This is a genomic window from Mesorhizobium sp. M0159, from assembly GCF_040322295.1.
Lineage (GTDB): Bacteria > Pseudomonadota > Alphaproteobacteria > Rhizobiales > Rhizobiaceae > Mesorhizobium.
In genome coordinates, this window is record NZ_JAMYTF010000043.1 from 1 (window position 1) to 40,725 (window position 40,725).

Genomic DNA, 40,725 nt, shown 5'->3' on the forward strand with positions numbered 1-40,725 from the left:
CTCCAGCCGAGTCCGAGCAACCCCGCAAGAAGCGGCGCAATCAGCAGCAGCAAACAGAATCCGCTCCGGCCGAGCAGATCGCTCCGGCCGAGACCGAGCAACCCCGCAAGAAGCGGCGCAACCAACAGCAGCAAACGGAATCTGCTCCCACCGAGCAGATCGCTCCGGCCGAGACCAAACAGCCCCGCAAGAAGCGGCGCAATCAGCAGCAGATCGAAGCGGCCCCATCGGAACAACCGGCCGAGCAGGCAGCGCCGGCAAACGACAACCAGCCCAACGTCAATCCGCGCAAGAAGAAGCAAAAACAGAACCAGCAGATCGAGGCTGCCCCGGCAGAACAGGCTCCGAGTGTCGAGCCCGGACAAAAGCCGGGCAAGCGCAAGAAGCCTGCTGAATTGACCGGACCCGCCACGGAGGCGGAAGGCCAGCCGGCGCCGACCAATAAGGAAGCGACCCCACAGGCCCAACCGGCTCCGACCGAGCAGCAGGCCGCTCCCGTCCAGGGCGAACAGCCCCAGGACAAGATCAAGAAACGTGGCAAGAGGCCTGTCGGCGAACAGCCGGTGACAGGAGAGCAACAGCCCTCGACCGGCGAACAGCCTTCGACTGGCCAGGCCGCGCCGGTCCAGGGTGAAAATCCGGTCCAGGGTGAAGCCCAGGCCAATCCGAACGAGGCACCTGTTCTGGACAGCCAGAAGGATGTCTTGCGCAAGCGCAAGGGTGGCAAGGAGCGCGGCCAAAATGCCGGTAAGCAGCAGGGCAACCAGCCCGCCCAGCAGGGCGAGAACCAGGTGGAAGCCCCGAAGCCGGCTCCGGTCGATCAGGGGCCGCCGCCCACCGACGACCGGGCAGCCCAGCGGGAGATCAAGCCTGAAAAGATCGTTCCGGTGACCGAGGAAAAAGGCAAGCGCGTCGAGCGTGCGCCGGACATCGAGGATGTTCGTCGTCGTCCGCGCCCCCAGGGTGCCAACGTTGTCAGGGAATTCGGCGACCGCGTCATCCTCCAGTTCAACAACCAGACGTTCGTCGAAAGCAGCGATGCACCGCGCATGCACCGCGGCGCCAGGAATGTCTATTATGAGGACCTGTCGGGCGATCGCACCCGGGAAATCGTCGAGCGTGACAATGGTGTCCGGATCGTCACCATCCGCAACCGCTACGGCGACGTCATCCAGCGTTCACGCATCGCGCCCGACGGCCGCGAATATGTGCTGAGCTATGTCGACGAGCGGCACTATGACGATGATGCAGACTGGCGCGACCCGGGCGACGACCTGCCGCCGATGCGCCTTACCATCCCGCAAGAGGAATACATTCTGGATTCCGAAGAGGTCGAGGATCCGGACGACTACTACACCTTCCTCGAACGGCCGCCGGTCGAGAGGGTCCAGCGCCTCTATTCGATCGACGAGGTCAAGCGCTCGGCCCGCGTGCGCGACATCGCCCGCCGCATCGACCTCGACACGCTCAACTTCGAATTCGGTTCGGCCTCGATTTCCGACACCGAGGTCCAGAAGCTGGAGGGTGTTGCCAACGCCATGGACAAGCTGCTGAAGAAAAACCCGGCCGAGAGCTTCCTGATCGAGGGCCATACCGACGCTGTCGGCACACCGGAAGCGAACCTTGCTCTGTCCGACCGCCGCGCCGAGGCGGTCGCCGAAGCCTTGACCAACGCCTTTGGCATCCCGCCGGAGAACCTGACGACGCAGGGCTATGGCGAGGAGTATCTCAAGGTCAACACGTCGGGACCCAACCGCGAGAACCGCCGCGTCGCCATCCGCCGGATTACCCCCCTGGTAGCGCCGGTGGCCAGCGCCCAATAAACCGCAATGTGAACCGCGCGATTTGATCAACCATTGAATCGCGCGGTCATCAATCTTGAAACGCGCGGTTACCCATCCCAGATTCTGGAAAGGGCGTTCCCTGCCCTGTCCCGACTCCAGCGGGACACACGAGCCCCGCCGGTTCCCCTCCCCGGCGGGGTTTCGTTTTTTTGCAACCTTGCAAACCGCCGCAGCCTGCCCGAAATACGGCACTCCGACAACGGAGCCCGAATCGCCGCATGAAGCGCCTCGAACTCGCCATCGAATCGATCATTCTCGCCTCGCGCTGGCTGCTGGCCGCCTTCTATCTCGGACTGGGTGCGGCACTTGCCATCTATGCCGTGTCCTTCGGCAAGAAGCTGTTCGAGTTCGTCTCCGTCGCCTTCACGCTCGATGACACCGACACCATCCTGAAAATACTCGGCCTCATCGATGCCGCGCTGGTCGCCTCACTGGTGGTGATGGTGATCATCTCGGGTTACGAAAACTTCGTCAGCCGCTTCGATGAAAATGACGGCAAGGTGCATTGGCTGGGCACGATCGATGTCGGCTCGCTGAAGGTCAAGGTCGCCTCGACAATCGTAGCGATCTCCTCGATCCACCTCTTGCAGGTGTTCCTGAACTCGGTCTCCTACACGACCGACCAGCTGATGTGGCTGACCATCATTCATCTGGCCTTCGTTCTGTCGGCACTGATGCTTGCCTATATCGACCGGCTGATGGGTCTTGGCAAAGCCAAGAAAGCCGAGGACTGAGCACGCGTCTGTGCCGGTCTTTAAGAGACCGGTCTTTAAGAGATATGCCTGTCAGCTAGATACTTTCCGTCAGTAGATACCTTTGATTTTGGTATCCGTCCGGCCGAACACCTCGTCCGGCACAAAAAAGTCGCCGGCGAGCGGGCCTGTCGCACCCGGCGCATAGGCCGAGAAATCGCTGACGCCCTCAGCGCGCAGCACTTCTTCGTCAATGTAGAAATTGCCGGTCGCTTCACGCGACGGCCTGACCAGGATGGCGTATGCCGCATCGGCCATGATGTCGGGCGAACGGCTCATCGCCGCCACCGTCGCCCCGCCCAGGAGGTTACGCACCGCCGCGGTGTCGATGGTCGAGATCGGCCATAGCGAATTGACCGCAATGCCATCCCTGGCGAACTCGGCGCTCATGCCCAGCGTGCACATCGACATGCCGAACTTCGCCATCGTGTAGGCGACATGGTTCTTGAACCACTTGGCCTTCATGTCGAGCGGCGGCGCCAGATTCAAGATGTGAGGATTTTCCGCCAACCTCAAGTGCGGAATGCACATTTTGGAGACGAGAAAAGTGCCGCGCGCGTTTATCTGGTGCATCAGATCGTAGCGCTTCATATCAGTCTCCAGCGTGCCGGTGAGTTGGATGGCACTGGCGTTGTTGACGCAGATATCGATGCCGCCGAACCTCTCCACGGTCTTGGCGACCGCTTCGGCGACCTGTTCTTCATCCCGAATGTCGCACAGCACCGGCAGCGCCTTGCCGCCGGCCTGCTCGATCTCGTGCGCCGCTGTGTAGATCGTCCCGGGCAGCTTCGGATGCGGCTCGGCGGTCTTGGCCGCGATCGTCACATTGGCGCCATCGCGCGCGGCGCGCAGCGCAATCGCCAGCCCGATGCCGCGCGACCCGCCGGAGATGAAAAGCGTCTTTCCCTTGAGCGACATCCTTGCGCCTTCCTGCAACATGAAAGACACGATCCTTGCGCGGCTGAGAACCGCCGCGCAAGGCCCAACACACCGCATGCGGGTTACGCTGCGTCGGCCTTGAGACAATCTGAGCTAGACCAGCACCAGGCCCTGCCGCATGGCGATGGCAATCGCATCGGTGCGGTTGGCGGCACCGAGCTTCGTCAGGATCGCTGCGACATGGAACTTCGCCGTATGCACGGAGATGTTCAGCCGCCGCGCGATGACCTTGTTGGGGGCGCCCTCGGCCAGCAGCGCCAGCACTTCGCTCTCGCGCGGCGAAAGCGTCGGCCGGACGATCTGCTCGTCGGTCAGTTCCTCTTCGAACCGGTCGCTGTCATGGAAGATCAAATCGTGATGCCGATCGGATAGAGCATGGCTGTCGCGCGAAATCCGGTAGCCCGCAGCCGCGAGCCGCGCGGCGGCGGCGATCAGCAACTCGTCTGCTTGCACCGGCAGCACGGCAAACACTGTATCGGCCGGCCGTTCGCGGGCCGCTCGCGACGATAGCAGCACGCGAGGCATAGCCGCGTCGACGAGCCCGCCTTGTAGCCCATGATCATCGACGATGGCGACATCCGCCGCCTCACGCCCGTCGACTTCGCCGGCCAGAACCGGCCGCAGATCATCGGTCGCGGCGAGAACGGCGGACAGACTTCGCGCGCGCTCGACGTCACCGAGCGCGATCAGCACCGTCAGCCGTCTGCCAGCGACCTCACCGCTTACCATCTATCCCTCAGCTCAGTGGCTTTTCACCGATGGTCAGGGAAACCTCACGGTTCTCGCCGCCGCGCACCACGCCGAGTGTCACCAAGGCACCGGCGCTGTCCGGCCCGAGCTTGCGGATCAGCTCGCGCGGGCCATGCACCGTCTCTGCGTTCCACGACACGATGATGTCGCCGAGACTGAGACCGGCTGATTTCGCCGGCCCGTTATCGTCGAGGCTCATCACCATGGCGCCCTGGGTATCACCATTGCGGACCGGATGCAGGCCGGCGCCAAGATAGCCGCGCGCCACATGACCCTTCTCGCGCAGCGTCGTGACTGCCCGCTCGATCGTTTCGTAAGGCATGACCAGCGCCCGCCGGCGTGGCCCGAACAGCAGCATGCCGATCAGTCCACCCTTGGCGTCGAGCACAGGGCCACCCTCGAAACGGCCGCCGGCATTGACGGCAAGGTTGATGCGCCGGTCGATCGTGCCGCCGCGCATTGAACGCCAGGCCGGGCCGACCTCGCCGACCGTGCCGAAGGTAGCGAGCGAGGTGCCGTCGCTATTGCCCGCCACGACCGCCAGGTTGCCCGGCCGCACCGCATCCGCCTTTACCAGTGACGGGGCGCCCGGCGCGCCGGCCGGTTTCAAAACGGCCGTGCCGGTGGACGGGTCGCGGCCGACCAGTTCCGCCTTGACGGCTTCGCCCGAAGAAAACGTCAGCTCGATCTCCTCGCCGGCCTCGACCGCCTCCTCGGCAGTGACGAAATAGCCGTCCCGCCAGTGGAAAGCAGTTGACGTCCGGTGGTGGGTCGCGAAGCTGGCCGTCGCTGGTGCCGCGGCTGCCGCGATGTCGGCAATGGCGTCGGAAAACGTGCTCAGATTGAAATCGCTCATGATCTGTCTCCTGGGTTCTTCGTGACCCAGATATCGCCCGGCAGGACGTTGGCGGATACTCGCCTGACGGCTAGTTTGGGCATGTGACTGGCCATCTGGTCAGGTCGCGGCCGGTCCGGCCGCTCCGCACATATAGGCATTGTTCATCTTGTTCCAAACGGAGCCCTCGGATGGCCCTGCCCGCCCAGCAATTGCAATATGACGATGCCCTTCTCGATGCCTATTCGGCGACGGTCGCCGATGCCGTCGACCGCATCGGGCCCGCCGTCTGCCGCATCGAGCGCATCGGTGGCCCGGGCGGCCATGGCTCCGGCTTCGTCATCGCGCAGGACGGGCTGGTCGTCACCAACTTCCACGTCGTCGGCGATGCGCGCAGCGTGCGCGTATCAATGCCGGATGGCGCCTCCAGGGAAGGCCGCGTGCTCGGCCGCGATCCCGACACCGACATTGCGCTGGTGCGCGCCGACGGCAACTTTGCCGACGTCGCGCCGCTTGGCGATTCCAAGCGATTGAGGCGCGGCCAGATTGCTATTGCCATCGGCAATCCGCTCGGCTTCGAATGGACCGTCACCACTGGCGTCGTCTCGGCACTCGGCCGCTCGATGCGTGCCTCCACCGGCCGGCTGATCGACGACGTCATCCAGACCGACGCCGCGCTCAACCCCGGCAATTCCGGCGGACCGCTGGTGTCCTCGGCTGGCGAGGTGATCGGCGTTAACACCGCGATGATCCACGGTGCGCAAGGCATCGCCTTCGCGGTTGCCTCCAACACCGCCAATTTCGTCATCTCGGAAATCATCCGCTTCGGCCGTGTGCGCCGTGCCTTCATCGGCGTTTCCGCCGACACCACCAACCTGCCGCGCCGCGCAGCCCTTTTGTCGCAAGTATCGAGCAGCACGGCGGTGCGCCTGCGCACCGTCGAAAAGAACAGCCCGGCGGCCAAAGCCGGCCTCAGGGAAGGCGACATTATTGCCGCCATCGACGGCCGTCCGGTCACCGGCGTCGACGATCTGGTGCGCATGCTCGACGCCGAGCGAATCGGCCGCGAGACACTGTGCACGGTGGTGCGCCGCTCCGGCATTACTCAGGTCACCGTGATGCCGTTGGCGCGGGCGAGTTAGCGCGCCGCAGCACCCTGCGCATATTGCGCCATAAATTCTGGGCTCGGCGGGATCGGCCTGATCACGTCGATCAGCACGCCATTGGGATCCCTGGTGATGAAATGGCGCTGGCCGAAGGGTTCGTCGCGTAGCGTCCGCAGGATCGGCAGGCCAGCGGCGGTGATCCGCTTATAGATGGCATCCGGATCCCTGACCTCGAAATTGATCAGCAGGCCAGATGTGCGGCCCCGCCCTTCCTCCGGGATCGTCTCATGATCGCCCTGGACGATGCCGAGGTTGACGCGACGGTCTTCGGCCGAGCGCAGATGCACGTACCAGTCGGCCTCAAACAGCGGCTTGAAGCCGAAATGCGCAACATAAAAGGCTGCCGTGCCGGCAACGTCGCTCGTCATCAGCACCGGATAATAGCTCGTCGTCCTCATCTTTCCTTCTCCCGGCAAATAACATACAGTCTGCAGGTAAATGGAATTAACATACAGGCTGCATGTATGCAACAAGGATCCGCTCGTCGCTCCAACCGTGATCGCACCGCCGCGACACGCGCCGAGCTCATCGCCGCGGCTCGCAAACTGTTCACCCAAAAGTCCTATGCCGAGACCGGCACACCCGAGATCGCCGCCGCTGCCGGCGTCACGCGCGGCGCGCTCTATCATCACTTTGCCGACAAGCAGGCGTTGTTTGCCGCTGTGGTCGAACAGGAGGCGCAAGCCGTCTCGGAAGAGATCGAACGCGCGTCGCCGCCTTCGCTATTTGCCCGCGATGCGCTGATTGCCGGCTCGGATGCCTATCTGGCTGCCATGCGTGCGCCCGGCCGTACGCGGCTCTTGCTGCTTGATGGCCCGGCCGTGCTGGGCCGCGCCGCCATGGATGCGATCGACAATCGCCATGGCAACCGTTCGCTGCGCGAAGGCCTTGTTGCCGCGATGCGCTCGCACTCCATGACGAGACTGCCTGTGGAAGCACTGACCGCTTTGCTCGCAGCCGCCTTCGACCGCGCAGCGCTCGCCATCGAAACTGGAGCATCGATCGAGGACTATCGCGCCGTTCTCATGGCGCTGATCGACGGCCTGTCTCCGGCTGCTCCTCAGGTATCTCACCCGGTTCGAACTCGTTGAAACAGCCTAGCTGGCGCTTGAACTGGTCGATCAGCCAGGCGGCCGCCGGTTTCGGGCTGCGATCGGCGCGGTGCATGGCATAGAGCGGCGAGCGGACTTCGCTGTAAGGCTCGAGATCGAGTTCGACGAGCCGGCCGGTCGCCAGATCATCGGCAATCAGCCATCGCGGCAGCCCGCCCCAGCCCAGCCCCTCGCGCATCAGCACGTGCTTGGTGCGCACATCCGTCAGCCGCCAGGTGCGGTAGGCGAAGACGCCATAGTCACGCCCGCGCGTACGCTCGGACTGGTCCGAGACGACCAGTTGGATGTGTTCGCGGACATCCTCTAGCGCCACTGGTCTCGGCAGCAGCGCCAGGGGGTGATCAGGCGCTGCGGCTGGCACCAGGGAGAAGAAGCCGATGCGAAGCAGATTCACGTCCGTCTCACCCAGAAGCCCCCCGATGCCGAGATCGGCCTGTCCGCCGACAACATGATCGAGGATAAGGCCAAGCGAGCCGATATGGAGACGCAGCGTCACGGCCGGGAACTGCGCCTCGAATGCCTTTAGCACCCGAACCAGAACCGGCGACGGTAGCGTCACGTCGACCGACAGCGTAACTTCCGCCTCCAATCCCTGCCGGTATCCGTCGACACGCGAGCGGATGCGTTGCAGCACGCCGACCATGCGCCGCGCATCTTCCAGCGTCGCCTTGCCGACATCGGTCAGTTGCGGTTCACGCGTGCCCTCGCGCTCGAACAGCTTCAGCCCGAGCTGCGCTTCGAGGTTGGCGATGGCGTAGCTGATCACCGATTGCGCGCGATTCAATTTGCGCCCGGCGGCCGAGAAGCTGCCGGTCTCGGCCACCGCAACCAGGATCTGCAGTTGGTCAAGCGTCGGGTTCGGTTGCATCGTTCAATCCACATTTTAGATGGATAATATACAAAATACACCAGTTTTTCAAATGGGTCTGCGCACACATATTTGCCAGGAGATTTTAATCCAACCCTGGAGACCCCATTATGTCCATCCTTCTTGTCACATCGAGCCCGCGCGGCGCTGCCTCGCACTCGACCCGAATTGCTACTGAATTCGCTGAAAAGCTTGTTGCCGCCGATCCGTCGAACACGCTTGTCGTGCGCGACCTCGTCGCCAATCCGTTGCCGCACATCGATGCCGATTATGCGACCGGCATCTACACGCCGGCCGAAGCGCGCACCTCACGCCAGGCTGAAGTCGTTGGCGTCTCCGATGTCGTGCTGGATGAACTATTCGCGGCCGATACGGTGATTCTCGCCACCGGCTTCATCAACTTCAACATCTCCTCGACGCTGAAGTCCTGGGTCGATCACATTGCCCGTTCCGGCAAGAGCTTTGCCTATGGCGAGAACGGCCCCAAGGGGCTCGTCACCGGCAAGAAGGTCTACATCGTACTGGCTTCGGGCGGCATCTATTCCGAAGGTGCGGCCGTGCAGTTCGATCACGCCATTCCCTACCTGCGCAGCGTGCTTGGCTTCCTCGGCATGACCGATGTCGAGGTCATCCGCATCGAAGGGGTCGGCATGGGCGCCGATGCGGTGGCAGCAGCGCTGGCCAAGGCCTCGACCAAGGTCGACGCCATTGTAGCCGCGACCGGTAATGCCGAGCGCGTCGCCACCGCGGCGTAAAAGCGTCAGCATCGTCTGAATTGTACAAGGGCAGGCGCCCGGCGCCTGCCCTTGTTATCGTTGGCGACAACCTATTGTGGTGGGCCACACAACCGCCATTGGTTATTCCGCTTGTCTGCGCTATCGGTCGCGGATGTTCCTTTCCGTTGCCACAACGCACCGTCCGGCCACCGATCTCGGTTTCTTGCTGCACAAGCATCCGGATCGCCTGCACGAGACCGACCTGTCTTTCGGCAAGGCGTGGCTGTTCTATCCCGAGGCAACCGAAGAGCGTTGCGAGGCTGCACTCCTGCTCGATGTCGATCCTGTGGGACTGGTGCGGGGCAAGGGCCAGGCAGAAGGCCTGCTCGACCAATATGTGAACGACCGGCCTTACGCAGCATCATCCTTCCTGTCGGTGGCGCTGAACAAAATGTTGCGGACGGCGATGACCGGTATATCGAAGGAGCGCCAGGAACTGGCCGACAGCGAACTGCCGCTGGAAGCCGTGGTTACGCCACTGCCAATGCGCGGCGGTGAGGTTCTGGTTCGAAGTTTGTTCGAACCCTTGGGCTGGACAGTCGATCTGACGCCAATCGAAGGAATCGGGGGTGCTGCAGGCGAGCCCCAATACGGCCATCTGAAGCTGACCGGCACGGGTCGGCTCCGCGCCTTGTTGAATCACCTCTATGTGCTGATCCCGGTGATGGACGATGCCAAGCATTACTGGGTCGGCGAAGCAGAGATCGACAAGCTGCTGTCCAAGGGAGAGGGCTGGCTGGAAAACCATCCGGCCAAAGACCTTATCGTGCGCCGCTACCTTGGCAATCGCCGGGCTTTGGCCCGCATCGCCCTGGAGCGGCTGGCTCCCGAGACGGCTGGCGAGGCACAACCTGCCGAGCTGCGCGTTACGCCCGAGGAAGCGCTGGAGACGCCGATCCGGCTCAACGATCTGCGCATGGAAGCTGTAGTCCAGGCCATTCAGGCGACGGGGTCAACCTCGATTGCAGATTTAGGATGCGGCGAAGGCAAGCTGCTCGGTCGGCTCGTGCGCGAGCGATGGGTTCATAAGCTGTTCGGGCTGGATCCGGCGGTACGCGAACTGGAATGGGCCGCAAAGCGTCTCAAGCTGAACGAATTAGGCGGGCCGCCCGAAGGCCGGGTCACGCTGCTGCATGGATCGCTGACCTACCGGGACAGCCGTTGGGCCGCAGCCGACGTCGCCGTTCTGGTCGAGGTCATCGAGCATCTCGACGAGGACAGGCTGCCCCTGGTCGAACGCATCGTTTTCGGTGAGACGGCGCCCAAATCCGTCATCGTGACCACTCCGAATGCGGACTACAACGCTCTGTTTCCAAGATTGGTCCCTGGCGCATTTCGCCATCCCGATCACCGTTTCGAATGGAGCCGGGCTCAGTTCCAAGCCTGGGCGGCCAAAATCGGCGAGATCTATGGCTATGCAGCCACCTTCAGCGGTATCGGAGCCGAGGACCCGACCCTCGGCGCCCCCACACAGATGGCGGTGTTCACCCGATGAGAGAACCCGATAAGACCAACCTCACCATTCCTGACTTCGCCCTCGTCGTGCTGATCGGCTCGACCGGATCGGGCAAGTCGACTTTCGCCGCCAAGCATTTCCTGACGACCGAGATTATCTCCTCGGACCAGTGCCGGGCGCTGATCTCCGACGACGAAACCGACCAGGACGTCTCTGCGGATGCCTTCGATCTGGTTCGCGAAATAGCCGGCAAACGGCTTAAACACCGCAGGCTGGCCGTCATCGACGCCACCAATGTGCGAGCCGCCGACCGCAAGGCCTGGATTGAGCTGGCGCGCAAGTGGCACGCTTTGCCCGTCGCCGTGGTCCTCAATCCAGGCGTCGAGGTGTGCGTCGCACGCAATGCGGTGCGAGTCGACCGGCCGTTTGGCGCCGGGGTCGCCCAGCGCATGACAACCGAGATCCGCAAGGGTCTTGGCGGCCTCCAACGCGAGGGCTTCCGCCAAGTCTGGAAGCTTACCAGCGAGGCCAGCATCGACGCGGCCGAGGTGTCGCGACAGCCGCTGTGGACCGATAAGCGCGACGACCATGGCCCGTTCGATATCATTGGCGACATCCACGGCTGTTCGGATGAGCTTCATATCCTGCTCGCTCGATTGGGCTACAGCATCGTCTGGTCTGAGCATCAGGGCGACCGAACGGTCACCGTGGTCCCACCAGAGGGCCGCAAGATCGTCTTTGTCGGCGACCTCGTCGATCGCGGCCCCAACTCGCCCGACGTGCTGCGCATTGCCATGAGCATGGTCGCGGCTGGAACCGCATACTGTGTCCAGGGCAACCATGAACGCAAACTCAGCCGCTGGCTGGAAGGCCGCAAGGTCACGGTCGCTCACGGCCTCCAGCAGACCGTCGATCAGCTAAATGCACAGGACCGAGGCCTGCGCGAGGCGCTGCCGGCCTTTCTCGACGGCCTGCGCAGCCATGTCTGGCTCGATGGCGGAGGCCTCGCCGTCGCCCATGCCGGCCTCAAGGAAGAGATGATCGGACGCGGTTCCGGCGCTGTGCGCGAGTTCGCTCTGTACGGCGAGACCACAGGCGAGACCGACGAGTTCGGGCTGCCCGTCCGTGCCGACTGGGCCGCGGCCTATCGTGGCAAGACGGCCATTATCTATGGACATACGCCCACGCTATCGGCCGAATGGGTCAACAGCACCCTGTGCATCGACACCGGATGCGTATTCGGCGGCAAGCTGACGGCCTTGCGCTGGCCGGAACGCGAACTGGTCGAGGTGCCGGCAATCCAGACCTGGTCGGAGCCGATACGTCCGCTGGGCGGGTCCGGTCCCGGTAAATCGGCACAGGCCGACGCCGACGGCGTGCTCGATTATCAGGATGTCTCCGGTCGCCGTTGGATCGAGACCGGACTGAGGGGCCGGATTGTCGTGGCCGAGGAGAACGCGTCGGCAGCACTGGAGGTGATGAGCCGCTTCGCGCTCTCGCCGCAATGGCTGATCTATCTGCCGCCGACCATGTCGCCGTCCGAGACCAGCAGCCAGGACGGCTGGCTGGAACGTCCGGAGGATGCCTTCGCTTACTTCCGCGAGCGCGGCGTTGCGCAGATCGTGTGCGAGGAGAAGCACATGGGTTCGCGGGCAGTGATCGCGCTCTGCCGGAACGCGCAGGCGGCACGCAGCCGCTTCGGGGTCCCTGGCGACGAAACCGGCGCAATCTGGACCCGCACCGGACGCTCCTTTTTCAATGACAGTGCCATGACGGAGGACCTGCTCGCCCGTCTTCGCACCGAGGTCGACGCGGCGGATCTGTGGAAGGAATTGAACAGCGACTGGCTGCTGCTGGACTCCGAGATAATGCCTTGGTCGGCCAAAGCCGGCAGTCTGATCGAAAGCCAGTATGCGCCTGTGGCCACATCCTCTGCCGCCGGTCTCAAGGCCAGCAGCGAGGCGCTGGCCCGTGCGATGGCGCGCGGCGTCGATGCAGCCGCCCTGAACGCACGCCTTGAAGACCGGGCCGTCCGCGCAGCCAAATACGCCACCGCCTGGGCGCCCTACGTATGGCCAGTTTCGGGCGTCGAGGACCTTAAGGCCGCGCCTTTCCACCTGCTGGCCAGCGAGGGACGTGTTTGGTTTGACCAGGACCATGTCTGGCACATGTCGCTCGCGGACCGTCTGGCTGCCCGTGGCGGCGTGGTCACGCCGACTCGATGGCGTATGGTTGATCTGGCCGACGGCAGCGCGTGTGCCGAGGCCGTCGCCTGGTGGGAAGCGCTGACTGGCGTAGGCGGCGAAGGCATGGTGGTCAAACCACGCGACTTCGTCAGCCGTGGCAAGAAGGGGCTCATCCAGCCGGCGCTGAAGGTCCGCGGCCCGGAATATTTGCGCATCATCTATGGTCCCGAATATGACGCGCCCGACAATCTCGTCCGCCTCCGAGAACGCGGCCTGGCCGGCAAGCGCAGCCTGGCGCTCAGAGAGTTCGCGCTTGGCCACGAAGCGCTAACGCGATTTGTCGCCAAGCAGCCGCTACGCCGGGTTCACGAGTGTGTCTTCGCCGTGCTGGCGTTGGAAAGCGAGCCAATCGACCCAAGGCTGTAGTAGCCGATCTATCCGAAGATCTTCTCGCCTTGCTCGTCGACCAGCTGGATGCCCTTTTTGATCGAGATGTCGACAGCGTCATCAAGCCCGGCAAAGCGGTCGGCGCGGATGAATTTGTGCTCCTTCATCACGCCGTCGATCTCCTTCGAAACCACGCCGCAGGTCTGGTACTGGCCCTCCGCCTTGTAGGGCGTGGCGCTGATCAAAAATCCCTTGTGCTCGATCTGCTTTGCCGGCGCCGCTGTCTTTGGCTCGGCGGCTTCGTTGCCTCCGCCGAAAAGACGCTTCAGAAAAGACATGGGGTATCCTCCAACGGCAATCATCCTGCACTACATAGCGCGGTGCAGGATGATTTTCAGTACCGGTCCTTGGCCGAGCGGGCAAGGGCCGCAGCTGGCTTGGCAGCCAGAGATCAGTCGCGCGACAACGCTTCCAAGGCCTCTGCGGCAGCTTCCAATATGCTGATTGCCTCGGCCTGCTTTGCTTCAGGCGCATCGACGATCTCGCCGAGCGCGGCGCGCAGCCGGTGGCGCACGGCGCGAAACTCGTCGCGCTTTTCCGAGCGGCCGCGGCCGCGCCGGCCACCGTCGCCGTCATCGTTCCAGCCGAACCAGTCGCGCGCCTTCGCCATCTTGCGGCCGAAGCGCTCGAGATGTTCGAGCACGTGGTCGATCATCTCGCGATTTTCGTTGAGGTGCGCCTGCCCAGCCTCGGTGATTGAAAACACCTTCTTGTTGCCTTCCGCCGCAGAAACGGCGTAGCCGGCCTCTTCCAGGAAGGTCAGCGTCGGGTAGACCACGCCGGGGCTCGGGCTGTAGAAGCCGCTGGTGCGCTCCTCCAGCGCCTTGATGATGTCGTAGCCGTGCCGCGGCGCCTCGGCCAGCAGCGACAGCGTGATCAGCTTGAGGTCGCCGTCGGCCAGCATGCGCCCGGCGCGGAACATGTCGCCCGGCCCGCCGCGTCCGCCGCCTCTCATGCCATGCCCGAACGGGCCGAAGCCGCCGCGTCCGCCGAATTTGCCGGCCATATGCATGAAAACACGCTCGGCATGTTCGCCAAAACGATGACGCCCGAAATGATTGTCTTTGTGCATTGTCTGCTCCTTGAGTTATGTCTTACGATATATCTCACCTAAGTGCCCGCCACGGTCGAGTCAAGATATATCTTACGATGTATCTGAAAATGGCACCAGCAGGATTGATTTCGCCAGCGAGGGCAGCTAGAGGGTGCATGAGGGCCGAAGGCCGCTCCGTAAGCGTCTGACGTGAAGCAACGCATCCACCCCGGTCGTTCCGGGCAGTTACGCCGACAATACCGGCGAATGGATGCAAGGCGACGAACCGGATGCTTCAGGGAAATCCAAATGACCATGAACACCCCGCGCAGTAAGCTGCCTGCGCGCTATGCCGCCGTGCTCGGCCCGCTGGTGCTGTCGTTGCTGATGACGTTCATCGTGTCGTTCATCTCGACACTGAAAAGCCTTGGCTTCCAGCCCGACATGCTGGCCACTTGGCTGACGGCTTGGGGTCTGTCCTGGCTGGTGGCCTTTCCGACGCTGCTGCTGGTGCTGCCGGCGGTGCGCTGCATCATTGGCTGGCTTTGCGAGCCCGCGGCTCGATAGCAGGGCACGCGAAAGGCCTGGAAACAATCTCCGGACCTTTCGGTGCGGAGCGAATAATATCGTTACCAGCGGCCTTTGCGCCGATTCCAGGCGTAGAGCAGATCGGCGAAACGATCATAGCCATAGCGCGTCAACGGCAGTGCGCCGGGATTGCCGAACAGCGTTGCGAGCCAGCCTTCGCCGGGCGTCGTCCGCCATACAGCAATGGCAACATCGGCGCTGGCCAGCAATTTGCCGTCGGCGTCGATCGCATACAGCCGGCGCCGGATGTCCTCCAGCCCGATGCCGTATCCGGCCAGCGCCGCCGGTTCGGCATTGATGTCGCGAAATTCGATCCGCCCGGCCTTGACCGCCTCGATCAGTCGCCGCTTCTGCCGGCTGATACCGGCATCGCAGACCGGACAGCGCGTATTGTACCAGACAGTCAGCAGAGGCTTGGCCATGTTTCGAAACGGCACCAGAGGACACGCACGGATTATCCGAGAAATGCCGTTGCGCCGCAACGTGACACGATACCGGCGGAATGGCCGGTTTCGCTGATCCAGGTCGCCCAAAGGGTACGCAGCGGTTTTACGATAACGACATGCATAAAAAGAAGAGCTTAAAGCGCGTCGCAAGGGCCGTTCAGCGCGACGCGCTTCAGGAGCAGCGGCTCACCCGAGCGAGGTGATGATCTCGCGATAGGCATCCTCCGGGAAAGCCTTGAGCGTCCGAGTCCTGACGTTGCCAGCCGTCGCCAGCATTAACGAGAAACGAGCCAAGACGGCATCGTCGGGCGCTTCGAGCACCGCCACCATGTCGCAATCCCCCATGGTGAGATAAAATGCCTTGAATGATCCGCCCATGTCTCCCAGCATCTTCTTGGCGGCATCGAGCCGCTTCGGCGACTCGCGCACGTTTTTGGCGCCTTGTTCCGTCCAGTTGATCAGCACGATGTAAGTTGTCATGGCACACCTCCCTCCGGGGCCACGGAGCACGGCGTCAACCGCCGGGGCGGGCATCCGGGTTTGTCGCCCAGAGAATGCGTCCGTCGCGGAATTATCCTCTCGTAGGGCACGACACGCAAGAGCGGCGCGTTCAATCGTGATCGCCTCTGCCCAAACGGAAAAGGGCGCCACCGGCGCCCTTGAAACTGCTTATCCGTCACCCGGCCTCAGCTGTCGAGGAAGCTTCTGAGCTTGCGCGACCGGCTCGGGTGCTTGAGCTTGCGCAGCGCCTTGGCTTCGATCTGGCGGATGCGCTCGCGGGTGACCGAGAATTGCTGGCCGACCTCTTCAAGCGTGTGGTCGGTGTTCATGCCGATGCCGAAGCGCATTCTGAGCACGCGCTCTTCGCGCGGCGTCAGCGAGGCCAGCACGCGCGTCGTCGTCTCGCGCAAATTGGCCTGGATCGCCGCGTCGATCGGCAGGATCGCCATCTTGTCCTCGATGAAATCGCCGAGATGCGAATCCTCCTCGTCGCCAACCGGCGTTTCGAGCGAGATCGGCTCCTTGGCGATCTTCAGCACCTTGCGCACTTTTTCCAGCGGCATTGCGAGTTTTTCCGCCAGTTCTTCCGGCGTCGGCTCACGGCCGATCTCATGCAGCATCTGGCGCGAGGTGCGCACGATCTTGTTGATCGTTTCGATCATGTGCACCGGAATGCGGATGGTGCGCGCCTGGTCGGCGATCGAACGGGTGATCGCCTGCCGGATCCACCACGTCGCGTAGGTCGAGAACTTGTAGCCGCGGCGGTATTCGAATTTGTCGACCGCCTTCATCAGGCCGATATTGCCTTCCTGGATCAGGTCGAGGAACTGCAGGCCGCGATTGGTGTATTTCTTGGCGATGGAGATGACGAGGCGCAGATTGGCCTCGACCATTTCCTTCTTGGCGATCGCGGCTTCGCGCTCGCCCTTCTGCACCTGGTTGACGATCTTGCGGAATTCCTGGATCGAAATCGCCGTCTCGGTGGCGAGGTTCTGGATCTCGGCGCGCAGGTCGCGGATGGCGTCCTTCTCGTTCTTGGTGAATTCCTTCCAGCCGCGCGAAGTCAAATTGCCGATCGAGCGGGTCCAGTTCGGATCGAGCTCCGAGCCCTGATATTCCTTGAGGAATTCCTCGCGGCGCACGCCATAGCTTTCGGCCAGCCGCAACAGCTTGCCTTCGTTCTGCACCAGGCGCTTGTTGATGTCGTAGAGCTGCTCGACCAGCGCCTCGATGCGCGCCGTGTTCAAGGACAGCGACTTCACCGCCTTGATCAGTTGGTCCTTCAATTCCTTCAGCCGGCGGTCCTGACTGGGCGACAGCGTGCCGGCGGCGGCCAGCCGGTTCTCGACCTGCTGGTCCTGCAGCTTGCGCAGTTTCTTGTAGGTGTCGGCAATGACGTCGAGCGTCTCCATCACCTGCGGGCGCAGTTCCGCTTCCATGGCCGCCAGCGACAGGCTCGCCTCGTCATCGTCTTCCTCGTCGTCGTCCACCAGGCCACGCGTGTCGCCGCCGACATTGGTGATGTCGTCCTCGTCCTCGCGCGAACGGCGCGACTTTTCCTCGGTCTTGGCTTCCTCGATACGCTCGACAACCGGCGCCTGCTTGGCCTCCGGCCCGGCATAGGTCGCCTCGAGGTCGATGATCTCGCGCAGCAGGATCTTCGATTCGTTGAGCTCGTCACGCCAGATGATGATGGCCTGGAAAGTCAGCGGGCTTTCGCAAAGGCCCGCGATCATCGTCTCGCGGCCGGCCTCGATGCGCTTGGCGATCGCGATTTCGCCCTCGCGCGACAGAAGCTCCACCGAGCCCATCTCGCGCAGATACATGCGGACCGGATCGTCGGTTCGGTCGGTCGGCTCTTTCTTGGTCGTGGTGGCGGCGACGGCGGTGCCGGTCTGCTCGGCGAGCTCGTTGGCGTCTTCCTCGGCATCAGCGGCGGTGTCGGCGGCTTCGGGCTCCTCGCCCTGCTCGTCGTCCTCGACCACGTTGATGCCCATGTCGGAAAGCATGGCCATCGTGTCCTCGATCTGCTCGGAGGTCACTTCCTCCGAGGGCAGCACCGAATTCAGCTCGTCCATGGTGACATAACCGCGCTTCTTGGCGGCCTTGATCATCTTCTTGACAGCATCGTCGGAAAGGTCGAGCAGAGGGCCATCGGTCGCGGCCTCGCGTTCGGTCTCGACTTCTTCCTTTTCTTTTGTCGCCATAGTCTTTATTTTCTCCAAGCGGCTGAGTATCAAAGCCGCGTAAGCTGCCGGTCCGGTCAAATTGGATGCGCTCCTTCCAGAACGCGCTTTACCGGGCCAGTAACTGCATCTCTCGTTAAGTCCAGATTAACCCTGATATCTGTGGCAAGCTGACTGCCTGTCCAGTGATCAGTACCTTACATCGCTGCATTCCCGTCGATGCCGGGGCGGGTTAACGTTTCGAATCGACCTGATTCCGCCATTCTGCCGGAAGGTCAAGCGCCTCTCGCATGATTCGCATGAAAAAAGCGAATCAATTACCCGACTTAGAGCACCGCACGCTTGATTCAACGCGCAAGCACGTCCTTACATTTCAGTCTTCTGGAGGCTTCGATCTAAACGCGCCCAGCTCTGCCCGACGATACGCCAAACCCTTCGATCAGCGCTTCCGTTGCCTGCACATCACGAAATTGCGCCTGGATTTCGACCAGGTGCCGGTAATTTTCGTCCGTGGGATCGCTGGCGAGCGCTGCTTCCGCCTGCTTCAGCTCCTTATGTAAGGTGCGCGCGCTGCGCTGCAAGTGGAGAGCTTGGCTGAACGCATCGCGAGCATCGTCGAGTGCTGCCGTTTCCAGCGCCGGCCATTGCCGCGCACGTTTGATCAGCGCCACCGCGCGCTGCCAGATCTCACCGCAGCCGGCCCGCTCGATCGTCGCGATTACAGCCTCGCGGTTGTTGGCCATATCGTGCGCCATGGCGTCGAGGATGGCCGCATGCAGCCGCTTCAGATCGGAATTGGCGAGATCGAGGAACTCGACATGGGCGAAATTCTCGTCGATCAGCACGGGATGGTTGACGAGGGCCGCAATGATCGTCGCCTCGCGCACCGACATGCCCTCGCCGCCGCGTTTGACCAGCGCCGAGCGGCCGAGGCTTTCGGTGATCGCGGTGCGCCCACCGGCACCGCCGCCACGTGCAAACTGTCCGCCGGGTGCTGAGACCCTGCCCGGGAAGCGCTCACCGGGCCGTCCGTCCTGACGTCCCTGGCGTCCGCGCTGGGCACCGAAGAAGCTCTGCACGCGCTCGCGCATTTCCTGTTGGTAGTGATAGCGAAGGCTCTCGTCGCGGATGCGGCTGGTCAGTTCGCGTAGCGTCTTTTCGAGCTCCGCCCGCCGTTCCGGCGTGTCGAAGATGCCGCCGGCGGTCTCGCGCATCCACAAGAGGTCGGCCAGCGGCCGCGCCTCGGAAAGCACGGCGCGGAACGCATCCGGCCCGTCACCCTTGACCAGATCGTCGGGATCCTTGCCCTCCGGCAGCAGGGCGAAGCGCACGGAGCGGCCTGCCTGGACCACCGGCAGCGCCATGTCGGCGGCGCGCCACGCTGCCTTCAACCCGGCTTGGTCGCCGTCGAAGCACAGCACCGGCTCGCCAGCCATGCGCCATAGAAGTTCGAGCTGGTTTTCAGTCAACGCGGTGCCGAGCGGCGCCACCACGTTTTCGAAGCCGGCCTGCGCCAGCGCGATCACATCCATGTAGCCTTCGACGGCAATGACGGTGCCGCCCTTGGCCAGCGCCCCCTTTCCCAGTGCTTGCCGCGCACGGGCGAAATTGTAGAGCACGTTGCCCTTGTGGAAGAGCTCCGTATCGGGCGAGTTCATATATTTGGCCAGCGCATCCGGCGCCAGTGCCCGCCCTCCGAAGGCGATGATCTTGCCCCTGGAATCCGGGATCGGGAACATGATGCGGTCGCGGAACCAATCATAGGAAACCGGGACGTCGTCGCCATGGCGCACCAGCCCGCACGCCTCGATGTCGGCCTTGGGGACACCCTTGGCGGCAAGATGCTCCTTCAGCGCATTGCGGCTGTCGGGGGCATAGCCGAGGCGGAAAGACTGCTGCGTCGCCGGTGTCAGCCCCCGGTCGCGCAGATAGGCGCGGGCCTTTGCCCCTTCCGGTCCCTGCAGCCGTTCCTGGAAGAACGCCGTCGCCATCTCCATGACGTCAGTCAGGCTGGCGCGTTCCTTTTCGCGCCGCTCCTCCTGGGCATCGCGAACCGGCATCGGCACGCCGGCCATGTCGGCGATCTTCTCGACCGCTTCAGGAAAGCTCATCCCGTCAAGTTCGGTCAGGAACTTGAAATGGTCGCCCGAAACCGAGCAGCCGAAGCAATGGTAGCGGCCCTTCTTGTCCTCGCAGTGGAAGGACGGGCTCTTCTCGCCATGGAAGGGACAGCACGCCCAATAGTCGCCGCGCGGCGCGTTAGTCTTCTTCCTGTCCCACGCGACGCGCTGGCCGATCACCGAAGAAATCGGCACGCGGTCGCGGATCTCGTCGAGGAAAGCAGGCGGAAAGCGCATGGGGAACGGCTCGTTTGGCCTCCATATAATCACACGGGCGAAGCCCGACGACTCCTAATGGCGATCATACCCGGTTTTCACAGGCCAAAAAGAGAAGGCGGCCCGCGGGCCGCCTTCTCGATCTAAACCGACGCAGCGCGGTCAGCCGTTCCGCGGTCACTGCGCGGCGATGGCGCCGAAGATCAGGCCGGAGAGAACGCTGACCAGCAGATAGTCGTTGCCGACCCGGATCCATTCCTGCCCGGGACCCGGACGGCGCAGGCCATAGTGGCGATAGTCGCGGATCGGCTGGTGACGCTTCCAGCTGGAATATCTCTGGCCGTTGCGCCAATGGCTGCGCTTCACGACGATCTTTTTCTTCACTACGACGCGCTTGTTCACGTCGACATGCCTGCCGGGCCTTTGCCAGTCGACCTGGCTGTAGTTCGACTGCGGCGCGTTTGGTGTGTTCAGAGGTGCAGCCTGGCCCTGCCAGGTGGTTGCGGCCAGCATCGAGAAGGCAATGGCGGAAAGAACGATACGTTTCATGGCGGGTACCCCTTGGTTGTCGATGCCTACGGAATAGAGCCGGAAGGATGAACCGAAACTGAACACCGAGATTACGTTTTCGTAATGATTTCTTGCATTTAGAACGACTAATTCAGCGCTACCTTTAAAGCGACCGTCCGAGAATGGACGCATGACCCTCCGCAACCCCGCAGGCTATGCAACCATTTTGTCAGCCATCCATTTCCGACACGCCCCGTCGCGTGGCAGCACGCGTCCGAACCGGGCAAAATTTATTATTCGGCTAAAATAAATCGGAGTAATATCAACCTCTGCAATGTCCACGATTCGCGCCCACTTTTGCCCCTTTGACTTCACCGCGCCCGCGTCGCTGGCACCTGTCGCGTTGCGGGGTCGGGCATGAGTGGCTCCGTCGTTTTGCTGCACCTTGCCGGTGCGGTCGCATTGATGCTGTTTGCCACCCGTTTGGTGAAGACCGGCGTCGAGCGCGCCTATGGCGATGTGCTGCGCCACAAACTGCGCGCCACAATGCGCAATCCGTTCATGGCGGTTCTGGCCGGCTGCGGCCTGGCTGTCGCGCTGCAAAGCTCGACCGCCGTCACCTTGCTGGTCGGCTCATTCGCCGGCTCCGGTATTGTCAGCGGCATGTCGGGCCAGCTTGCGGTGCGCGGCGCCGAGATCGGCTCGGCACTGGTGGTCAAGCTGCTCACCTTCGATCTGTCGCTGCTGGTGCCGATCTGCCTGGTCGCCGGCACCGTCATGTTCATGGCCACCGAGCGGCGCGACTGGCGCCAGTTCGGCCGCATCCTGGTCGGCATCGGCCTGCTGCTTCTGTCGCTGGAGATGATCGGCCAGGCGTCGGAGCCACTGCGCCAGAGCACGCTGATGCCGCTCATCGTCGATTACTTCTCCGGCGATCCGGTCACCGCCTATCTTCTGGCGGCGTTGGTCACCTGGCTGTTCCATTCCTCGATCGCCGCGGTGCTGCTGATGGTGACGCTGGCCGGCCGCGGCTTCATCCCGCCTGAACTCGGCATCGTGCTGGTGCTCGGTGTCAATCTCGGCTCTTCGATCATTGCGCCGCTTCTAACCCGCAACGCAGAACCCGGCGTTCGTATCGTGCCGATCGGCAATCTCCTGATGCGCGGCATGGGTTCGCTGATCATGCTGATCCTGTTCCTGACGTTCAAGCCGCCGGTCGCCTTCTTGGGCAGCACGGTGCCCGAGCAGATCGTCAATGCCCACATTGTCTTCAACATCCTGATCCTGATCGCCGGCCTACCGCTGGCAAGCCTGGTCTATCGCGCCTCGGAAAGGATCGTGGCGTTGGGCACCAAGCCCCAGGCCGCCAACGCGCTCGACGTCGTCGAGCTTTCGGCGCTCAACGAAAGTGCGCTCGACGTGCCGAGCCAGGCATTGGCCAACGCCACCCGCGAGGTGGTGCGGGTCTGCGAAACGGTCGAGATCATGCTGAAACGGATCATCGAGCTCTATGAGAGCGCCGATGCCGACAAGATCGGCGCGTTGGCCGCACTCGACGACCGTGTCGACAGGAAGCACGCTGCGATCAAGCTCTATCTGGCCAAGGTCACCAAGAACCCGTTGAGCGAGGACGAGGCGCTGCGTTGCCAGGAGCTGATCGGCGCCTGCGTCAAGCTGGAGCAGGTCGGCGACATCATCGTGCGCAACATGCTGGTCCACGTGAAGAAGAAATTCGAGCGCGGGCTGGAGTTCACGCCGGAAGGCTGGCGTGAGCTTTGCGCCTTCCATGGCTTGGTGCTTGCCAATGCCAGGCTTGCCTTCAACGTGCTGGTATCCCGCGATCCGGAGACCGCTCGCCAGTTGGTGCTGGAAAAGGACCGGCTGCGCGACCGCGAGAAGGAAACCAGCCAGAGCCATTTCGTGCGGCTGCGCGACGGCACCCCCAAGAGCGTCGAGACCAGTTCGATCCATCTCGACACCATTCGCGACCTCAAGCAGATCAACTCGCTGCTCGCCTCGATGGCCTATCCCGTACTTGAAGAGCGCGGCCTGCTCACCGGTTCGCGGCTGAAGGCCGGATAGATTGCATCCACAGGCCGGGTAGCTTCAGAACATCGCCTAGAAAATTGCTGTTGGCCAATGCGCAAAAATTATCTTTGCGCCACCTCCTGTCTGTCGGCTAAAGATCGCCGCATCTACCGGAAGGAAAGTCGATGGACACCCATTCCCGCAGCTTCGCCAAAGCGCTTTCCTGGCGCGTCACCGGCACCATCGACACGATGATCATTTCGCTCGTCGTGACCGGAAGCATCAAGCTCGCCGCGGCCATCGGCCTGACCGAGGTCGTCACCAAGTCGCTGCTCTACTATCTTCACGAGCGAGCGTGGCTGAAAATTCCTTATGGAAGGAAGGCAGCCGCCTAGCTCTTGCCTCCGCGGCGGGCGCCTGACCGGCGATCAAGAAAGGCTAAAGCGGCGTCGACAATTTCTGGATTGCCCGCTGCCCTCATCCGTGGTTTGAGGCGACCTTATCCGAGGATCGCCTTTCCGCCATGCTCCCCCTCATTGCCCTGTTCATTGCCGCCTTCGCCTTCGGCACCACCGAATTCGTCATCGCCGGCGTGCTGCCGCAGGTGGCGGAGGGCCTTGGCGTCGCGATCCCGACCGCCGGCTATCTCGTTTCCGGCTATGCCGGCGGCATTGCAGTCGGCGGCCCGCTGCTGGCGCTCGCCACCAAAAGGTTCTCCCGCAAGGCCCTGCTGCTTGGACTGACTGCAGCCTTCACCATCGGCCAGGCCGCCTGCGCGCTGGCGCCCGACTTCGCTTCGATGCTGCTGTTGCGGATAGCGGTGGCCGTGGCGCATGGCGCCTATTTCGGCGTTGCCATGGTGGTGGCCGTCGGCCTCGTGCGCGAAGACCAGCGCGGCATGGCGGTGGCGCTGATCCTGTCCGGCCTCACCGTATCGAACGTAATCGGCGTTCCGGCCGGCACGGCAATCGGCAACATCTGGGGATGGCGTGCGACATTCTGGGTGATGTGCGCGCTCGGTGTGGTGGCCTTCACGGCAATCGGCGCCCTGCTGCCGCGCAAGACGGGATCGTCGAGCCCGTCGGCGAGCCTTGGAAGCGAGGTCCGCGTGCTCGCACGCCAGCAGGTCTGGACCTCGCTCATTATTATGCTGATGCTGATGATCGGCCAGTTCGGCCTGTTCACCTACATCACGCCGACGCTGCTTGAGGTCACAGGCCTCGACGAGAAATGGATACCTTGGGTGCTCTTGCTCAATGGGGTCGGCGCAACGATCGGCGTCTTCGTCGGCGGGCGGCTCGCCGACTGGAAGCTGATGCCGTCGCTCATCGCCATGCTTTTCCTACAGGCGGCAATGCTCGCCTTGATCTACGCTGTCAGCCCTTACCCGCTGCCGATGGTGATAGCGATCTTCGTCTGGGGCGGCCTCAACTTTGCCATCGGCACGCCGATCCAGACCCGCATCCTGACCTGGACCGCAGACGCCTCCAACCTTGCCTCGTCGCTCATCCCGTCGGGCTTCAATGTCGGCATCGCGCTCGCCGCATCGCTCGGCGCGGCGATGCTCAATGCCGGCTATGGCTATCGCAGCCTGCCGGTGGTTGGCGCGATCGCCATGCTGGTCGCGGTCGCGGTTGCGCTTGCCTCGCATGTCTGGGAATGGCGAAGCCGGGCTGCGCCGCCGCTGCCGGCTGCCGCCGAATAGGGCTACAGATCGATCCGGTAGCGCAGGCTTTCCGCGCCGCCATAGGCAGCGTCCTCGAAGAAACGCCCGACGAGCCGGCCGCCATTGGCCAGAACGACCTTCTGCGAGGGCACATTGTGAGGCTTGCAGGTGATTTCGACGAAGGGCAGGCCAACCGCCCTCGCCTCCACCAGCATCAGCCGCAGCGCCTCGGTCGCATAGCCGCGTCCCCGTTTCCACGGCACCACCGCATAGCCGATGTGGCCGAGCACATGCGACGGCAGCGCCGCGGTGCCGTGCTGCCAGCGCAGGCCGATTGAGCCTGCGACTTCCCCGTCCCAGATCCAGCGCCGGAATCCGGGCAGCCGCGGCACTGTCGAACCGTCGGGCAAGGTGATCGGCGGTCCCTTGCCATCGGAATCGTCGAGATCGCCAAGGAAAGTCGCTGGATCCTTTTCGATAGCCGCAAGCTGCTCGCGCGTCGTGTCGAGCAGCCGCACATTGTCCGGCGACCAGCCGCGCTCGAGGGCCGCCTTGTAGGACGGCAGGTGTTCAAGCGCCGGTTTGACGAGTTCGATCACGGGCGCGAGCTTTTGGCTGCCGGATTGCGGGCGCGACGGCAAGGGCCTTCGGCAGCTTACTGAAGCAGGCTCTTGACGATGCCGCTCGCCTTGGAAAAATCCATCTGACCGGCGTATTTCTCCTTGAGCGCCGCCATCACCTTGCCCATATCCTTGACGCCGCTGGCGCCGGTCTCGGCGATGGCGGAACGGACGGCGCTTTCCGTCTCGGCCTGACCCAGTTGCGTCGGCAGGAAGTCGCGGATGATGGCCATCTCGTCGCGCTCCTGCGCTGCAAGCTCCGGCCGCTTGCCGTCATCGAACGCCTTGGCCGACTCTTCGCGCTGCTTCACCATCTTGGCCAGGATCTGCAGGATTTCGTCGTCGCTGGCCGGCTCCTTGCCGGCGCCGCGATTGGCGATGTCGCGATCATGAATGGCCGCCTGGATCAGCCGCAATGTCGGCAGCCGGCGCTTGTCCTGCGCCTTCATCGCACTCTTCAGGGATTCGGCGATTTTGCCTCGCATGGTGCTTTCTCCTTCGAATGCCGCGGACAATAGTCGTGCCGATAGCTCAAGGCAAATTCGATAGCGTCCGGCAAACCGCTGATATTATTCGACGAAATAAATCCAGGCACGCACGGCGCGGCATCATTGACCGCCTTGGCGCCTTCCCCTATGTACTGGGCCTTGCATGAATTGAATTCTAGTGCACGTCGCCCAAAAATGCGTAGCGGTTTTGGGCAACGACAGGCACAAATGAAAACTTAGCGCGCCGAGGCTGTGAGATCGCCGCTTCGCGCCTTTTGTTGCGCCGACTGAGGGCGCGACCTTTAGGAGTGCCGCCATGGCAACGATGACAGCCGCGTCGACCCCCCCTTGGGCCAGCGAGAGGCCGACAGCCCTGCTGGTGCTGGCCGACGGCACTGTCATAGAGGGCCGCGGTCTGGGCGCCACCGGCTCCGCCGTCGCCGAGGTCTGCTTCAACACCGCGCTGACCGGCTACCAGGAGATACTCACCGACCCATCCTATGCCGGCCAGATCGTCACTTTCACCTTTCCGCATATCGGCAATATCGGCACCAATGACGAAGACATCGAGGACCTCAACCCGCTGGCCCGCGCCGGCGCGGTCGGCGCCGTGTTCAAGGCCGATGTCACCAACCCGTCGAATTACCGCGCCGGAACCGGTCTCGACCAGTGGCTGAAGAAGCGCGGCATCGTCGCACTTTCAGGCATCGACACGCGGGCGCTGACCGCGCTGATCCGCGAAAAGGGCATGCCCAATGCCGTCATCGCGCACGCGCCCGACGGTATCTTCGACGTCGATGACCTCAAGCGCCGCGCCGCCGCATGGTCAGGGCTCATCGGGCTTGATCTCGCCAAGGAGGTGACCTCCGGCCAGTCCTCGGTCTGGCGCGAGACGCCCTGGGTCTGGAACGAGGGCTTTGGCGAACAGGCTGATCCGTCGATGCACGTCGTTGCCGTCGACTACGGCGTCAAGCGCAACATATTGCGCCTGCTGGCCGGCCTCGGCGCCAAGGTCACTGTGGTGCCGGCAAAAACCGGCGCCGAGGAGATCCTGGCGATGCGGCCCGACGGCATTTTTCTATCCAACGGCCCTGGCGATCCGGAAGCCACCGGCGACTACGCCGTTCCGGTCATCCAGGATCTGTTGAAGACCGAAATCCCGCTTTTCGGCATCTGCCTCGGCCACCAGATGCTGGCGCTGGCGCTGGGCGGCAAGACCGCAAAAATGCATCAGGGCCACCACGGCGCCAATCATCCCGTCAAGGATCACACCACCGGCAAGGTCGAAATCGTCTCGATGAACCATGGCTTTGCCGTCGACGCCGACTCATTGCCGAGCGGCGTCGAGGAAACGCATGTCTCGCTGTTCGACGGTTCGAATTGCGGCATTGCGCTCACCGGCAGGCCGGTCTTCTCGGTCCAGCATCATCCCGAAGCCTCGCCCGGCCCGCAGGATTCGCACTATCTGTTTCGCCGCTTCGTCAATCTCATCCGCGAAAAGCGCGGCGAGCCGGCACTGGCCGAGCGTGTTTAGCGCATGCGTAAAAACGGATTTGATTGACGGCGCCGGCCGGGCTCCCGGCGCCGATCAAGCCCCGTCTGTCACCGCTTCCTGCGCGTGCATGCGTTTGACTTCCTTCGGCGTCGGCTTGGCCACCCTGGTGACGAAGACGACGAGCGCCAGCGTGAGGAAAATCGCGCCGAGCAGATACGGGGCACCGCCGAAAACCACCGGCGCGCTCGGCCCCGTGAACCAGGAAAAGATCGCCGTATAAAGCAGCGGCGTGATGATCGAGGTGATCGAGAAGATCGAGGTCATCGCGCCCTGGAGTTCGCCCTGGGCGGAAGGTGGCACCTTGGCGGCCGCCAGGCTTCTGAGCGGCGGGTCGGCCAACGCCTCGAGACATCCAACGACGATCACTGCATAGATCATCCAGCCTTGTGACGCGAAGGCGTAGCCGAAGGCGCTGAGTGCGGTAAATGCCAGACCGATTACCGCCGTCTTCCACTCGCCAAGCTTAGGGATCACGCGCGGCAGGACTGTCGCCATGACGATCGCCCCGCACAGGCCGAAAGCGCCGAGCGAGAAGCCGATCTGTTGTTCGCTCCAGCCATAGCGATAACTGGAGACGAACGACCAGACCGCAGGATACATCATGTGCCCCAGCGTCATCAGAAAGAAGACAAGTCCGATCCAGCCGATACCTTCGTAGTTGCGCATCTGGACGAGCGTGCCGACCGGGTTCGCGCGTTTCCACTCGAAGCGGCGACGGTGCTTGTTATCAAGTGTTTCCGGCAACAGAAACAGCGCGATCAGAAAGTTTGCGAAAGCAAGCCCGGCAGCGAAATAGAACGGCACACGCGGCCCGAACGTGCCGAGCAACCCGCCCAGAACCGGCCCTATGACGAAGCCGACGCCGAAAGCAATGCCGAGCAGCCCGAAATTCTTCGCACGATTTTCGTCGGTCGAGATGTCGGCAATGAACGCCGATGTCGTGGAATAACTGGCGCCGGAAATGCCGGCCAGCACGCGGCCGATGAACAGCATCGGATAGGACCAGGCGATAGCGCAGATCAGATTGTCGATAGCGAACGTCAGCACCGAGGCGAGCAGAATTGGCCGCCGCCCGAACCGGTCGCTCAACCCGCCCATCACTGGTGCGAAAACGAACTGCATCGCCGCATAGACGAAGAACAGCCAGCCGCCCTCGATAGCCGCCTCACTGATGCCGACGCCGGTCAATTCCCTGAGATAGGCCGGCAGCACCGGCATGATGATGCCGAAGCCGATGATGTCGAGCAGCAGGGTGGTGAAAACAAGCGCAAGGCCCCGCCTGGCGGTTTTGGGGTCTATCATGATGGTATATCTCCTCGGGCCGCCCGAGCGAACGGGAACACACCTTATAGGCGAGCACATCGCTGGGAACAATGAGGGAACGGGCCGAGTGCTTTCATCCTGACATCCCCTGACTGCGATCCAGTCTCTCGGATTAGCGAGAAAACCGGCGGTTCAGATCGGGTTGTTGAACGTGTCGCAGTCCGAAAGCTTGCCGTTCTGGAAGCCGCGCGCCAGCCAGGTCTGCCGCTGCTGCGACGTTCCGTGGTTGAAGCTTTCCGGCACGACGTAGCCCTGCATCTTCTTCTGCAGCGTGTCGTCGCCGATCTGCTTGGCGGCGTTCAGTGCCTCCGCCATGTCGCCCTGCTCCAAAATGCCCTTCTGGCCGGTGAAATGTGCCCAAATGCCGGCAAAGCAGTCGGCCTGGAGCTCGACCTGCACCGACATGTGGTTGGCGTCCGCTTCGCCCATGCTCTGCCGCATCTGGTTGAATTTGGGCAGGATGCCGACCAGGTTCTGCACGTGATGGCCGACCTCATGCGCAATCACATAGGCCTGTGCGAAATCGCCTGAGGCACCGAACTGCTGATCGAGTTGCTGGAAGAAGGTGGTGTCGAGATAGACCTTGCGATCGTTGGGACAGTAGAATGGTCCGGCCGCTGACGAGGCAGAACCGCAGGCGGAGCGAATCTGGCCGCTGAACAGGACCAGTTTTGGATCTTGATAGGTCAGGCCCTCGGACTGGAAAATACCAGTCCAGGTATCCTCGGTCTCGGCCAGCACGGTCGACACGAACTGCTTCATCTCGTCGGATGCCGGCGCACCGGTGCCGCCGTCTTGCTCGCCGCTATTGTCGGTGATCTGGCCGCCGCCGGGCTGCAAGCCGCTGTTATCGAGGATCTGACTCGGGTCGAAGCCGAAATACCACCCTGCCAGGAAAATCAACCCTACGATGATAATGCCCGACATGCCGCCGCCGCCGGCGCGACCGCCGATCGGGATGCGAAACTGCCCCGGCCCGCCGCCAAGCCCGCCGCTCTGGCCGCGCTCGTCCTCGACATTGTCACTCTGACGACGGCCCTTCCAGAGCATGGCAACCCCCGTGATGCAATTTTCCGGCCGATCGGGCCGTGTCCCGGTTCGATCGGACACGACAACAATTATCTCAACGGTTACGCCAAGTCACAGTATTTTTCGTGCGAACAAGCAATGCTTGCTGACGCTTGCCTGCTCTGGCCGAGACATCGCAAGGTCTGTGCCGTTCACCCTGCTCATGGGAAGCGAGAGTCGCGCGAAGAGATACGCTGGCCGTGCTTTTCAGCGGGCGGCGATTATTGCCTTGCGAAAGGCTTCGAGCGTCTCGGCGCTGACATGATGCTCGATGCCCTCGGCGTCGATGCGCGCCGTCTCGGCGCTGACCCCGAGCGAGCGCAGGAAGGCCTCGACGGTCTGGTGGCGAATGCGGCTCTCTTCCGCAACCTTGCGGCCGGCATCGGTCAGGAACACGCCGCGATAAGGCTTCCGGGAGACCAGCCCGTCGGCGCACAGCCGCGTCAGCATTTTCGCCACCGTCGGCTGAGCGACGCCGAGCCGTGCCGCGATATCGACCTGGCGCGCCTCGTTGCCATCCTCGATCAGGTCGGCGATGAGCTCGACATAATCCTCGACCAGCGCGCTGCGGCGCGCTTCACGCGTCTGCCTGAAGCCTTCCGAGTGGATTTCTGCGTCAGGCAGCGGCTTTTCGCGAGGAACCGGTCTTTTCTTCAGCGCCAATACGCGCTCCTCCCGGCAGTTTGAATCGACATTGCGGTCATAACACGGAACCCTATTGGTTCTGGCCGTTTATTTCCATTCGGTGGCCGGCGCAACCGGCGTTCACTGCCGTTCCGGCCGCACGGCCAAGCGGCCACAAGAAAAAGCTCAGACAATGAAATATAGCATATTGCATAATGTTCAGCCGTGGCATAGATAAGGAGACAACATCGATCGTTCCAGCGGAAAGCCATTTCATGTCGGAAGCCGAAGCCACCTCAGCCCCCCGGTCCATGTGGCGATTTGCCCGCCCGGAGGACGACGAGCAGCCCAGCCTTCGCGAAGTCAACGCAACGATCGCGGTGCCGCACTCGGGGATCTGGCTTCGCCGGCTGTTCGCCTTCATGGGGCCGGGCTACATGGTTTCGGTCGGCTATATGGATCCGGGCAATTGGGCGACCGACCTCGCCGGCGGGGCCCAATTCGGCTACACGCTGCTTTTCATCATCATGTTGTCGAACCTGATGGCGATCCTGCTGCAGGCACTCGCCGCCCGGCTCGGCATCGCCACCGGCCGCGACCTTGCGCAGGCGTGCCGCGCCTATTATCCGCGACCGGTCAATTTCATGCTTTGGGTCGCTTGCGAATTGGCCATCATTGCCTGCGACCTGGCCGAGGTCATTGGCACGGCGATCGCCTTGCAACTGCTGTTCGGGATTCCGCTGATCGGCGGCGCCATTATCACCGCGCTCGATGCCTTCCTGCTGCTGCTGCTGATGAACAAGGGCTTCCGTTTCCTCGAGGCCTTCATCATAGCGCTTTTGATTATCATCTTCGGCTGCTTCGCCATTCAGATCTTTGCCGCCGCCCCGCCGGTCGGCTCCATCCTGCACGCGATGTTCGTGCCGTCGTCCGAGATCGTCACCAATCCGGCCATGCTCTACATCGCCATCGGCATCATCGGCGCCACGGTGATGCCGCACAATCTCTATCTGCATTCCTCGATCGTGCAGACCCGCGCCTATGAGCGCACCGATCGCGGTAAGCGCGACGCCATCAAATGGGCGACGACCGACTCGACCATCGCGCTGATACTGGCGTTGTTCGTCAATGCTTCCATCCTGATCGTGTCGGCGGTGGCGTTCCACGGCACCGGTCATCATGACGTTGCCGAGATCGGCCAGGCCTTCGAGCTTCTGTCGCCGCTGCTTGGCCTCGGCATCGCTTCCATCCTGTTTGCCGTAGCGCTGCTCGCCTCCGGCCTGAACTCGACGGTGACGGCGACGCTCGCCGGCCAGATCGTGATGGAAGGGTTCTTGCGGCTGCGCATCCCGCAATGGGCGCGCCGCCTGCTGACGCGCGGCATCGCCATCATCCCGGTGGTGGTGGTCACCGCGCTCTATGGCGAGAAGGGAACCGGCCAGTTGCTGGTCTTCAGCCAGGTAATCCTGTCGATGCAGCTCCCCTTCGCTGTCGTACCGCTGGTGCAGTTCGTCTCGGACAAGCGCAAGATGGGCAATTTCGCCATTTCCCGCGCCGTTGCCGTGCTGGCCTGGGTGGTCGCCGGGCTCATCCTGGTGCTCAACTTCAAGCTGCTCTACGATACGGTCGTTGGCTTGGGCTGAGCGTTCTCGGCTCCAAGCTGAGACGATAAGGTCGGCAGTCATCCGCCCTTCCAACCCTGGAAATTTGCCGGCCGCTGTCGGATAAATGTCCGTTCGCCCGTCCTTGGCTCGAACTCCGGCCATGACGGCACGGATCAGGGAAAGGGAGCTCCAATGAGGAAGATCATCGCCGCAACATTCGTCAGCCTCGACGGCGTCATGCAGGCGCCCGGCGGCCCGCAAGAGGACCCTGTCGGCGGCTTCAATTTCGGCGGCTGGACGTTTCACTACTGGGACGATGTGATGGGCGCCGCGATGGGCGAGACGTTTTCAAAACCGTTCGCGCTGCTTCTCGGCCGCAAGACTTACGACATCTTCGCCGCCCACTGGCCTTATCAGAAGAATGATCCGATCGCCGACAGCTTCAACGCCGTCACCAAATATGTGGCGACGCACAGGCCGGATTCGCTGTCCTGGCAAAACAGCCAGCCGCTCGGCAGCGATGTCGTGGCGACGTTGCGCCGGATGAAGCAGGAGGACGGCCCTGACCTGCTCATTCAGGGATCGAGCGAGCTGATCCAGACCTTGCTCGCCAATGACCTGATCGACGAGATCAGCTTGCTGATCTTCCCGCTGGTGCTGGGCAAGGGCAAAAAACTGTTCGGCAGCGGCACGATACCTGCCGCCTTCAAGCTGACCCGTTCGCAGGCATCGACCACCGGCGTCCTCATGGCGAGCTATGAACGCTCCGGCGAGATCAAGACCGGGTCATTTGCCACGGAGCAGCCGTCCGAAGCCGAGATCGAGCGGCGCAAGAACTGGAAGTAGATGCCGCGGGGCGATCAAGGACGGCTGAACACTGGCCGTCCTTTTTGCTGTTTTTAAGCCGCCTCTCGTCGCCCTGCCAACCCATCGCGGAGGTGGCCCGCGAATGCCAGTGCAGCCGGCGCGACGTCGTGCTTCGGCAAATGCAGATTGATCGAAAAATTCGGCAATGACGGCAGCTCCGGATCGTTGGCCAAAATGTCGAGGTCGACAGGCACGGTCGACGCCAACCAGGTGGTGACGGCCAAGTCCGAACGCACCGTCGCCGTCGTCGCGTCGATGCTGCCGTTTTCGAATACGGTGCGCCATTCCAGCCCATGCTCGTTAAGCGCCTCCAGCACCACCGGGCGGAACGCACAGGTCTCGGCGACCATCGAAACCGGCAAGGGCCGCTTGCCGCGGGCGGCGCCGCCTTTGGCGCCGACCCAGACCAGCCGGTCGACAACAAGGCATTCACCGGCCGACCGACCGATCGGCTCCTCGATCACCGCGAGCTCTATAGTGCCGGATAGTGCCGGTCGCCAAGGCTGCGGCCAACTCTGGCGACGAAGCACAGACAAGCGAGATCTCGACCTGCGGATAGGCCTCGGCATAGGCCTTCAGCACCGGCGCAAGCAAGGTGCCGACAAGGTCGTACGGCACCCCGAGCCGCACCTGACCGGCAACCGCATCGCCCGCCATCTCCGCCAGGATCTCGTCATTGAGGGAAAGCAGGCGCTTGCCCTTGCCGAACAATCGCTCGCCGGAGCGGGTCAATCGCAATCCGCGCCGATCGCGATCGAACAGGCTGCAGCCGAGAACCTCTTCCAAACGCTTGATCTGCTGGCTGACGGCACCTTGCGTCAAATGCAGCGCGTTGGCCGCCGCCGTCATGCTGGCCTTGTCGGCAACGGTGACGAAGGTTCGAACCAGGGCAGTATCGAGGTTGCGGAGCATCCGGCTATTATATTTGCTAATAGAGATCATAGCAAACATTGCATTTACTGATGAGCCAAACAGCCTACCGTGCAGGCTTCAAAGGAAGCAGCATGTTTGAAACCGTCCTTCCCCTCGTCCTGTTCGCGCTGGTCTCAACCTCAACGCCCGGCATGGCCACGACCTTATCGACGGCGTCCGGCGCGCAGTTCGGCTTTCGCCGCTCTATCCCGCTGATGGCCGGGAGTGCGGCCGGCTTGGCCACGGTGGCTGCGGCAGGTGCTGCCGGGCTCGCCAGTCTGCTGGCTGCCGCTCCTTCGCTGCAACTGGCAATGAAAATGGCCGGTACCCTCTATCTGACGTGGCTTGCCCTCAAGATCGGCCGCAGCGGTCCGCCCAACCTGGACGTGGCCATGGCAAAGCCGAACAGCTTTTTGGGCGGCGCCGGCCTGCAATGGATGAACCCAAAGGGCCGGGCCATGGGGCTGGGAGCGGCGGCATCCTTTGCCGCGCTCGCCAACGGGCCGCTGCAGCTCGCCGTGCTGCTCGGCACGGTCTTCGGCCTTGCAGCGGCCCTATCGCTGGCGGCGTGGTGCGTGGCGGGCACGCTGCTCGCCCGGTTGCTGCGAACCGAGCGGCAGTGGCGCATGCTCAACGCCGTGCTTGGCCTGCTGCTGGCCGCCTCGATCATCCCGATGTGGCGGACAGCGTAAGATCAGTCTTTAGCCATGTCAGGCAGCGTAACGCGCCGCCGGCTTGCCCGCCAGAAGACTGCCGAAGAAGCCTTGCGGACGCGAAGAAAGGCACCCCCCGGCAATATCGGCAAGACCCGGTGCCGTGAATCCTTCACCTTTTTCCAGGCCAACCAGCGCTGCATCGACCAGATCGTCGGCGGTCATGACGATTTCTTGCGGAACGTCGGCGAGGTCGCTTCCGGCAACTTCCCAGAATTCGGCACTGGACGAAATCGCCGCGCTGGATTTTGACGCACCGCCGCCGCGACTTGAACTATCGGCGGCCGGCAGCCAAGCTTTGCTAACAAGCCTTACTCGGCCGGCATCGCCACCGGTCGCGCCGCCAGATGGCCCGCCAGCACCACGCCCAGACCAATGATCGGGAATGCCGCCGCGACCACGCCGAGGTCGGCCGGTGCGCCATAGCGCAGCACCGCGGCGCCGACCACGGCACCCAGTGCCACGCCGAGATAGAGCGCCGAAGCGTTCAGCGACAGCACGATTGGCGCGGCATCGGGCGCCAGCTTGATGATGCGGCTGGCCTGCGCCGGCGGGAATGCCCAGCCGACGATGCCCCACGGCACCATCATGGCCATCAATGCCGGCCCGGCGATCTCGCGCGGCAGGAACATCGGGATCAGCGAAAACGTGACCAGCATCGCGGCACTCAGCGCCAGTGACCAGCAGACGGTGCGCGTCGCGCCGAAACGGTCGGCGGCCTGACCGCCGCCGATATTGCCGATGACCGCGCCAACGCCGAAAGCGAGCAGCATTCCGGGAAGCGCGATCGGGTTCAGTCCGCCGCCTTCGATCGCGAGCGGCGCGACAAAGGCAAAGACGGTGAAGGCGCCGATCAGGGCCAGGATGGTCGTCACCAGGATAGGCATGACGCCGGGGCGAAGTGCCGCTGCCAGCCGCATCCGGAGCGGCAGCCTGGTGCCGACGATGCCGCGCGGCAGCCGGTACCACAGGATCGCGCCGGCGAGCGCACCAAGGCCGGCGATGGCAAAGAAGGTGCCGCGCCAGCCGGCAACCGTCGCAACGAGCGCGCCGAGCGGTGCTCCGACCGCGACCGCAACCGTAGTGCCGCCGACGACCACGGCAATGGCGCGGGCGCGGTGATGATCGTCGACAAGCGCAACGGCCGTTCCCTGTGCGGTCGCCGCGAACAAGCCTGACGACAGCGCCATGACGATGCGCGCGATCAACAGCAATTCGAAGGAGGAGCTTAGCGCCGCGGCGACGTTGCCCAACACGAAGAACACCAGCGTCCACAGGATGACGCGGCGCCGGTCCCATTCGCCGGTCAGCGTTGCCAGGATCGGCGTGCCGATCGCATAGGCGAGCGCAAACGCGGTGATCAGCGTGCCGGCGAGCGGAACGGAGATGGCGGAATCCTTTGCAATGTCGGGCAAAAGGCTGGAGATGACGAAACCTTCGGTCGAAATCGTGAACGATCCGAGCGCAAGCCAGATGAGGCGCTTATCCATGGCAATTTCCTTAGTTCAAAGGTTATTGAACAATTGGACATAACAGGGCATGATGTCAATAAAGCCGCTGCAAAATAGCCGAACCATCCTGACAGCCCGGTGTCAGGACGGGGCGACGGGACGAAACTATGTGTCCATTAGCCACGAGAGGAGATGCGTTGAAATCGGCTCCGAATGTGCTTAATTCCTGGGCATGACCTTGCCCCATCCCACCGCCGACCAGATCAGCCTGCCGAACGTGCTTGCCGTGCTTGGCGACCCGACGCGACTGGCCATCGTGCGCTATCTCGCCAGCAAAGAGGGCGTTCCGCTGAATTGCAGCCGGTTCCTCGATCTCTGCTCGAAGACCAATCTGAGCTACCATTTGGCCAAGCTGCGTGAGGCCGGCGTCACCCGCACCGAGGCGGTTGGAACCAGCCGGCTGATCACGCTGCGTCGTGACGATCTCGACCGCCGCTTCCCGGGCCTGCTCGACAGTGTTATTGCCGCGGCCGGCGACGCATCGTTGCCGGCGGTCGGCGGCCACGAGATCGAAGTCCGCGCCTGAACGACCCGAAGCTGGGTTCCGCTCTCGCCCGCCTCGCGAGGCGAGCAAAGTAGCTTCACCCGCCCTCCAGCCATTCCAATTAACGGAGCCTGCCATGCGCATTGCCGTCCTCGCCGACATCCACGGCAATGTCCTGGCGCTCGACGCCGTGCTCAATGATCTGCGGCAGCGCGGCGGCGCCGACCTCATCGTCAATCTCGGCGATTGCGTTTCCGGCCCGCTCTGGCCGCGCGAGACCATGGAGCGGCTCGAGACGCTCGACCTGCCGACGGTGCGCGGCAACCACGACCGCCGCGTTGCCCGCGACACCGCCGACGAGACCATGTGGCCGTCCGACCGCTACGCGCAGGAACGGCTGACCGCAGGCCAACGCGAGGCGCTATTTGCGCTGCCCGTCATGCTGGAGGTGGCGCCCGGCATACTCGCCTTCCACGCCCGGCCCGACCACGACGAAAAATACCTGACTGACGCGATCGTCGACGGCCGGCTGGTGCGCGCGCCGCTGGTCGCCATCGAGCGGCGGCTCGGCGCGATCGATGCCGCCTGCCGCATCATGCTTTGCGGCCACAGCCATCGCAGCGAGCTGGTCCGCATTCCCGGCGGTCCGGTCATCTTCAATCCGGGTAGCATCGGCTGCCCCGCCTATGACGATTCAACCCCGCCGGCGCATGTCTCCGAACAGGGTTCGCCGCACGCCCGCTACGGCATCGTCGACTTGCATCCCGATCGTTTCGAATCCATCGCCGTCGACTATGACCATGAGGCGGCGGCGTATCAGGCCGAGCAGGCGGGACGGCCCGAATGGGCTCACGCGCTGCGCACCGGCTTCATGCCGGGCTGAGCTTGCTCATCCCAGGCTGAGCTTGCTCATGCCTAGCTGAACGGATGACCGCCTTCGAGCGGCAGAAGTCGCGACCGGTCCAATCTTCAGTCGTCAGACGCCGATCGCTTCGATCGCTTGGCAGGACGTCGGGCGCTGGCCGCCGAAGTCTTGGACGTCGAAGTCTTGGACGTCGAAGTCTTGGTCGCCGAAGCCTTTGGCCGTGACGTCTTGGGCGCTAGTTGCGTTGGGTTGAAAGTCTGTGCTGGGGCGGATTCGGAACCGGCCCGAATGTCGGCGTCGCGCACCTGCTGGCCAAAGTTCAGGCCGGTCAGCTCTTCAATCTCGGCCACCGTCGAAAGGAACTCCGATACCCTGGCAATTTCAAGCGGGTCATCGAATGCCTCGGCACGCTCGCCGAACGCTTCGGGCATCACTTCCAAAACCGGCTTCTGGTCCGCAAGCAACGCGATGGCGCGCAGGCCAGCTTGATCGGACCACAGCGCGATCTTCCAGAACTTCAGCGGAACATGGCTGTCGAAGCGGTAGGGAGGATCGTCCTCGCCGAACACTGGCCCGGCAAACACCGTGACACGGCCTCGCGTCGTATAGGCGTTGCGCAGCACATAGGTTTCTACCGCGCGCCATCTCAACTTCCCTTTGGAGCCGGGATGGTTAAGCGAGCTTCCTTGATTGAAGAAGCCGACTTGCGGCGCAGCATTGGTATAAAAGAACGTGTCGCGTTCTGCCGCGACCGCCTCCTGATCGACGCCCCATGCGGGGTCGCCGCGAAGTGTAATATGGCCCTTCTGGAACATTCGAGCGATTCGTTCCTTGGATTTTGCGACGGGAAATCCAGGCACATTCTGGCTCGAATAGAATTCCTGGTTCATCTGCTCGCCAAGGTCGATGCGCCGATCCGGCCGGAAAGCATCGCTGGCTTCCGAACCGGAAATCGACTCCACCCCCAATTCGACAAGCGACGGGTTGTCGATGACCGTCTTGTCCTCACGATTGACCGCCTTGGTGCGGGATCCATCGATATTGCAGGCGGTGACGAAGGCAAGCCTGCGATCGGCGTTCATCAAGATCGAAAAATGATGGTAGCGCAATTCGTGTGGGTCCTCTCCCGGTTTGGCAAGAAGGTTTTTGGCCAACCGGTAGGGTGAATTGGCAACCGTCGGCATTGCCAGGACAAAGCCCGGTATGAAGCCGGGCTCATACCCTCCACGATCGTCGAAATCCTCTGTTTTCCAACCCGCGGCCTCGGCGATGGCCACCTTCCCGGGTTCGCTTGCCGGGCCTTTGCCGTCGTTTAGTCTCGCATCGCCTCCGTCGATCAGCGGCGCCCGGACATTTATCTCGACGGGAAAAGTCCAGGTGACCGAGCCATCGGCATTGTGTCTCGTCGCCGGCGGATTGCGATCCGGTTCCGGCCGCTGCACCGGCTTGTCCGGCACATCTTCGCGAATATCGGCGTTCAGCCGAACTGTCTCGTCCATCATGCGCGGCATGCCGGCCCAAATCGCCAGAGCTCGCGAAACCGCCGATGCCGAGGAGCCCGGCAGCTTGGACTTTCTAGCACCCAGATCGTCAACGATGGCGCTGATCCGTATGCCTTCGTTGATCTCACGCGCAAGCGCATAGCCACCTATGCCCGTCACCTCGTGGAACGGGCCGGCCCAATGGTGCAGGGCGATAGGTTCCCATTCATTGTTGAAGACCGGGGAGCCGGACGAACCCTGTTCGGTGTCGGCGACATAGTGCAGCACTTGCACCGTTTCGTCGCGGGCCACCAGCCGGTTTTCACGCAACACCAGTTCCTTGAAGCGGCCATCGGGATGCTGAACGATGTTGGCGATTTCGCCGAGCATATGCTTGTCGCGCGCATCCGACAGCGAGATAAAACCGAACTCCCCCAGTTCCTTTGGACCGGAACGCCGCTCGCCAACTCCGATCAGCGTATAGTCCAGACCCTCTATGCTATCGGTCACGAAACAGGATTCAGGATCGAACAGGAACGTCGTCGGCGTACGCACGGCATTCGCACCGTCCTGCTCATAATCGAACTGGACCTGGAAGCGCCGGGAATCCGCCGGCGACGAAATCACATGGTTGTTTGTGAGGAACAGCCTTGGCCCGACCAGAAAACCCGATCCTTGTGGATTGCCGTTGAGAAAGGCAACGCGGCCAACCGCATCGGCAGCACGGCGCCCACGCTCGAGGAATGCGATCCCGATGAAATCGAGCGTTGGGCCGAGAATTGCCTCCGGCCCTGGCTGCTTGGCGGCGGCCTTTCTTTCCCCGGCAGACCTCATGTCGATCGCTGCCGATATCATCTCCGCTTCGGTGCGGCTGAGCGACGCCTTTACCTGCAACCTGTCGAGGCGCCTGGAGAGGGTCTGTTCGGCGGCCAGCGGATTGCCGTTGGCGATGTGACCAAGTGAAGCCTCAATCTCGGCGCGCGTTTTCTTGATACGCTGGCGAACTATGTTTTCCACCTGCGCAAATATTTCAAGGTCGACCATATTTCCCTCCTCAACCTTACTTGAGAGAGTGCATATTTACATGAAATGTGCAATATTTTGCCGGCTGTTAGTTCACGGAAGTGGCCTGGTCGCGATTCAACACGCGGCACCTTTTCGGGCTTACACAGCGCCGTCTCGTCGCCTATAAAAACCGGCTGGCGTGCGATGGCGCTTTCGTGCCTGGCCGCGCCTTCGGCAATTGAACCTACCGCCATGGCAGATGATTAGGCGCACAGTAACACTCCCGACGACGCTGCTTGCGATGGTTGCCGCTCGCTGATGCTGGCGGAGTTGCCGGCCAACGGCCAGGAGCCGGAGCCCATTATCTCGATTGTGACGGGTCTTGCTCCGGATGATCTCCTGAACGTGCGCGCCACGGCGTCGGCCATGGGCAAGATCGAGGCGCGGCTGCCGAGCGGTTCGAGCGTGAAAAATCTCGGCTGCGGCGACATCAGCGGTTACAAATGGTGCAAGGTTGAAGACATTGACGACCCGAAGCTGAGCGGATGGGCTCCCGCACGCTACCTCGACCCTATCAATCCCCAGCAAGTGACGCCCCAGGCGGCGGCCGATACGGAGAGCCCTGCCTCTCAACCGCTGCCCGATCTGACAACGCGCCTCGGCGCAACCGGTCCCGAAACGACGCTGAACTCCGCTGACGCAATCGGCAAGGTGGCGATCGAGGACGCTTACCGCCTGGCCCTGGCCGCTGGAAACCCCTCGACTGGACAGGTTGATGGATCGCCGCCCGTGGCTGCGGACCCCGTCCGGAATTTCGGCGCGGTCAATGCGGCGCCTCCGGCCGACGCGCAGACCGTTGCGCGGCTGCAGCCGCCGGGGACACCGGTCCCAGGTGCTGGCAACGTCATTCCTTGTGCGCGCTATCTCGGCCAGCCAATGACCAGCTGCAAGGCAGGCGTCGCGCGCACCGGCGACAAAACCGACGTGACCGTGACCTGGCCCGATGGCGGCACGCGCATCATCAGCTTCCAGGCCGGCAAGCCGGCCGGTGCGGACGCGCCCGGCGAATTCCGCTTCACCCGCGAGGGCAGCCTGAACATGATCCGCGTCGGTGCTTCCGAACGCTTCGAGATCACGGACCAGTTGGCGCTGGGAGGCTAGATAGATTCGAGACGCCGGC

38 protein-coding genes and 1 pseudogene are annotated in these 40,725 nt (G+C 63.0%); 18 read left to right on the top strand and 21 right to left on the bottom strand.

Annotated elements, in window-relative coordinates; translation table 11 throughout:
* Window positions 1-1,823 (top strand): OmpA family protein (locus tag NKJ32_RS28165; protein ID WP_352757113.1); only part of this gene is annotated, 1,823 nt, incomplete at its 5' end.
* Between the two features lie 239 nt (window positions 1,824-2,062).
* Window positions 2,063-2,578 (top strand): TIGR00645 family protein, encoded by a 516-nt coding sequence (locus tag NKJ32_RS28170; protein WP_352829545.1) that lies wholly within the window; start codon window positions 2,063-2,065, stop codon window positions 2,576-2,578.
* Between the two features lie 69 nt (window positions 2,579-2,647).
* Here NKJ32_RS28170 and NKJ32_RS28175 read toward each other — a convergent pair whose 3' ends face one another.
* The 3 genes from NKJ32_RS28175 to NKJ32_RS28185 all read right to left on the bottom strand — a co-directional run bounded on the left by NKJ32_RS28175 (window position 2,648) and on the right by NKJ32_RS28185 (window position 5,141).
* On the bottom strand, window positions 2,648-3,514 hold the full coding sequence (locus NKJ32_RS28175) for an SDR family oxidoreductase (RefSeq protein WP_352757114.1): 867 nt from the start codon (window positions 3,512-3,514) through the stop codon (window positions 2,648-2,650).
* Window positions 3,515-3,628: 114 nt separating this feature from the next.
* Window positions 3,629-4,264, bottom strand: coding sequence for a helix-turn-helix transcriptional regulator (locus NKJ32_RS28180; RefSeq protein WP_352570981.1), 636 nt, complete (start codon window positions 4,262-4,264; stop codon window positions 3,629-3,631).
* 7 nt (window positions 4,265-4,271) lie between these two features.
* Window positions 4,272-5,141: a S1C family serine protease gene (locus NKJ32_RS28185; RefSeq protein WP_023678283.1), complete on the bottom strand. Its 870-nt coding sequence runs from the start codon at window positions 5,139-5,141 to the stop codon at window positions 4,272-4,274.
* A gap of 170 nt (window positions 5,142-5,311) precedes the next feature.
* On the opposite strand from NKJ32_RS28185, the gene NKJ32_RS28190 reads away from it, so the two are divergent.
* Complete coding sequence (locus NKJ32_RS28190; protein ID WP_023678284.1) at window positions 5,312-6,262, top strand: S1C family serine protease; 951 nt, start codon at window positions 5,312-5,314, stop codon at window positions 6,260-6,262.
* Here NKJ32_RS28190 and NKJ32_RS28195 read toward each other — a convergent pair.
* Entirely contained in the window at window positions 6,259-6,684 is a 426-nt protein-coding gene (locus NKJ32_RS28195) for a VOC family protein (RefSeq protein ID WP_023678285.1), read from the bottom strand. The genes NKJ32_RS28190 and NKJ32_RS28195 overlap by 4 nt on opposite strands.
* Before the next feature lie 66 nt (window positions 6,685-6,750).
* Here NKJ32_RS28195 and NKJ32_RS28200 point away from each other — a divergent pair, with 66 nt between their 5' ends.
* Window positions 6,751-7,377, top strand: coding sequence for a TetR/AcrR family transcriptional regulator (locus NKJ32_RS28200; RefSeq protein ID WP_352829547.1), 627 nt, complete (start codon window positions 6,751-6,753; stop codon window positions 7,375-7,377).
* Here the strand turns inward: NKJ32_RS28200 and NKJ32_RS28205 are convergent.
* Entirely contained in the window at window positions 7,310-8,266 is a 957-nt protein-coding gene (locus NKJ32_RS28205) for a LysR family transcriptional regulator (RefSeq protein WP_023678287.1), read from the bottom strand. The two genes, NKJ32_RS28200 and NKJ32_RS28205, sit on opposite strands and share 68 nt — an antisense overlap.
* Before the next feature lie 110 nt (window positions 8,267-8,376).
* On the opposite strand from NKJ32_RS28205, the gene NKJ32_RS28210 reads away from it, so the two are divergent.
* The 3 genes from NKJ32_RS28210 (at window position 8,377) to NKJ32_RS28220 (ending at window position 13,110) form a co-directional block, all read left to right on the top strand.
* Complete coding sequence (locus NKJ32_RS28210) at window positions 8,377-9,021, top strand: FMN-dependent NADH-azoreductase (RefSeq protein ID WP_023678288.1); 645 nt, start codon at window positions 8,377-8,379, stop codon at window positions 9,019-9,021.
* A 133-nt stretch (window positions 9,022-9,154) separates the two neighbouring features.
* Complete coding sequence (locus NKJ32_RS28215) at window positions 9,155-10,537, top strand: 3' terminal RNA ribose 2'-O-methyltransferase Hen1 (RefSeq protein WP_352829549.1); 1,383 nt, start codon at window positions 9,155-9,157, stop codon at window positions 10,535-10,537.
* Window positions 10,534-13,110 carry a polynucleotide kinase-phosphatase gene (locus NKJ32_RS28220; RefSeq protein ID WP_352829551.1) on the top strand — a complete coding sequence of 859 codons (2,577 nt, stop codon included), beginning with the start codon at window positions 10,534-10,536 and terminating at the stop codon, window positions 13,108-13,110. Before NKJ32_RS28215 ends, NKJ32_RS28220 begins: the two co-directional genes overlap by 4 nt.
* Window positions 13,111-13,118: 8 nt before the next feature.
* On the opposite strand, the gene NKJ32_RS28225 is transcribed toward NKJ32_RS28220, so the two are convergent.
* Together NKJ32_RS28225 and NKJ32_RS28230 are read right to left on the bottom strand one after the other, a co-directional pair.
* The gene (locus tag NKJ32_RS28225) at window positions 13,119-13,409 is read right to left on the bottom strand and encodes an HlyU family transcriptional regulator (protein ID WP_023678291.1); all 291 of its coding nucleotides are present in this window, start codon (window positions 13,407-13,409) and stop codon (window positions 13,119-13,121) included.
* A gap of 113 nt (window positions 13,410-13,522) precedes the next feature.
* A complete protein-coding gene (locus tag NKJ32_RS28230; RefSeq protein WP_352683770.1) occupies window positions 13,523-14,203 on the bottom strand; it encodes a PadR family transcriptional regulator in 681 nt (226 codons plus the stop codon).
* Between the two features lie 270 nt (window positions 14,204-14,473).
* Between NKJ32_RS28230 and NKJ32_RS28235 the strand changes: the two genes are divergently transcribed.
* Entirely contained in the window at window positions 14,474-14,731 is a 258-nt protein-coding gene (locus NKJ32_RS28235; protein WP_352570975.1) for a DUF2798 domain-containing protein, read from the top strand.
* Between the two features lie 62 nt (window positions 14,732-14,793).
* On the opposite strand, the gene NKJ32_RS28240 is transcribed toward NKJ32_RS28235, so the two are convergent.
* The 5 genes from NKJ32_RS28240 to NKJ32_RS28260 all read right to left on the bottom strand — a co-directional run bounded on the left by NKJ32_RS28240 (window position 14,794) and on the right by NKJ32_RS28260 (window position 20,770).
* Window positions 14,794-15,174: a thiol-disulfide oxidoreductase DCC family protein gene (locus NKJ32_RS28240; protein WP_352829553.1), complete on the bottom strand. Its 381-nt coding sequence runs from the start codon at window positions 15,172-15,174 to the stop codon at window positions 14,794-14,796.
* A 210-nt stretch (window positions 15,175-15,384) separates the two neighbouring features.
* Window positions 15,385-15,678 carry a GYD domain-containing protein gene (locus NKJ32_RS28245; RefSeq protein ID WP_023678296.1) on the bottom strand — a complete coding sequence of 98 codons (294 nt, stop codon included), beginning with the start codon at window positions 15,676-15,678 and terminating at the stop codon, window positions 15,385-15,387.
* 206 nt (window positions 15,679-15,884) lie between these two features.
* The gene (gene rpoD / locus NKJ32_RS28250) at window positions 15,885-17,906 is read right to left on the bottom strand and encodes an RNA polymerase sigma factor RpoD (RefSeq protein ID WP_023678297.1); all 2,022 of its coding nucleotides are present in this window, start codon (window positions 17,904-17,906) and stop codon (window positions 15,885-15,887) included.
* Window positions 17,907-18,280: 374 nt separating this feature from the next.
* Window positions 18,281-20,242 (bottom strand): DNA primase, encoded by a 1,962-nt coding sequence (dnaG, locus tag NKJ32_RS28255; RefSeq protein WP_352829555.1) that lies wholly within the window; start codon window positions 20,240-20,242, stop codon window positions 18,281-18,283.
* A gap of 156 nt (window positions 20,243-20,398) precedes the next feature.
* Window positions 20,399-20,770 carry an RcnB family protein gene (locus NKJ32_RS28260; RefSeq protein WP_352789187.1) on the bottom strand — a complete coding sequence of 124 codons (372 nt, stop codon included), beginning with the start codon at window positions 20,768-20,770 and terminating at the stop codon, window positions 20,399-20,401.
* Window positions 20,771-21,148: 378 nt separating this feature from the next.
* On the opposite strand from NKJ32_RS28260, the gene NKJ32_RS28265 reads away from it, so the two are divergent.
* The 3 genes from NKJ32_RS28265 (at window position 21,149) to NKJ32_RS28275 (ending at window position 24,464) form a co-directional block, all read left to right on the top strand.
* Complete coding sequence (locus NKJ32_RS28265; protein ID WP_352638252.1) at window positions 21,149-22,813, top strand: Na/Pi cotransporter family protein; 1,665 nt, start codon at window positions 21,149-21,151, stop codon at window positions 22,811-22,813.
* Window positions 22,814-22,944: 131 nt separating this feature from the next.
* Window positions 22,945-23,154 carry a DUF2061 domain-containing protein gene (locus tag NKJ32_RS28270; RefSeq protein ID WP_023678301.1) on the top strand — a complete coding sequence of 70 codons (210 nt, stop codon included), beginning with the start codon at window positions 22,945-22,947 and terminating at the stop codon, window positions 23,152-23,154.
* 128 nt (window positions 23,155-23,282) lie between these two features.
* Entirely contained in the window at window positions 23,283-24,464 is a 1,182-nt protein-coding gene (locus NKJ32_RS28275) for an MFS transporter (RefSeq protein WP_352450716.1), read from the top strand.
* A 2-nt stretch (window positions 24,465-24,466) separates the two neighbouring features.
* On the opposite strand, the gene NKJ32_RS28280 is transcribed toward NKJ32_RS28275, so the two are convergent.
* A complete protein-coding gene (locus NKJ32_RS28280) occupies window positions 24,467-25,024 on the bottom strand; it encodes a GNAT family N-acetyltransferase (RefSeq protein WP_352757111.1) in 558 nt (185 codons plus the stop codon).
* 56 nt (window positions 25,025-25,080) lie between these two features.
* Entirely contained in the window at window positions 25,081-25,530 is a 450-nt protein-coding gene (locus NKJ32_RS28285) for a GatB/YqeY domain-containing protein (protein WP_023678304.1), read from the bottom strand.
* A gap of 319 nt (window positions 25,531-25,849) precedes the next feature.
* Between NKJ32_RS28285 and carA the strand changes: the two genes are divergently transcribed.
* Window positions 25,850-27,067, top strand: a complete 1,218-nt coding sequence (gene carA, locus NKJ32_RS28290) for a glutamine-hydrolyzing carbamoyl-phosphate synthase small subunit (protein WP_084641355.1) — start codon at window positions 25,850-25,852, stop codon at window positions 27,065-27,067.
* Between the two features lie 54 nt (window positions 27,068-27,121).
* On the opposite strand, the gene NKJ32_RS28295 is transcribed toward carA, so the two are convergent.
* From NKJ32_RS28295 to mntR, 3 genes are all read right to left on the bottom strand, one after another.
* A complete protein-coding gene (locus NKJ32_RS28295) occupies window positions 27,122-28,390 on the bottom strand; it encodes a TCR/Tet family MFS transporter (protein WP_352705376.1) in 1,269 nt (422 codons plus the stop codon).
* A 153-nt stretch (window positions 28,391-28,543) separates the two neighbouring features.
* The gene (gene ypfJ, locus NKJ32_RS28300) at window positions 28,544-29,461 is read right to left on the bottom strand and encodes a KPN_02809 family neutral zinc metallopeptidase (RefSeq protein WP_352683791.1); all 918 of its coding nucleotides are present in this window, start codon (window positions 29,459-29,461) and stop codon (window positions 28,544-28,546) included.
* A gap of 225 nt (window positions 29,462-29,686) precedes the next feature.
* The gene (gene mntR, locus NKJ32_RS28305; RefSeq protein WP_023678308.1) at window positions 29,687-30,142 is read right to left on the bottom strand and encodes a manganese-binding transcriptional regulator MntR; all 456 of its coding nucleotides are present in this window, start codon (window positions 30,140-30,142) and stop codon (window positions 29,687-29,689) included.
* Window positions 30,143-30,378: 236 nt separating this feature from the next.
* Between mntR and NKJ32_RS28310 the strand changes: the two genes are divergently transcribed.
* Both NKJ32_RS28310 and NKJ32_RS28315 read left to right on the top strand, forming a co-directional pair.
* Window positions 30,379-31,746, top strand: coding sequence for an Nramp family divalent metal transporter (locus NKJ32_RS28310; protein ID WP_352450711.1), 1,368 nt, complete (start codon window positions 30,379-30,381; stop codon window positions 31,744-31,746).
* 153 nt (window positions 31,747-31,899) lie between these two features.
* Window positions 31,900-32,553, top strand: coding sequence for a dihydrofolate reductase family protein (locus tag NKJ32_RS28315; protein WP_352797501.1), 654 nt, complete (start codon window positions 31,900-31,902; stop codon window positions 32,551-32,553).
* Window positions 32,554-32,606: 53 nt separating this feature from the next.
* Here NKJ32_RS28315 and NKJ32_RS28320 read toward each other — a convergent pair.
* Window positions 32,607-33,525: pseudogene (locus NKJ32_RS28320) on the bottom strand (LysR family transcriptional regulator).
* 53 nt (window positions 33,526-33,578) lie between these two features.
* Between NKJ32_RS28320 and NKJ32_RS28325 the strand changes: the two are divergent.
* Window positions 33,579-34,178 (top strand): LysE family translocator, encoded by a 600-nt coding sequence (locus NKJ32_RS28325; RefSeq protein WP_352829558.1) that lies wholly within the window; start codon window positions 33,579-33,581, stop codon window positions 34,176-34,178.
* Window positions 34,179-34,196: 18 nt separating this feature from the next.
* Here the strand turns inward: NKJ32_RS28325 and NKJ32_RS28330 are convergent, their stop codons facing one another.
* On the bottom strand, window positions 34,197-34,364 hold the full coding sequence (locus NKJ32_RS28330; RefSeq protein ID WP_352829560.1) for a hypothetical protein: 168 nt from the start codon (window positions 34,362-34,364) through the stop codon (window positions 34,197-34,199).
* A gap of 146 nt (window positions 34,365-34,510) precedes the next feature.
* Complete coding sequence (locus tag NKJ32_RS28335) at window positions 34,511-35,689, bottom strand: MFS transporter (RefSeq protein WP_352829562.1); 1,179 nt, start codon at window positions 35,687-35,689, stop codon at window positions 34,511-34,513.
* Between the two features lie 193 nt (window positions 35,690-35,882).
* On the opposite strand from NKJ32_RS28335, the gene NKJ32_RS28340 reads away from it, so the two are divergent.
* Window positions 35,883-36,236, top strand: coding sequence for an ArsR/SmtB family transcription factor (locus NKJ32_RS28340; RefSeq protein WP_352457526.1), 354 nt, complete (start codon window positions 35,883-35,885; stop codon window positions 36,234-36,236).
* A gap of 94 nt (window positions 36,237-36,330) precedes the next feature.
* A complete protein-coding gene (locus NKJ32_RS28345; RefSeq protein WP_352797505.1) occupies window positions 36,331-37,077 on the top strand; it encodes a metallophosphoesterase family protein in 747 nt (248 codons plus the stop codon).
* 86 nt (window positions 37,078-37,163) lie between these two features.
* Here the strand turns inward: NKJ32_RS28345 and NKJ32_RS28350 are convergent, their stop codons facing one another.
* Complete coding sequence (locus NKJ32_RS28350) at window positions 37,164-39,584, bottom strand: DNA/RNA non-specific endonuclease (protein WP_352829564.1); 2,421 nt, start codon at window positions 39,582-39,584, stop codon at window positions 37,164-37,166.
* A gap of 279 nt (window positions 39,585-39,863) precedes the next feature.
* Here NKJ32_RS28350 and NKJ32_RS28355 point away from each other — a divergent pair, with 279 nt between their 5' ends.
* Complete coding sequence (locus NKJ32_RS28355; RefSeq protein ID WP_352829566.1) at window positions 39,864-40,706, top strand: SH3 domain-containing protein; 843 nt, start codon at window positions 39,864-39,866, stop codon at window positions 40,704-40,706.
* Window positions 40,707-40,725 lie beyond the last annotated feature (19 nt).

Bases quoted from the DNA above. Each gene is read 5' to 3' on its own strand.
- ypfJ (WP_352683791.1), bottom strand. From the start codon at position 29,461: ATGCTCTGGAAGGGCCGTCGTCAGAGTGACAATGTCGAGGACGAGCGC.
- NKJ32_RS28315 (WP_352797501.1), top strand. From the start codon at position 31,900: ATGAGGAAGATCATCGCCGCAACATTCGTCAGCCTCGACGGCGTCATG.
- NKJ32_RS28225 (WP_023678291.1), bottom strand. From the start codon at position 13,409: ATGTCTTTTCTGAAGCGTCTTTTCGGCGGAGGCAACGAAGCCGCCGAG.
- NKJ32_RS28295 (WP_352705376.1), bottom strand. From the start codon at position 28,390: ATGATAGACCCCAAAACCGCCAGGCGGGGCCTTGCGCTTGTTTTCACC.
- NKJ32_RS28170 (WP_352829545.1), top strand. From the start codon at position 2,063: ATGAAGCGCCTCGAACTCGCCATCGAATCGATCATTCTCGCCTCGCGC.
- NKJ32_RS28230 (WP_352683770.1), bottom strand. From the start codon at position 14,203: ATGCACAAAGACAATCATTTCGGGCGTCATCGTTTTGGCGAACATGCC.
- NKJ32_RS28350 (WP_352829564.1), bottom strand. From the start codon at position 39,584: ATGGTCGACCTTGAAATATTTGCGCAGGTGGAAAACATAGTTCGCCAG.
- NKJ32_RS28310 (WP_352450711.1), top strand. From the start codon at position 30,379: ATGTCGGAAGCCGAAGCCACCTCAGCCCCCCGGTCCATGTGGCGATTT.
- NKJ32_RS28200 (WP_352829547.1), top strand. From the start codon at position 6,751: ATGCAACAAGGATCCGCTCGTCGCTCCAACCGTGATCGCACCGCCGCG.
- NKJ32_RS28195 (WP_023678285.1), bottom strand. From the start codon at position 6,684: ATGAGGACGACGAGCTATTATCCGGTGCTGATGACGAGCGACGTTGCC.
- NKJ32_RS28330 (WP_352829560.1), bottom strand. From the start codon at position 34,364: ATGACCGCCGACGATCTGGTCGATGCAGCGCTGGTTGGCCTGGAAAAA.
- NKJ32_RS28275 (WP_352450716.1), top strand. From the start codon at position 23,283: ATGCTCCCCCTCATTGCCCTGTTCATTGCCGCCTTCGCCTTCGGCACC.
- NKJ32_RS28355 (WP_352829566.1), top strand. From the start codon at position 39,864: ATGCTGGCGGAGTTGCCGGCCAACGGCCAGGAGCCGGAGCCCATTATC.
- dnaG (WP_352829555.1), bottom strand. From the start codon at position 20,242: ATGCGCTTTCCGCCTGCTTTCCTCGACGAGATCCGCGACCGCGTGCCG.
- NKJ32_RS28180 (WP_352570981.1), bottom strand. From the start codon at position 4,264: ATGGTAAGCGGTGAGGTCGCTGGCAGACGGCTGACGGTGCTGATCGCG.
- NKJ32_RS28325 (WP_352829558.1), top strand. From the start codon at position 33,579: ATGTTTGAAACCGTCCTTCCCCTCGTCCTGTTCGCGCTGGTCTCAACC.
- NKJ32_RS28285 (WP_023678304.1), bottom strand. From the start codon at position 25,530: ATGCGAGGCAAAATCGCCGAATCCCTGAAGAGTGCGATGAAGGCGCAG.
- NKJ32_RS28220 (WP_352829551.1), top strand. From the start codon at position 10,534: ATGAGAGAACCCGATAAGACCAACCTCACCATTCCTGACTTCGCCCTC.
- NKJ32_RS28245 (WP_023678296.1), bottom strand. From the start codon at position 15,678: ATGACAACTTACATCGTGCTGATCAACTGGACGGAACAAGGCGCCAAA.
- NKJ32_RS28345 (WP_352797505.1), top strand. From the start codon at position 36,331: ATGCGCATTGCCGTCCTCGCCGACATCCACGGCAATGTCCTGGCGCTC.
- NKJ32_RS28240 (WP_352829553.1), bottom strand. From the start codon at position 15,174: ATGGCCAAGCCTCTGCTGACTGTCTGGTACAATACGCGCTGTCCGGTC.
- NKJ32_RS28175 (WP_352757114.1), bottom strand. From the start codon at position 3,514: ATGTCGCTCAAGGGAAAGACGCTTTTCATCTCCGGCGGGTCGCGCGGC.
- NKJ32_RS28215 (WP_352829549.1), top strand. From the start codon at position 9,155: ATGTTCCTTTCCGTTGCCACAACGCACCGTCCGGCCACCGATCTCGGT.
- rpoD (WP_023678297.1), bottom strand. From the start codon at position 17,906: ATGGCGACAAAAGAAAAGGAAGAAGTCGAGACCGAACGCGAGGCCGCG.
- NKJ32_RS28190 (WP_023678284.1), top strand. From the start codon at position 5,312: ATGGCCCTGCCCGCCCAGCAATTGCAATATGACGATGCCCTTCTCGAT.
- NKJ32_RS28185 (WP_023678283.1), bottom strand. From the start codon at position 5,141: ATGAGCGATTTCAATCTGAGCACGTTTTCCGACGCCATTGCCGACATC.
- NKJ32_RS28270 (WP_023678301.1), top strand. From the start codon at position 22,945: ATGGACACCCATTCCCGCAGCTTCGCCAAAGCGCTTTCCTGGCGCGTC.
- NKJ32_RS28235 (WP_352570975.1), top strand. From the start codon at position 14,474: ATGACCATGAACACCCCGCGCAGTAAGCTGCCTGCGCGCTATGCCGCC.
- NKJ32_RS28260 (WP_352789187.1), bottom strand. From the start codon at position 20,770: ATGAAACGTATCGTTCTTTCCGCCATTGCCTTCTCGATGCTGGCCGCA.
- NKJ32_RS28210 (WP_023678288.1), top strand. From the start codon at position 8,377: ATGTCCATCCTTCTTGTCACATCGAGCCCGCGCGGCGCTGCCTCGCAC.
- carA (WP_084641355.1), top strand. From the start codon at position 25,850: ATGGCAACGATGACAGCCGCGTCGACCCCCCCTTGGGCCAGCGAGAGG.
- NKJ32_RS28205 (WP_023678287.1), bottom strand. From the start codon at position 8,266: ATGCAACCGAACCCGACGCTTGACCAACTGCAGATCCTGGTTGCGGTG.
- NKJ32_RS28265 (WP_352638252.1), top strand. From the start codon at position 21,149: ATGAGTGGCTCCGTCGTTTTGCTGCACCTTGCCGGTGCGGTCGCATTG.
- NKJ32_RS28335 (WP_352829562.1), bottom strand. From the start codon at position 35,689: ATGGATAAGCGCCTCATCTGGCTTGCGCTCGGATCGTTCACGATTTCG.
- NKJ32_RS28340 (WP_352457526.1), top strand. From the start codon at position 35,883: ATGACCTTGCCCCATCCCACCGCCGACCAGATCAGCCTGCCGAACGTG.